The 56797-nt window shown below is 61.2% G+C and carries 53 protein-coding genes and 1 pseudogene (1 of these 54 running past the window's edge); 31 read left to right on the forward strand and 23 right to left on the reverse strand.

Annotation, left to right across the window (positions count from 1 at the left end):
* Positions 1–24 precede the first annotated feature (24 nt).
* Together V8J63_RS17225 and V8J63_RS17230 are read right to left on the reverse strand one after the other, a co-directional pair.
* Positions 25–195, reverse strand: a complete 171-nt coding sequence (locus V8J63_RS17225; protein ID WP_177433339.1) for a hypothetical protein — start codon at positions 193–195, stop codon at positions 25–27.
* A gap of 52 nt (positions 196–247) precedes the next feature.
* Positions 248–532 (reverse strand): hypothetical protein, encoded by a 285-nt coding sequence (locus V8J63_RS17230; protein WP_373877948.1) that lies wholly within the window; start codon positions 530–532, stop codon positions 248–250.
* Positions 533–668: 136 nt separating this feature from the next.
* On the opposite strand from V8J63_RS17230, the gene V8J63_RS17235 reads away from it, so the two are divergent.
* From V8J63_RS17235 to V8J63_RS17250, 4 genes are all read left to right on the forward strand, one after another.
* A complete protein-coding gene (locus V8J63_RS17235; protein WP_016775121.1) occupies positions 669–1052 on the forward strand; it encodes a tautomerase family protein in 384 nt (127 codons plus the stop codon).
* Between the two features lie 156 nt (positions 1053–1208).
* Complete coding sequence (locus tag V8J63_RS17240) at positions 1209–2177, forward strand: 2-hydroxyacid dehydrogenase (RefSeq protein ID WP_024013281.1); 969 nt, start codon at positions 1209–1211, stop codon at positions 2175–2177.
* 163 nt (positions 2178–2340) lie between these two features.
* Complete coding sequence (locus tag V8J63_RS17245; protein WP_130927225.1) at positions 2341–3408, forward strand: phosphotransferase family protein; 1068 nt, start codon at positions 2341–2343, stop codon at positions 3406–3408.
* A gap of 37 nt (positions 3409–3445) precedes the next feature.
* Positions 3446–4213, forward strand: coding sequence for an SDR family oxidoreductase (locus V8J63_RS17250; protein ID WP_024013283.1), 768 nt, complete (start codon positions 3446–3448; stop codon positions 4211–4213).
* Between the two features lie 1065 nt (positions 4214–5278).
* Here V8J63_RS17250 and V8J63_RS17255 read toward each other — a convergent pair.
* From V8J63_RS17255 to V8J63_RS17270, 4 genes are all read right to left on the reverse strand, one after another.
* Positions 5279–5536, reverse strand: coding sequence for a DUF1652 domain-containing protein (locus V8J63_RS17255; protein ID WP_024013284.1), 258 nt, complete (start codon positions 5534–5536; stop codon positions 5279–5281).
* 140 nt (positions 5537–5676) lie between these two features.
* A complete protein-coding gene (locus V8J63_RS17260) occupies positions 5677–7173 on the reverse strand; it encodes a helix-turn-helix transcriptional regulator (protein WP_071172794.1) in 1497 nt (498 codons plus the stop codon).
* A 201-nt stretch (positions 7174–7374) separates the two neighbouring features.
* Complete coding sequence (locus V8J63_RS17265; protein ID WP_336464390.1) at positions 7375–8658, reverse strand: Zn-dependent hydrolase; 1284 nt, start codon at positions 8656–8658, stop codon at positions 7375–7377.
* Between the two features lie 235 nt (positions 8659–8893).
* The gene (locus V8J63_RS17270) at positions 8894–10378 is read right to left on the reverse strand and encodes an NCS1 family nucleobase:cation symporter-1 (RefSeq protein ID WP_125926938.1); all 1485 of its coding nucleotides are present in this window, start codon (positions 10376–10378) and stop codon (positions 8894–8896) included.
* Positions 10379–11002: 624 nt separating this feature from the next.
* Between V8J63_RS17270 and hydA the strand changes: the two genes are divergently transcribed.
* The 3 genes from hydA (at position 11003) to preA (ending at position 15249) form a co-directional block, all read left to right on the forward strand.
* Positions 11003–12442 (forward strand): dihydropyrimidinase, encoded by a 1440-nt coding sequence (gene hydA / locus V8J63_RS17275; RefSeq protein WP_262140327.1) that lies wholly within the window; start codon positions 11003–11005, stop codon positions 12440–12442.
* Positions 12443–12606: 164 nt separating this feature from the next.
* Positions 12607–13974 carry an NAD(P)-dependent oxidoreductase gene (locus V8J63_RS17280; protein ID WP_336464392.1) on the forward strand — a complete coding sequence of 456 codons (1368 nt, stop codon included), beginning with the start codon at positions 12607–12609 and terminating at the stop codon, positions 13972–13974.
* A complete protein-coding gene (preA, locus tag V8J63_RS17285; protein WP_071172797.1) occupies positions 13975–15249 on the forward strand; it encodes an NAD-dependent dihydropyrimidine dehydrogenase subunit PreA in 1275 nt (424 codons plus the stop codon). It abuts the gene before it with no gap.
* A gap of 202 nt (positions 15250–15451) precedes the next feature.
* Here preA and V8J63_RS17290 read toward each other — a convergent pair whose 3' ends face one another.
* Together V8J63_RS17290 and V8J63_RS17295 are read right to left on the reverse strand one after the other, a co-directional pair.
* The gene (locus tag V8J63_RS17290) at positions 15452–16072 is read right to left on the reverse strand and encodes a TetR/AcrR family transcriptional regulator (RefSeq protein WP_336464393.1); all 621 of its coding nucleotides are present in this window, start codon (positions 16070–16072) and stop codon (positions 15452–15454) included.
* Between the two features lie 90 nt (positions 16073–16162).
* A complete protein-coding gene (locus V8J63_RS17295) occupies positions 16163–17185 on the reverse strand; it encodes a hypothetical protein (protein WP_130927139.1) in 1023 nt (340 codons plus the stop codon).
* 280 nt (positions 17186–17465) lie between these two features.
* Here V8J63_RS17295 and V8J63_RS17300 point away from each other — a divergent pair, with 280 nt between their 5' ends.
* On the forward strand, positions 17466–17747 hold the full coding sequence (locus V8J63_RS17300; protein WP_130902472.1) for a hypothetical protein: 282 nt from the start codon (positions 17466–17468) through the stop codon (positions 17745–17747).
* A 50-nt stretch (positions 17748–17797) separates the two neighbouring features.
* On the opposite strand, the gene V8J63_RS17305 is transcribed toward V8J63_RS17300, so the two are convergent.
* A complete protein-coding gene (locus tag V8J63_RS17305) occupies positions 17798–18004 on the reverse strand; it encodes a hypothetical protein (RefSeq protein WP_016775135.1) in 207 nt (68 codons plus the stop codon).
* Positions 18005–18248: 244 nt separating this feature from the next.
* Here V8J63_RS17305 and V8J63_RS17310 point away from each other — a divergent pair, with 244 nt between their 5' ends.
* From V8J63_RS17310 to paoC, 4 genes are all read left to right on the forward strand, one after another.
* Positions 18249–20003 (forward strand): L-lactate permease, encoded by a 1755-nt coding sequence (locus V8J63_RS17310; RefSeq protein ID WP_130902471.1) that lies wholly within the window; start codon positions 18249–18251, stop codon positions 20001–20003.
* A 269-nt stretch (positions 20004–20272) separates the two neighbouring features.
* Complete coding sequence (gene paoA, locus V8J63_RS17315; RefSeq protein ID WP_016775137.1) at positions 20273–20896, forward strand: aldehyde dehydrogenase iron-sulfur subunit PaoA; 624 nt, start codon at positions 20273–20275, stop codon at positions 20894–20896.
* Positions 20893–21849, forward strand: a complete 957-nt coding sequence (locus V8J63_RS17320; RefSeq protein ID WP_125926933.1) for an FAD binding domain-containing protein — start codon at positions 20893–20895, stop codon at positions 21847–21849. The genes paoA and V8J63_RS17320 overlap by 4 nt, the downstream gene beginning before the upstream one ends.
* Positions 21846–24044: an aldehyde oxidoreductase molybdenum-binding subunit PaoC gene (gene paoC, locus V8J63_RS17325; RefSeq protein ID WP_336464394.1), complete on the forward strand. Its 2199-nt coding sequence runs from the start codon at positions 21846–21848 to the stop codon at positions 24042–24044. The genes V8J63_RS17320 and paoC overlap by 4 nt, the downstream gene beginning before the upstream one ends.
* A 337-nt stretch (positions 24045–24381) precedes the next feature.
* Here the strand turns inward: paoC and V8J63_RS17330 are convergent.
* Positions 24382–24858: pseudogene (locus V8J63_RS17330) on the reverse strand ((R)-mandelonitrile lyase).
* A 96-nt stretch (positions 24859–24954) separates the two neighbouring features.
* Between V8J63_RS17330 and V8J63_RS17335 the strand changes: the two are divergent.
* Positions 24955–25848, forward strand: a complete 894-nt coding sequence (locus V8J63_RS17335; protein WP_336464395.1) for a LysR family transcriptional regulator — start codon at positions 24955–24957, stop codon at positions 25846–25848.
* Between the two features lie 6 nt (positions 25849–25854).
* On the opposite strand, the gene V8J63_RS17340 is transcribed toward V8J63_RS17335, so the two are convergent.
* Positions 25855–26814 (reverse strand): aldo/keto reductase, encoded by a 960-nt coding sequence (locus V8J63_RS17340; RefSeq protein ID WP_336464396.1) that lies wholly within the window; start codon positions 26812–26814, stop codon positions 25855–25857.
* 111 nt (positions 26815–26925) lie between these two features.
* Between V8J63_RS17340 and V8J63_RS17345 the strand changes: the two genes are divergently transcribed.
* Both V8J63_RS17345 and V8J63_RS17350 read left to right on the forward strand, forming a co-directional pair.
* On the forward strand, positions 26926–27696 hold the full coding sequence (locus V8J63_RS17345) for an alpha/beta hydrolase (RefSeq protein WP_336464397.1): 771 nt from the start codon (positions 26926–26928) through the stop codon (positions 27694–27696).
* A 251-nt stretch (positions 27697–27947) separates the two neighbouring features.
* Positions 27948–28814: a CAP domain-containing protein gene (locus V8J63_RS17350; protein ID WP_336464398.1), complete on the forward strand. Its 867-nt coding sequence runs from the start codon at positions 27948–27950 to the stop codon at positions 28812–28814.
* A gap of 1 nt (position 28815) precedes the next feature.
* On the opposite strand, the gene V8J63_RS17355 is transcribed toward V8J63_RS17350, so the two are convergent.
* Complete coding sequence (locus V8J63_RS17355; RefSeq protein ID WP_038861835.1) at positions 28816–29619, reverse strand: OBAP family protein; 804 nt, start codon at positions 29617–29619, stop codon at positions 28816–28818.
* 96 nt (positions 29620–29715) lie between these two features.
* Positions 29716–29883, reverse strand: a complete 168-nt coding sequence (locus tag V8J63_RS17360) for a hypothetical protein (protein WP_024013301.1) — start codon at positions 29881–29883, stop codon at positions 29716–29718.
* A gap of 177 nt (positions 29884–30060) precedes the next feature.
* On the opposite strand from V8J63_RS17360, the gene V8J63_RS17365 reads away from it, so the two are divergent.
* A complete protein-coding gene (locus V8J63_RS17365) occupies positions 30061–30489 on the forward strand; it encodes a nuclear transport factor 2 family protein (protein WP_336464399.1) in 429 nt (142 codons plus the stop codon).
* 68 nt (positions 30490–30557) lie between these two features.
* On the opposite strand, the gene mqo is transcribed toward V8J63_RS17365, so the two are convergent.
* A complete protein-coding gene (mqo, locus tag V8J63_RS17370) occupies positions 30558–32204 on the reverse strand; it encodes a malate dehydrogenase (quinone) (protein WP_024013303.1) in 1647 nt (548 codons plus the stop codon).
* A 529-nt stretch (positions 32205–32733) separates the two neighbouring features.
* Here mqo and V8J63_RS17375 point away from each other — a divergent pair.
* Positions 32734–33165 carry a nuclear transport factor 2 family protein gene (locus tag V8J63_RS17375; RefSeq protein ID WP_125926925.1) on the forward strand — a complete coding sequence of 144 codons (432 nt, stop codon included), beginning with the start codon at positions 32734–32736 and terminating at the stop codon, positions 33163–33165.
* Positions 33166–33257: 92 nt separating this feature from the next.
* Here V8J63_RS17375 and V8J63_RS17380 read toward each other — a convergent pair whose 3' ends face one another.
* Positions 33258–34871 (reverse strand): methyl-accepting chemotaxis protein, encoded by a 1614-nt coding sequence (locus V8J63_RS17380; protein WP_262140337.1) that lies wholly within the window; start codon positions 34869–34871, stop codon positions 33258–33260.
* A gap of 243 nt (positions 34872–35114) precedes the next feature.
* On the opposite strand from V8J63_RS17380, the gene sodC reads away from it, so the two are divergent.
* On the forward strand, positions 35115–35636 hold the full coding sequence (gene sodC, locus V8J63_RS17385) for a superoxide dismutase family protein (protein WP_110600990.1): 522 nt from the start codon (positions 35115–35117) through the stop codon (positions 35634–35636).
* A gap of 4 nt (positions 35637–35640) precedes the next feature.
* On the opposite strand, the gene V8J63_RS17390 is transcribed toward sodC, so the two are convergent.
* On the reverse strand, positions 35641–36294 hold the full coding sequence (locus V8J63_RS17390) for a DUF2238 domain-containing protein (RefSeq protein WP_125918705.1): 654 nt from the start codon (positions 36292–36294) through the stop codon (positions 35641–35643).
* 161 nt (positions 36295–36455) lie between these two features.
* Here V8J63_RS17390 and V8J63_RS17395 point away from each other — a divergent pair, with 161 nt between their 5' ends.
* Entirely contained in the window at positions 36456–36770 is a 315-nt protein-coding gene (locus tag V8J63_RS17395) for a DUF2388 domain-containing protein (protein WP_016775151.1), read from the forward strand.
* 80 nt (positions 36771–36850) lie between these two features.
* Positions 36851–37252, forward strand: a complete 402-nt coding sequence (locus V8J63_RS17400) for a hypothetical protein (RefSeq protein ID WP_336464400.1) — start codon at positions 36851–36853, stop codon at positions 37250–37252.
* Here V8J63_RS17400 and ligD read toward each other — a convergent pair whose 3' ends face one another.
* The gene (gene ligD, locus V8J63_RS17405; protein ID WP_336464401.1) at positions 37253–39877 is read right to left on the reverse strand and encodes a DNA ligase D; all 2625 of its coding nucleotides are present in this window, start codon (positions 39875–39877) and stop codon (positions 37253–37255) included. It lies immediately after the preceding gene.
* A gap of 409 nt (positions 39878–40286) precedes the next feature.
* On the opposite strand from ligD, the gene pcsA reads away from it, so the two are divergent.
* Entirely contained in the window at positions 40287–41009 is a 723-nt protein-coding gene (gene pcsA / locus V8J63_RS17410; RefSeq protein WP_016775154.1) for a phosphatidylcholine synthase, read from the forward strand.
* A 134-nt stretch (positions 41010–41143) separates the two neighbouring features.
* Here the strand turns inward: pcsA and V8J63_RS17415 are convergent, their stop codons facing one another.
* On the reverse strand, positions 41144–41956 hold the full coding sequence (locus tag V8J63_RS17415; RefSeq protein ID WP_336464402.1) for a class I SAM-dependent methyltransferase: 813 nt from the start codon (positions 41954–41956) through the stop codon (positions 41144–41146).
* Between the two features lie 230 nt (positions 41957–42186).
* Between V8J63_RS17415 and V8J63_RS17420 the strand changes: the two genes are divergently transcribed.
* Positions 42187–42648 (forward strand): GNAT family N-acetyltransferase, encoded by a 462-nt coding sequence (locus V8J63_RS17420; protein ID WP_125926920.1) that lies wholly within the window; start codon positions 42187–42189, stop codon positions 42646–42648.
* A gap of 19 nt (positions 42649–42667) precedes the next feature.
* Here the strand turns inward: V8J63_RS17420 and V8J63_RS17425 are convergent, their stop codons facing one another.
* The 3 genes from V8J63_RS17425 to V8J63_RS17435 all read right to left on the reverse strand — a co-directional run bounded on the left by V8J63_RS17425 (position 42668) and on the right by V8J63_RS17435 (position 44687).
* Positions 42668–43879, reverse strand: coding sequence for a cytochrome c biogenesis protein DipZ (locus V8J63_RS17425; protein WP_122700636.1), 1212 nt, complete (start codon positions 43877–43879; stop codon positions 42668–42670).
* Between the two features lie 88 nt (positions 43880–43967).
* The gene (locus V8J63_RS17430) at positions 43968–44390 is read right to left on the reverse strand and encodes a hypothetical protein (protein WP_137214875.1); all 423 of its coding nucleotides are present in this window, start codon (positions 44388–44390) and stop codon (positions 43968–43970) included.
* A gap of 33 nt (positions 44391–44423) precedes the next feature.
* Positions 44424–44687, reverse strand: a complete 264-nt coding sequence (locus V8J63_RS17435) for a DUF2790 domain-containing protein (RefSeq protein WP_016775158.1) — start codon at positions 44685–44687, stop codon at positions 44424–44426.
* Between the two features lie 297 nt (positions 44688–44984).
* Here V8J63_RS17435 and V8J63_RS17440 point away from each other — a divergent pair, with 297 nt between their 5' ends.
* The 4 genes from V8J63_RS17440 (at position 44985) to V8J63_RS17455 (ending at position 49127) form a co-directional block, all read left to right on the forward strand.
* Positions 44985–45725, forward strand: a complete 741-nt coding sequence (locus V8J63_RS17440; protein WP_024013314.1) for a response regulator — start codon at positions 44985–44987, stop codon at positions 45723–45725.
* Positions 45722–47032: a HAMP domain-containing sensor histidine kinase gene (locus tag V8J63_RS17445; protein WP_336464403.1), complete on the forward strand. Its 1311-nt coding sequence runs from the start codon at positions 45722–45724 to the stop codon at positions 47030–47032. Before V8J63_RS17440 ends, V8J63_RS17445 begins: the two co-directional genes overlap by 4 nt.
* Before the next feature lie 150 nt (positions 47033–47182).
* Complete coding sequence (locus V8J63_RS17450; protein WP_051600473.1) at positions 47183–48229, forward strand: class I SAM-dependent methyltransferase; 1047 nt, start codon at positions 47183–47185, stop codon at positions 48227–48229.
* A 55-nt stretch (positions 48230–48284) separates the two neighbouring features.
* Complete coding sequence (locus V8J63_RS17455) at positions 48285–49127, forward strand: NAD-dependent protein deacetylase (RefSeq protein WP_336464404.1); 843 nt, start codon at positions 48285–48287, stop codon at positions 49125–49127.
* Positions 49128–49277: 150 nt separating this feature from the next.
* On the opposite strand, the gene V8J63_RS17460 is transcribed toward V8J63_RS17455, so the two are convergent.
* Positions 49278–50894: a L,D-transpeptidase family protein gene (locus V8J63_RS17460; protein ID WP_336464405.1), complete on the reverse strand. Its 1617-nt coding sequence runs from the start codon at positions 50892–50894 to the stop codon at positions 49278–49280.
* Positions 50895–51046: 152 nt separating this feature from the next.
* On the opposite strand from V8J63_RS17460, the gene V8J63_RS17465 reads away from it, so the two are divergent.
* Complete coding sequence (locus V8J63_RS17465) at positions 51047–51760, forward strand: murein L,D-transpeptidase catalytic domain family protein (protein WP_016775166.1); 714 nt, start codon at positions 51047–51049, stop codon at positions 51758–51760.
* Here the strand turns inward: V8J63_RS17465 and V8J63_RS17470 are convergent.
* Complete coding sequence (locus tag V8J63_RS17470) at positions 51757–52377, reverse strand: cell wall hydrolase (protein WP_016775167.1); 621 nt, start codon at positions 52375–52377, stop codon at positions 51757–51759. The two genes, V8J63_RS17465 and V8J63_RS17470, sit on opposite strands and share 4 nt — an antisense overlap.
* Positions 52378–52575: 198 nt before the next feature.
* Here V8J63_RS17470 and V8J63_RS17475 point away from each other — a divergent pair, with 198 nt between their 5' ends.
* The 4 genes from V8J63_RS17475 to V8J63_RS17490 all read left to right on the forward strand — a co-directional run.
* A complete protein-coding gene (locus tag V8J63_RS17475) occupies positions 52576–53427 on the forward strand; it encodes a CAP domain-containing protein (protein WP_336464406.1) in 852 nt (283 codons plus the stop codon).
* 119 nt (positions 53428–53546) lie between these two features.
* Positions 53547–54545 carry a GTP 3',8-cyclase MoaA gene (gene moaA, locus V8J63_RS17480; RefSeq protein WP_197891928.1) on the forward strand — a complete coding sequence of 333 codons (999 nt, stop codon included), beginning with the start codon at positions 53547–53549 and terminating at the stop codon, positions 54543–54545.
* A 25-nt stretch (positions 54546–54570) separates the two neighbouring features.
* Positions 54571–55470: a bestrophin family protein gene (locus tag V8J63_RS17485; RefSeq protein ID WP_336464407.1), complete on the forward strand. Its 900-nt coding sequence runs from the start codon at positions 54571–54573 to the stop codon at positions 55468–55470.
* A 563-nt stretch (positions 55471–56033) separates the two neighbouring features.
* Positions 56034–56797: the 5' portion of a glutamine synthetase family protein gene (locus tag V8J63_RS17490; RefSeq protein ID WP_336464408.1), read on the forward strand. The gene runs 601 nt beyond the window's last position; the window shows 764 of its 1365 coding nt (coding positions 1–764); its start codon is at positions 56034–56036; its stop codon lies off the right edge, out of view.

A 56797-nucleotide genomic window follows, 5' to 3' on the forward strand; every position in this document is an offset into this window, starting at 1 on the left:
CGGCACCGTGCGCAGCCGGAACGATCAGATCAATCGAGCGACCAGAAAGCCAAACGACATGCAAAGCAAGGCAAGACTCAGCAATGCGAGGATCGGAACGATGTCGCCTCGCTGCTGGAGGCGTAACCTTTCTACGTACTCGTCGTGCTCTCGATCGGAACGGTCAATCATGGCTTGGCGGTCGAACGTACTCATGGTGATTTCCTTTTTCGCGGGTAACGGGTTGGATAGAGCGAAACGCGCACATTCATAACTTGAGCGAAAGGCCGATCAAGGCCGCTGTCGCGGTCAACATTCCGGCCACTACCGCAACCGGGTAGAAATAGGTTTCCCATTTCATCTTTTTTTCTTCCGCCACAAGTTTTTTCCTCTCGGCCACAAGCTTGCGTATTTCATTCATCAGCTTGTCCAGTTCGAGGTTTTCCCGGTCGTTTTGAAGCATTCGCCTTCCCTGGCTGGTGGCAGCTATCGCGCAAGCTGCTCTGAGGCGTGATGATTTCGCATCCATACGGGTGCTGACCAGCAGACGCATCTGCCATTCCCGTAGGCAAAATCCGCGAGTCACGTAAGCCGCCTCATACACGGAATTTGCAATATTCCAGACCAATTACCTGCCAGAACCCTGACCTTGATCTAGCGTGTGAGAAGCCATAACCCAAGGAGCCCCCATGCCACTGGTCCGCGTCGACATCCAGCAAAATCCCGATCCCACTTTCGCCAGGCGCATCGGCGAACAGATCTACGCCGCTCTGCGCAGCTGTATCGATGTGCCCGAGCACGACAACTTCCAGATTCTCAACGAACATGACGCCCAGCATTTCGTTTATGACCCGCAATACCTCGGCATCCAGCGCAGCGACGGCGTGGTGTTCATCCAGATCACCATCAGCGAAGGGCGCAGCGTGGAAAAGAAACAATTGCTGTTCAAAACCATTGCCGAGCGCCTGCATGCGCAACTGGGTATTCGCCTGGAGGATGTGTTCATCAATCTGCTGGAGGTAAAGAAAGAGAACTGGTCGTTCGGTAATGGTGTTGCGCAATACGTCAGCTGATGGGTCGTGCGCCATGCCTGCGTACTTGCTTGTTCCACGAACCCGTCCAGAATCAAAGCACCACTGCTTGAATGCAACGATTGCCAAGCCGCTGCGGATTCAGCACTCTGAGTCGACTTTCGCGACCCACCCGCCGCCAATCACAGGAGCCGCGCAATGCCCGCAACCGTTCTGGTACTGGTTGAAACGATCAATGACTATCTGCCGATTCTTGAGCATCAGGGATTCCACCTGATCCTTGCACCAACGCCAGCCGAACGCGCGCAAGCCATCGCCACCCATGGCAGTCGCATCGACGCCGTGCTCACTCGCGGCCCGCTGGGCCTGACTGCGCAAGAGATCAGCGCCCTGCCCGCCCTGAAAATAATCACGGTGATCGGTGCAGGTTATGAACAGGTCGACCTGCAAGCGGCCAGCGACCGCGGGATCACCGTCACCAATGGCGCCGGAGTCAACGCCTCGTCAGTGGCCGATCATGCGATGGCATTGCTGCTGGCATTGGTCCGCGACATCCCGCGCTGCGATGCCGCCGTGCGCCGCGGTGAATGGCCGAAAATCATGCGCCCGTCGCTGGCCGGCAAGCGTCTGGGCATCCTCGGGCTGGGCGCCGTGGGCATGGCGATTGCCAAGCGTGCGGAGCTGGGTTTCGACATGCAGATCAGCTACCACAACCGCCAGGTGCGCAGCGACGTCGCTTATGCGTTCTGCTCGACACCGACCGATCTGGCGCGAGCTTCGGACTTTCTGGTCGTTGCCACGCCTGGTGGCATTGCTACTCAACATCTGGTGACGCGAGCCGTGCTCGATGCCCTCGGCCCCAAGGGATTTATCGTCAACATCGCCCGCGCCAGCGTTATCGCAACGGCAGACCTGATCACTGCACTCGAACAACGTCGTATCGCCGGCGCAGCGCTGGACGTGTTCGATCACGAACCGGAAGTGCCTGATGCCCTGAAACACCTCAGCAACGTTGTGCTGACCCCACACGTCGCCGGGCTTTCCCCTGAAGCCACGCAAGGCACTGTCGAACTGGTCGGCAAAAACCTGATGGCGTTTTTCTCCGGGCAACCGGTGCTGACGCCTGTCGCCCTGCCACCGAAACTGAGCAACCAGCGCGTGCATTAAGGCGCGCAGGATCCTCGGTCTGCGCCGCTGCTCGCCCCATTCTCAAAGTTGATTATCCAGCAACACGCTAACCTATAAGACCGACCCGCGCTTGTGAGCACCCGAGCGCGCCATTAGATTAGCCAATGATGTCTGGCCTCCAAAATAAGCAGAAGGGATAAGCATGGCGCTTACTGACCAGTCCACCCGGATCCGCGCGGGCGAAGAACTCGATGCCAGCCTGATCGATCCGTACCTCAAGGCGCACATTCCCGGCCTGACCGGCACTCCGCAGATCAGCCAGTTTCCCGGCGGCGCGTCGAACCTGACCTACCTGCTGGAATACCCTGAGCAAGAATTCGTTCTGCGCCGTCCGCCGTTCGGCCACAAGGCCAAATCCGCCCACGACATGGGCCGTGAGTTCCGCATTCTCAACCAACTGCGCGACGGCTTTCCGTATTGCCCGAAAGCGTATGTGCACTGCACCGACGAATCGGTGATTGGCGCCGAGTTCTATGTGATGGAACGGGTCAAGGGCATCATCCTACGCGCCGAACTGCCGCCGGAACTGGGCCTTGATTCGGCGAAAACCGAAGCGCTGTGCAAAAGCTTCATCGACCGGTTCGTCGAACTGCACCGGGTCGATTACAACGCCTGCGGCCTCGGCGATCTGGGCAAGCCCGAAGGCTACGTCGCGCGGCAGATCAGGGGCTGGAGCGAGCGCTACGAAAAAGCCCTGACCCCGGACGCGCCGCACTGGGAAGCAGTCAAAGCCTGGCTCAACGACAAGATGCCGGCCGACCACCCGACCTCAAGCATCGTCCACAACGACTATCGCTTCGACAACGTCATCCTCGACCCGGCCAATCCGATGCAGATCATCGGCGTGCTCGACTGGGAACTGACCACCCTCGGCGACCCGCTGATGGACCTGGGCAACACCCTCGCCTACTGGATCGAAGCCGGCGACCCGGCACCGGTGCAACTGATGCGTCGCCAGCCGAGCCACGCACCGGGCATGCTGACCCGCCGCGAATTCGTCGACTACTACGCCGAGCGCTCGGGCATCCGCATCGACAATTTCGACTTCTACTACACCTACGGCCTGTTCCGCCTGGCCGGCATCGTGCAGCAGATCTACTACCGCTTCTACCATGGCCAGACGCAGGACAAACGCTTCGCGCAGTTCATTCACATGAACAAACTGCTGGAGCAGATGAGCCTGCAGGTCATCCAGAAATCCAGCCTCTGATCCGGGCCAATAACAAGACTTCCAACAAGGGAAACCCATGTCCAAGACTCAGTTGTTCGACCTCGACGGCAAAATCGCTTTCGTCTCCGGTGCCAGCCGTGGCATCGGTGAAGCCATCGCCAAACTGCTGGCCCAGCAAGGCGCCCATGTGATCGTCTCGAGCCGCAAGCTCGAAGGCTGCCAACACGTCGCCGACGCCATCACCGCCGCCGGCGGCAAGGCAACAGCCGTGGCCTGCCACATCGGTGAGATGGAGCAGATCAGCCAGGTCTTCGCCGGGATCAAGGAACAATTCGGCCGCCTCGACATCCTGGTCAACAACGCCGCGACCAACCCGCAATTCTGCAACGTACTCGACACCGATCTGGGCGCGTTCCAGAAGACCGTCGATGTGAACATTCGTGGCTATTTCTTCATGTCGGTCGAAGCCGGCAAGCTGATGCGCGAAAACGGTGGCGGCAGCATCATCAACGTCGCCTCGATCAACGGCATCTCCCCGGGTATCTTCCAGGGCATCTATTCGGTGACCAAAGCGGCGGTCATCAACATGACCAAAGTATTCGCCAAGGAATGCGCGCAATTCGGCATCCGCTGCAACGCCCTGCTCCCCGGCCTGACCGACACCAAATTCGCCTCGGCGCTGGTCAAGAACGATGCGATTCTGAAACAGGCACTGACGCAGATCCCGCTCAAACGCGTAGCCGACCCAAGCGAAATGGCCGGCGCGGTGTTGTACCTGGCCAGTGATGCGTCGAGCTACACCACCGGCGTGGCGCTGAATGTGGATGGCGGGTTCCTGTCCTGATTTCCAGGGCAAATTGCTGTCCCGTGTGGGAGCGAGCCTGCTCGCGAAAACGTTGTGTCAGTCAGCTATGTTTTGACTGATACCACGCCTTCGCGAGCAGGCTCTCTCCCACAGGGTCACTGCTGGGTTCCAGGCCTCGTGCAATCGAGGAATCGCGAGTGTTATTGGGTTATGCAACGGGTAGTGGTGATGTGGCGCGTTACCTGCCCATCGACATACATATCCCCGGCAACCTCAGTATTCTCCAGCACCTCACACCGACGTTCCGGCGGAGGCGGCGGCGCGACAGGCGCAGGGGGTGGAGGACTGGCACAACCGGCCAACAACACTGCAAGAAAAGCCAACGGCAATACGCGTTTCCCAGGATTATTCATAGGACGACCCGCGGTAAAGAGAGACAAACTCCCGCAACCCAACCGGCCGCGGAAGACCTGACAACTCATTCTTTATAGCTGAGCGCCTTGTTAGCGCCAGTGGATTGGGGAGATTGGCTGGGATTGGCTGTCGGTTTTGCGGGGATTTTCCGGCAGAGGGCTGGATTGAGATCATCGTTGCAGGCAAAGGTCGCATCGCGAGCAGGCTTACTCCTACAACAAGACTGAGTACAACCTCAAGAAACAGGTCGGCTGACAGGCCGCCTTCGCGAGCAGGCTCGCTCCCACAGAAAATCAAAATCAAAAGATCGCAGCCTTCGGCAGCTCCACACGATGAGCGTTAGCTCGAGTAAAGCTTTTGATCCTGGAGCCCGTCGGCAGGCTGAGTGGAGGGATTGATCCGGGCGTGGGAGCGCAGCGACCGTACGACGCAGTCGTACACAGCGCAAGGAGGTGCAGCGAAGCAAACCGTAGCCGCTGCGCCCGGATCAGTCCCGGAGCGAAGGAACCCCGAGCCTCAGCGAGCGGGCCGAACGTCAGGGCGAAGCCTTTTTGGGTACTTTTTCGGCGTCTGGAAAAAGTGCCTCGCCGTAAGGGCGAAACCGCCAGCCGCGACACCCAAAAAAACGGATATACACCCAAAACCCCAAGAGCATGGCCGGCCCAAAGGCCGCCAAGACCCAAAGCGCGCTTAAGCCAAATCCGGATCCCGCGAAGAACGCAAGGAATTGCTCTCAAGCTCATACCGCAACTCATCCACCAACGCCTCGACCGCCCCAGGCGTACGCAGCGAAGCCAGATCCAGCCCGCTGATCACCAGATCCACCTGCCCCGAATCCCGGTGATACAACTTGACCGTCAGCGAATGATCACCATCCACCGAACACTCACAAGCCAGCGGCGCAAAACTGTGCTCGAGCCGAGCGCGCAACTGCGCAAGATTCATCATTGACGTTGTTCCTATGACTGTTTCAAAAGGGGCACGATCGCAAACCCGAAATGGTCTACACCGCACCCCACCAGCCTAAGAACACAACGCCTTGGCCAATACATGAATTTGCACCCTTGTAACTAGTGCATTTGCACCCCTCAGCGCTGGCCCTTGGTGCCCCACTCTCCCGAAAACAAACCGCGCTCCCGAGCCCAGACGATCGCCTCGCTGCGGCTATGCACATCGATTTTCGAGTACACAGTGGCAACATGATTGCGCACGGTATTGGGCGCCAGTTTCAACCGCGCGGCGATCTCCTTGTCCGCCAGTCCTTCACAGATCAAGCCCAGCACATCGCGTTCACGGGCCGTCAGGTCAGTGAACGAGGCACTGGGCAGCTGCGGCGAGTTGATCTTCTTCACGTTGGCCAGCTTTTCGATCAGCGTCCGGCTGAACCACGACGCATCCTTCATCACCTCTTCAATAGCCGCGACCAGCTCAAGCTCAGTGCGCTTGCGCTCGGTCATGTCCATCAGCACCAGCAAATAGCAGGACGTGTCGTGAATGTTCACGGTGTCGGCCGAGACCGCACACTCCAGCAACTCCTCGTCCTTCTTGCGCACCGGCACATCGACCCGATCCACCCGACCGTTCTTCGCAAGCGCCGACAGCAGTCGCGTGCGCGCGCCGTCATCGTGGATGAAGCTCAATTGCGTCACGGTTTTCCCGAGTACGTCATCGCTGTCATAGGCCAGGGTATCGAGGAATGCCTGGTTGACGTCGATGACCTCCTGCTTTTCAGCGGTGCAGATCAGAATCGGCACCGGAGTCAGACGAAAAGCCTTGGCAAAGCGCTCCTCGCTCTGACGCAAGGCCACTTCGACCCGGCGCCGAGGCTCCATGTCGACGAAGGAGAACAGCATGCAATTCTCGTCATTGAGCAGCAGCGGCTGACCGGCAACGATCACCTGTTTACTGCCACCGTCGGGGAGGCGCAGTTCCGCCTGCATCTGCGGAATGGTCGCGACATCGCGCAAGCGCTGAACGGCCAGATCGCGCTGATCGGCCTGCTCGAAGATATCGATTTCGTAAGCCGAGGTGCCGATCACCTGATCGCGGGTATAGCCGGTCATTTCCAGAAAGCCCGGGTTGACCTTGATGTAACGCAAATCGCTGAGACGACAGATCACTGCCGGCGCGGGGTTGGCGTTGAAGGTTTTTTCGAAGCGCAGCTCGGCGTTGGCCCAGTCGGTAACGTCGCTCATGATCAGCACCAGCGACTCGGGCTGGCCGACGCGGTCGGTCAGCACCATGCTGCGCACGCTATGCACCCAGACCCGCTCCGGGTCGTCCACGGACGAGACTTCGATCAGCACATCATTGAACGCCTCGCAGCGGGCGACGCGGCTGATCGGGTAGTTGTCCGGCGGCAAGACATGATTGTTGCGATAGCGCAGCGTGAAGCGTTTGGCGTACTCGTCGGCGTTGCTGCCCAGATCACCGATGGTGCTGACACCGTGCATGGTCAGCGCCGCTTCGTTGGCCCAGAGAATGCTTTTGTCGAGTTCCAGCAGAATCACCCCGTCCGACAGCCCGGCGATGATCTGCTGCAACTGGCGACGGTTGGTTTCGGTGGTCAGGACTTCCTGGCTCATTGGATCTCCACACTGTGATGCGGCTAGGTGAAGAGTACGACCGCAGCGGTTCGGGATCGTGCCACGGCCTCAAAATCGCTAGAAATCCCCTGTGGGAGCGAGCCTGCTCGCGTAAGCGCTGGGTCAGATAGACCATTCGGTGACTGACCCGGCGCATTCGCGAGCAGGCTCGCTCCCACAGGTTTGCTTGGTGTGTTTACCTTAGGCGGCACGCTCGCTGTCCGCCACCATCGCCGAAGCCGCGAGCATCGCCCTTAGCAACACCGCGCACCCCGCCGCCAGATCATCCGGCGCTGCATTTTCGATTTCGTTATGGCTGATCCCACCCTCGCATGGCACAAAAATCATTCCCGCCGGGCCTAACTCAGCGAGGAAGATCGCGTCATGCCCGGCGCCACTGACAATGTCCATGTGCGACAGACCCAGCCCTTTCGCGGCGCCGCGCACCGCCTCCACACAGCCCTTTTCGAAGTACAGCGGCGGGAAGTCGGCGGTCGGGGTCAGTTCATAAGTGAGGCCGTGCTCTTCGCAGGTCGCATCGATCACTTGTTTCACTTCGGCAATCATCGAATCCAGCCGCGCCGGCTCCAGATGCCGGAAGTCGAGGGTCATGCGCACTTCGCCGGGGATCACGTTGCGCGAGCCGGGATAGGCTTGCAGGCAGCCGACCGTGCCGCAGGCGTGAGGCTGATGACCGAGGGCGGCGCGGTTGACGGCGCCGACGATCACCGAAGCGCCGACCAGGGCATCCTTGCGCAGGTGCATCGGCGTCGGGCCGGCGTGGGCTTCGACGCCGCGCAATTTCAGGTCGAACCACTTCTGCCCGAGCGCGCCGAGTACCACACCGATGGTTTTCTCTTCGTCCTCGAGGATCGGGCCTTGCTCGATGTGCGCTTCGAAATAGGCGCCGACTGCATGCCCGCTGACCTTGCGCGGGCCGGCGTAGCCGATGGCATTCAGCGCTTCGCCGACGGTGACACCGTCGGCGTCGACCTTGGCGAGAGTCTCTTCGAGGGTGAATTTCTCGGCGAAGACCCCGGAGCCCATCATGCACGGGGCGAAGCGTGAGCCCTCTTCGTTGGTCCAGACCACCACTTCCAGCGGCGCTTCGGTTTCCACGCCGAGGTCGTTGAGAGTGCGCAGCACTTCGACGCCGGCGAGCACACCGAAGCAGCCGTCGAACTTGCCACCGGTGGGCTGAGTGTCGATGTGGCTGCCGGTCATCACCGGCGGCAGGTTCGGGTTGCGCCCGGCGCGCCGGGCGAAAATGTTGCCCACGGCATCGACCGTGACGCTGCAACCGGCGTCCTTGCACCACTGCACGAACAGGTCGCGGGCCTGGCGGTCGAGGTCGGTCAGGGCCAGGCGACAGACGCCGCCCTTGACCGTGGCACCAAGTCTGGCCAGTTCCATGAGCGAGGCCCAGAGGCGATCGCGGTTGATGTGCTGATGGGTGGATTGCAGAACGTCTCCGGCTGCGTTCATGGGGATCTCCTCAATGCTGATGCCGATAGTGCCCATGCTCTGCGTGGGCATTCATCCATGGACGCTCTGCGTCCGCTGTTGGGACGCAGAGCGTCCCGGGCTGCATTCCCACGCAGAGCGTGGGAACGATCAGTTTCGGCGGTGTATGGCGCATCGCCTTCGCGAGCAGGCTCGCTCCCACAGTGAGAATGCATTTCCAATGTGGGAGCGAGCCTGCTCGCGAAAAGGCCCTCGCTCACACCGCTGTTTTCACGGCAGAAGGCTGCGCCCGCATTACACACAACCCGTAATAAATCACTCCGCCCAACGCCGAGCCGGTGAACCAGCCATAGCTGTAGAACCAGCTGAACGCGTCGCTGCCCAGCGACAGCAAGGTCAGCGCCACCGGCACGCCAAAGGCGAGAAAACCCGCCCAGTTCCAAGCCGGATACACGTCATCGCGGTACAGCCCGGCGAGGTCCAGTCGCTGTTTCTTGATCAGGAAATAATCCACCACCATGATCCCGGCGATCGGCCCGAGCAGGCTTGAGTAGCCCAGCAGCCAGTTCGAATACACGGTTTCCAGGCTGATGTCGGAAACGATCAGGCCAAGCTTTTTCAGCAGTTCATGGCCCATCAGCACCAGCCCGACCAGACCGGTGAGCAACACCGCTTTGGTGCGGTTGATCACCTTCGGTGCGATGTTCTGGAAGTCATTGGTTGGCGAGACGATATTGGCGGCGGTGTTGGTCGACAGTGTGGCAACGATGATCAGCGCCATGGCCACAGCGACCCACACTGGGCTCTGGATATGGCCGATCAGCGTGACCGGGTCGGACACGGTGACGCCGACCATTTTCACCGATGCGGCGGTCATCACCACGCCCAGCGCGGCGAAGAGGAACATGGTCAGCGGCAGGCCGAAAATCTGCCCGAGGATCTGATCCTTCTGGCTCTTGGCGTAGCGACTGAAGTCGGGAATGTTCAGCGACAGCGTGGCCCAGAACCCGACCATTGCCGTCAGCCCTGCCGCGAAGTAACTCACCACGCTGGCGCCTTCCGGACGCTTGGGCGGGATCGCCAGCAACTCAGTCATCGACACATTGGGCATCGCCCACACCAGCAGGCCAATGCCCACCGCCACCAGCAACGGCGCCGACAAGGTTTCCAGCCATTTGATCGACTCGGCACCGCGAATCACCACCCACAGATTCAGCGCCCAGAACACCATGAAACCGATCACCTCGCCGGTGCCGCCGAGGGATTTCCAGCCCTCGAACACCGAGCCGAGAAACAGGTGAATCGCCAGTCCGCCGAACATGGTCTGGATGCCGAACCAGCCACACGCCACCAACGCGCGGATCAGGCACGGCACGTTGGAACCGAGAATGCCGAACGACGAGCGCAGCAGCACCGGAAACGGAATGCCGTACTTGGTGCCGGGGAAAGCATTGAGGGTCAGTGGAATCAACACGATGACGTTGGCAAACAGAATCGCCAACAGCGCTTCGCCGACGCTCAAGCCGAAATAAGCGGTGAGCACGCCGCCGAGAGTGTAGGTCGGCACGCAAATCGACATGCCGACCCACAGCGCGGTGATGTGCCATTTGTTCCAAGTGCGTTCGCGCACCTTGGTCGGTGCCATGTCGTGGTTGTAACGGGGACTGTCGAGGACGTCGCTGCCGGCTTCGAGCTCGTACAAGCCGTCGCGCTCGGTCACTTGTGATCTGGTCTGTTGCATGGCCGCTCCACTGTTCTTCTGATTATTTTTTGCTCATCAGGCGGCTGGCGCATACGACGCCAGCCGGACGATGGCCGGAGGAACTGACAACTTTCATGCACCGGCCATGGTGTCAGCGGCGGCATCAATAAACGTGCCGGTTCTCGCGCTTAACGCTTGGGCGGTGCACTGGATGCTTTGCAACTTTCTGATATTTATCAGTTTTAATTGAATATTCGATGAGTCAGGGAAAACTTGTCTGAACGCTCAGGCTAAACGTCGGGCAAGTTGTCCGAAGTGTCAGGACTCAAACTGGTGCACTGCATTTATTTTTGTCGGTGAACCCGCAACCGCAGCACAACTTCAAGCGGCTGATTTCACATAGGAAATCTTGCTCATATTTCCATCCTGTCAAGTGCGTCAAAATGGTGAACGGCCTCACCATTTTGGTGATTTATCGTTTTTATCTTTATTTATCAATAGCTTGAAACAGCTATAAGCTTATAAAAAATATTCTTGATCATTCTTGAAATCGCGACTAGTTTCTATTCCTGACAGCGATGACAGGAATACGAACTTCGCCGCTGTACCTCAATAAAACATTTAGAACCGGCACAAGTCGGTCATGCCTGCGAGGAATCCGGAATGTCTCTGTTGATCCGTGGCGCCACCGTTGTTACCCATGATGAAAGTTACCGCGCCGACGTCTATTGCGCTGACGGCGTGATCAAAGCCATTGGTGAAAACCTCGACATTCCCGCCGGCGCAGAAATGCTCGACGGCAGTGGCCAGTACCTGATGCCCGGCGGCATCGATCCGCATACGCATATGCAACTGCCGTTCATGGGCACCGTTGCCAGCGAGGATTTCTACAGCGGCACCGCTGCCGGTCTGGCCGGCGGCACTACCTCGATCATCGACTTCGTCATTCCCAATCCGCAGCAATCGCTGATGGACGCGTTTCATCAGTGGCGCGGCTGGGCGCAAAAGTCCGCGTCGGACTATGGCTTCCACGTCGCGATCACTTGGTGGAGCGAGCAGGTGCGCGAGGAAATGGCCGAGCTGGTCAGCCACCACGGCATCAACAGCTTCAAGCATTTCATGGCCTACAAGAACGCGATCATGGCCGCCGACGACACTCTGGTGGCGAGTTTCGAGCGCTGTCTGGAACTCGGTGCGGTGCCGACCGTGCACGCGGAAAATGGCGAGCTGGTCTATCACCTGCAACGCAAGCTGATGGCCCAGGGCATTACCGGGCCGGAAGCGCATCCGCTGTCACGGCCTTCGCAGGTCGAAGGTGAAGCCGCGAGCCGGGCGATCCGTATCGCCGAAACCATCGGAACGCCGTTGTACCTGGTGCACGTTTCCACCAAGGAAGCTCTGGACGAAATCACCTATGCCCGCAGCAAGGGCCAGCCGGTTTACGGTGAGGTGCTGGCCGGGCACTTGCTGCTTGACGACAGCGTCTATCAACACCCGGACTGGCAGACCGCCGCCGGCTACGTGATGAGCCCGCCGTTCCGTCCGCGCGGCCATCAGGAGGCGCTGTGGCACGGGCTGCAGAACGGCAATCTGCACACCACCGCCACCGACCACTGCTGCTTCTGCGCCGAGCAGAAAGCCGCCGGCCGCGACGACTTCAGCAAGATCCCCAACGGCACCGCCGGTATCGAAGACCGTATGGCGGTGTTGTGGGATGAAGGCGTCAACTCCGGACGATTGTCGATGCAGGATTTCGTTGCGCTGACCTCTACCAACACCGCGAAGATTTTCAATCTCTATCCACGCAAAGGTGCGATCCGCGTGGGCGCCGATGCCGATCTGGTGCTGTGGGATCCGCAAGGCACTCGGACCATTTCCGCCAAAACCCACCATCAGCAGGTGGACTTCAACATCTTCGAAGGCAAGACCGTGCGCGGCGTGCCGAGCCACACCGTCAGCCAGGGCCGTGTGGTCTGGGCCGACGGCGACCTGCGCGCCGAACGCGGCGCCGGACGCTACATCGAACGGCCGGCCTACCCGGCAGTGTTTGATTTGTTGAGCAAGCGGGCGGAGTTGCATAAGCCGACTGCCGTTAAACGCTGACCCCTAGTGATCGTTCCCATGCTCTGCGTGGGAATGCAGCCCGGGACGCTCTGCGTCCCATTGGAACGCATAGCGTCCCTTGAGGCATTCCCACCCAGAGCGTGGGAACGATCAACCACTGCCCACCAGAGGCAGCACCTCAATTAGCCATGAGGCCATAAACCGTGATCGAGACCCTGAATCACCTTCCCCACCCGCACGAAAGCGCGGCCGCCCTCGCCGGCCATTTCACTGATCTGGCGCCGCCGCTCAATGCCCGTCAGGCGCATCTGGAAGCCTCGCGCTGCCTGTATTGCTACGACGCGCCTTGCGTCAATGCGTGCCCCAGCGAAATCGATATCCCGTCGTTCATCCGCAACATCCATCAGGACAACGTACAGGGCGCGGCGCAAAAGATCCTCTCGGCAAACATCCTCGGCGGCAGTTGCGCGCGGGTCTGTCCGACGGAAATCCTCTGCCAGCAGGCCTGCGTGCGCAACAACGCGCAGGAATGTGCGCCGGTGCTGATTGGTCTGCTGCAACGTTATGCCGTGGACAACGCACATTTCGCCGAACATCCGTTCCAGCGCGCCCCGGCCACGGGCAAACGTATCGCCGTGGTCGGCGCCGGGCCGGCCGGGTTGTCCTGCGCTCATCGCAGCGCGATGCACGGGCATGACGTGGTGATTTTCGAAGCACGGGAAAAAGCCGGCGGGCTCAACGAGTACGGCATCGCCAAGTACAAACTGGTCGATGACTACGCGCAGAAAGAACTGGATTTTCTCCTGCAGATTGGCGGAATAGAAATCCGCCACGGCCAGAAACTCGGTGCAAACCTCACCCTCAGCGAACTGCATCAACAGTTCGACGCGGTATTCCTCGGCCTCGGCCTGAATGCCAGCAAGCAACTCGGTCTGGCCCACGAAGACGCGCCGGGCCTGCTCGCCGCCACCGATTACATCCGCGAACTGCGCCAGGCCGATGACCTCACGCAACTGCCCTTGGCTGAACGCTGCATCGTTCTCGGCGCCGGCAACACCGCGATCGACATGGCCGTGCAAATGGCCCGCCTCGGCGCGCGCGATGTCAATCTGGTGTATCGCCGTGGTGCGGCAGACATGGGCGCCACCCACCATGAGCAGGACATCGCCAAATCCAATCAGGTGCGATTGCTGACCTGGGCGCAGCCGGAGCAAGTGTTGCTCGATGATCAGGGCCGCGTGCGCGGCATGCGTTTCGCCCGCACCGATCTGGTTGAAGGCCGTCTGCAAACCACCGGAGAAACCTTCGAGCTGGCTGCCGATGCGATCTTCAAAGCCATCGGCCAGAGCTTCGATGACAGCGCTCTCAGCGACCCGTTGGCGCGCGAGCTCAAACGTCAGGGCGAACGCATCGAGGTCGATGAACACCTGCGCACCAGTGTCCCCGGCGTGTATGCCGGCGGCGACTGCACCAGCCTCGATCATGACCTTACCGTGCAAGCGGTGCAGCACGGCAAACGCGCCGCCGAGGCGATCAACGCTCAACTGATGGTCAACGTGGAGGCTGCGTAAATGGCCGATCTCTCGATAGTCTTCGCCGGTATCAAAGCGCCCAACCCGTTCTGGCTGGCCTCTGCGCCACCCACCGACAAGGCCTACAACGTGGTCCGCGCCTTCGAAGCGGGCTGGGGTGGCGTGGTCTGGAAAACCCTGGGTGAGGATCCGGCGGCGGTCAACGTTTCCTCGCGTTATTCGGCGCATTACGGCGCCAATCGCGAAGTGCTGGGTATCAACAACATCGAACTGATCACCGACCGTTCGCTGGAAATCAACCTGCGCGAAATCACCCAAGTGAAGAAGGATTGGCCGGATCGCGCGCTGATCGTGTCGCTGATGGTGCCGTGTGTCGAGGAGTCGTGGAAACACATCCTGCCGCTGGTCGAGGCGACCGGCGCCGACGGCATCGAACTCAACTTCGGCTGCCCCCACGGCATGCCCGAACGCGGCATGGGCGCGGCGGTCGGTCAGGTGCCGGAGTATGTCGAACAGGTGACGCGCTGGTGCAAGACGTACTGCTCGCTGCCGGTGATCGTCAAACTCACCCCGAACATCACCGACATCCGCGTCGCTGCCCGGGCGGCGCATCGTGGTGGCGCCGATGCGGTGTCGCTGATCAACACGATCAACTCGATCACCAGCGTCGACCTGGACCATATGGTCGCCCTGCCCACCGTCGGCAGCAAAAGCACCCACGGCGGTTATTGCGGTTCGGCGGTCAAGCCGATTGCGCTGAACATGGTCGCGGAAATTGCCCGTGACCCGCAGACCCAAGGCTTGCCGATCTGCGGCATTGGCGGCATCGGCAGCTGGCGCGACGCCGCGGAGTTCATGGCGCTGGGCAGCGGCGCGGTGCAGGTGTGCACGGCGGCGATGCTGCATGGTTTCCGCATTGTCGAAGAGATGAAGGATGGCCTGTCGCGGTGGATGGACAGCCAGGGCTACGCCAATATTGCCGAGTTCTCCGGGCGCGCCGTGGGTAACACCACGGATTGGAAGTACCTCGATATCAACTACCAGGTCATCGCAAAGATCGACCAGGAGGCGTGCATTGGTTGCGGGCGTTGCCACATCGCTTGTGAAGACACCTCACACCAGGCGATCGGCAGTCTGAAACAGGCCGACGGTACGCATAAATATGAAGTGATCGATGAGGAATGTGTGGGCTGCAACCTGTGCCAGATCACCTGCCCCGTGGCCGACTGCATCGAGATGGTGCCGATGGACACGGGCAAGCCGTTTCTGGACTGGAATCATGATCCGCGCAACCCCTACCACGTTGCAGTCTGAAAAACCTCCTCACCCTAGCCCTCTCCCCAAGGGAGAGGGGACTGATTGGGGGATGCTGACAAACTTCGCCGACCTGAAAGAGTTGTTGTGAATCCATAATCGACACGGTCTTTCAGGTCGATGTACCTCTCAATACACCTCGGTCGGCCCCCTCTCCCTCTGGGAGAGGGCTGGGGTGAGGGTAAGCCCTTGATGGTGCTCTTCAAGGCTCCAGCCCGATCCCGCGCAAAATCACCCCCGTCACGGTCTGCACCGCCCGCTCGAACTGCATATCCGACAACGGCTGGTGATCATTGAGAATGTTCACCTGATGATCAAAGTCGGCGTAATGCTGGGTCGACGCCCAGATCATGTACAGCAAACCCGACGGCTCCACCGGCAGAATCCGCTTGTCCTCGACCCACTGGCGAATCTTCGCTTCCTTCATCTTCGCCCAGTCATACAGGCTCGCATCCAGCGCGTCGCCCAAGGTCGGCGCGCCGTGGATGATCTCGTTGGCCCAGACCTTCGAGCCATAGGGCCGGCTGCGTGAGTGGTTCATCTTGGCGCGGATGTAACTGCTCAGCACCACGCGCGGGTCGTCGAACATCTCGAAGCACAGGGCGTCCTGCTTCCACACTTCCAGCAGATCGAACAGCACTGCGCTGTACAGCTCGCTCTTCGTGCTGAAGTAGTAATGCAGATTGGAACGCGGCAACTGCACTTCGGCAGCGATGTCCGCCATGGCGGTGCTGCCGAAGCCTTTTTCGGCGAAAACCTTTTCCGCCGCCAGCAGGATTTTCTCGACGTTACTGCGGCGAATTTCGATCTTGTGATTGCCCATGTGGGCTCCCTGACAACAGCGTTGCGCAAGACTAGCATCCGCTCTGATCCGGGCGCGACCGCCGCCAACAAAACTTCGCAGGTACAAGCGCTATGGCACAGCGCTCACACCGATAGACGTTGGTTCACTCACGCCCAGATTACCTTCGACCTGCCCGGCCATGTGCAGCGTGCCGGCCATCACCCCCGTTGTCGGATTCTGCAGCAGCTTCTGCCAGGCCTTGTCGAAGGTGTTGCCGAGGCTGCTGCGGATCAGCGCTTCGCTGTCGGGGCGGTCGTTGGCCTGGATGATTGCGCGTATGCCGGCCACGCCGACCGAAATCATCGCCCCGGCGAGTTTACCCGCCGCTGCCGCCACTGCACTGGCGGCGCCGCGCGGGGCCATTTCCGCTTCGATGCGCTGGCTGGCGCGCTTGGCCACCGGGGCCATCGCCGCGTCGGTGGAAGAGATGCCCTTGGCGCCGCCGTCGGTGTGGATCTTGTCGATCAGTGCGGCGTACGCCGGGAGGGTGTTCAGCGGCTCGGTGCTGATGACTTTGAACAGCGACGCATCCCGCGCCGGCGGCGGGCCTAGGGCGATGGCCGGGATCTTCTGCAAGCGGCCGTTGAGCTGCGCAATCGGCACACCGTGACGCTGGGCGATGAGCGGCATCTGCTGCGCCATCAACTGCGCATAGAACGCCGTGGCCTGCGCCAGAATCGCATCCGGATCGATCTCCACGGCGACCGGCGCGAGGACTTTTTCCTGATATTGCTCAAGCAGATACGCCGCCAGCCGTTTCGCCGAAGCGTCCTGCTCGCCGCCGGCGCTGATCGTGTACCAACTGACCTTCATCGACAGCCATTCCTGGGTCCAGTAGCTGCTGAACCAGGGGATGAAATTTTCTTCAGTTTGCTGATAGACCCGAGTGCGCCAATGTTCCATCGAGCCACGGGCGAACAGCTTGACCTGCTCGGTGGCCTGCTGCGAAGCGCTGAGGATCTCGCGGTCGATCTGCTGCCAGGTTTGCGCCGACACCACCACCGCCTGCGGCGCACTCACCGGCGCCCGAGCCGAGGTGGCGCAGCCGGCCAGCAAAAGCAGTGCGGCAACGACCAGCGCGCGCGGGTTCACGGTGGCGGTGTCCTTTGGCTTGGGGAGGTGCTGGTTTGAGTATAGGCAGGTCAGTCGATTTCGATGCTGAAGGTTCCGGCCTCTTCGCGAGCAGGCTCGCTCCCACATTTGAAATGTGTTGCACCTGTGGGAGCGAGCCTGCTCGCGAAGGCGCCATCAGCAGCGCCGCAAACCTCAACCATCACCACCATCGATATCCACCATCGCCACGATTGCCTTCCGCCCTCCCATGATGAAAGGCACGATTGATCCATCCGAAACACAACGAGGCGTTCACACCATGATCCACACCCAAGTCACCCTCTCCGTGAGTTTCCCGGTGTTCGGCAGCAACTACTACCAACAGCACGTCGTTCCGCGCAAGGCGCAGATGCTGGTGTTCAACAAGGATTTCGACGATCTGCTGATGCCCGCCGCCAGCAACCATTTCAGCAATGAAGTGGTCGGCCTCAACGATCAGTTCCGTTTTCTGAGCGACATACTCGCCACCCATTTGCTCGATCACGAGGCCTCGGTGCCTACGCGATCCCGCGTCCAGGCGAACGCTCGTTTTTTCAACTGAGGCTGATGCACAGAGGGCGTTCCTTTGATGGGAACGCCCTCTTCATTCAATCAGTCATCATCGCGATCACGGTGATAACGACGGCCATCGCGGCGGTCGTCATCGCGGTCGTCCCAGCGCCGGTCATGGTCGTAATAGCGGCCATGGTCGCGGTCGTAGTGCCGGCCATGCCGGTGGTCATCATCAAAATCCGCAATACAGCCGCTGAGCAATACGGCGGCGGTCACAGTGAGCAGCATCGTTGTCGCTTGCTTCATTCAACACTTCCCTAAAACCCAAGGTCTTGACGACGGAAATCGCCACGCTGCCCGCGTCTTCGGGACGCAGTGCGCGCAGCCGCAGATACGACCGGGCAAAAGCGCGTTGATTCAGTGGCCACTATCGACCGTTTGTCGGCTTGTTCGTCGCAGCCAAACAGCGGCGTAACGCCACCTATACTGCTTGCAACCTACCCCCATGCAATGGATCTGCGCCCTCAATAACAATAAGCAGAGGTGGATCATGGTCTGGCAGCAAATCTACGACCCGTTCGGCAACCCGGTACTCTCCACGCTGATGGCCGCAGTGCCGGTGGTGGTGATGCTCGCGGCGCTGGCGTTCTTTCACGTCAAGGCGCATCTGGCGGCGCTGATGGCGCTGGCGTCCGCCCTGCTGATCTCGATTTTCGCCTTCGACATGCCGGCGGGCATGGCCGGTTCGGCGGCGTTGTTCGGCGCGGCGAATGGCTTGCTGCCGATCGGCTGGATTGTGCTCAACATCATCTTTCTGCATCGCCTGACCACCGAAAACGGTTCGTTCAAAGTGCTGCAGGACTCCCTAGCGCGCATCACCGATGATCGACGCTTGCAGTTGCTGCTGATCGCCTTCTGCTTTGGTGCATTCTTCGAAGGTGCGGCAGGCTTTGGCACGCCGGTGGCGGTGACCGGGGCGATTCTGATCGGCCTGGGTTTTTCGCCATTGGCCGCATCGGGTCTGGCGCTGATCGCCAACACTGCGCCCGTGGCTTTCGGTGCACTGGGCACGCCGATCATCACCCTGGCCAAAGTCACCGGGCTGGATGAGATGGAGCTGTCGATGATGGTCGGGCGACAGTTGCCGTTCTTCTCGGTGCTGGTGCCGTTCTGGTTGATCTGGGCCTTTGCCGGGTGGCGCAAGATGCTCGAGGTGTGGCCGGCGATTCTGGTGGCCGGAGTAAGTTTCGCCATCCCGCAATTTCTCGTCTCGAACTATCACGGGCCGATGCTGGTGGACGTCATCGCTGCGCTGATTTCCATGGCCTGTCTGACGCTGTTCCTCAAGGTGTGGAAACCGGCGACCATCCACACCTCGGCAGCGTTGTCCGGGCGCGTCGACAACTCCAAGGTCGACGAAGAAACAGTCACCGCCAGCGCCGCGTTCAGCGATCAGGCGCGCCCGGCAGTGATGCGTGCGTGGATGCCGTGGATCATTCTCACGGTGTTCGTGTTTGCCTGGGGCACGCAGGGCTTCAAAAACATGTTCGATACGCGACCGGTGATCGACCCGGTCACGCAATCGGCCAAGCTCGACCCGCAAGGCAAACCGGTGCGCGAGGCCAATCCGATTTTCGCCCCGGCGGTGACCTTCACCGGTCTGCATCTGCAAATCGAGAAAGTACCGCCGGTTGTCGCGGCGCCGAAAGCCGAGGAAGCGATTTACAAGTTCACCTGGCTGACCGCGACCGGCAGCGGGATTTTGCTGGCGGCGATTGTTGGCGGTCTGCTGATGGGTTATTCGATCCCGCAACTGATCAAGCAGTACCTGCGCACGTTGTGGGTGGTGCGATTTTCGTTGATCACGATTGCGGCGATGCTCGCGCTGGGCTTCCTCACGCGCTATTCGGGGCTGGATGCGACCATGGGCCTGGCGTTCGCGGCGACGGGGATTTTCTATCCGATGTTCGGCACGCTGCTCGGCTGGCTGGGGGTGGCGCTGACCGGTTCCGATACCGCGTCAAACGTGCTGTTTGGCGGCTTGCAACGGGTGACCTCGGAACAGCTGGGTATCAGTCCGGTGCTGATGGCGGCAGCGAACAGTTCCGGTGGGGTGATGGGCAAGATGGTCGACGCGCAGTCGATCGTCGTCGCCTCCACCGCGACCCGTTGGTATGGGCATGAGGGCGAGATTCTGCGTTATGTGTTCTTCCACTCGATCGTGCTGGCGATCCTGGTCGGCGGGCTGGTGACGTTGCAGGCGTATGTCGCACCGTTTACCTCGATGGTGGTGGGTGGGCCATAACTGCAAAACACAACTCCACTGTGGGGCGAGCCTGCTCGCGAAGAGGTCGGCACATCCAGCAGCGGCTGGGTCTGACCCGACGCTTTCGCGAGCAGGCTCGCTCCCACGGGTCTATTGATGAGCTGCGCACATAACTCTTTAGCGCAAATCCGACAAAACCTTTTCCCTCCCGCTGCGGTCACTCCTTTTACGAGACTGGCATGCATGCCGGCGCGCCCGTTTGGGCCTTTTGCAATCCTGCCGCCCGATGAGAGAAAAGGAATCGAACCATGCCGATTTCCCGACGCAACTTCATGATCCTCGGCGCCGTAACCGCGACGGCGTTCGCCATGCCCCCCTTTATCAGCCTCAAGGCCTACGCGGCCAGTCTGGAGCAACCGGCCATGAGTAAAGTGACCCTGCAAGTCAACGGTAAACCGCAAACCCTCGAAGTAGACACCCGCACTACCCTGCTCGACGCCCTGCGCGAACACCTGCACCTGACCGGCACCAAGAAAGGCTGCGACCACGGCCAGTGCGGCGCCTGCACGGTGATCGCCGATGGTCGGCGGATCAACTCCTGCCTGACCCTGGCAGTGATGCACGACGGCAGTGAGGTGACCACCATCGAAGGCCTCGGCATGCCGGACAAGCTGCACCCGATGCAGGCCGCGTTCATCAAGCACGACGGTTACCAGTGCGGCTATTGCACCCCTGGGCAGATCTGCTCGGCGGTCGCTGTGCTCAAAGAAATCCGCGACGGCATTCCCAGCCACGTCAGCCCGAGCCTGACCGAGCCGCCGAAACTGATTGCCGCCGAACTGCAGGAGCGCATGAGCGGCAATATCTGCCGCTGTGGCGCTTACTCGAACATCATCGAAGCCATCACTGAAGTCGCGGAGGTGCCGGCATGAGAGCCTTCAATTACAGCCGCGCCGACTCGCCTGCCGCAGCCGCTTCCCAGGCTGCGCAAGTCGAGGGCGCCAAGTTCATCGCCGGCGGCACCAACCTGCTCGACCTGATGAAACTCGACATCGAAACCCCGGTACACCTGATCGACATCAACCACCTCGGCCTGGACCAGATCGAAGCAACACCCGAAGGCGGACTGCGCATCGGCGCGCTGGTGCGCAACACTGATCTGGCCGCCGACGCGCGCGTGCGCAAGGACTACGCCCTGCTCTCCCGCGCCTTGCTCGCCGGGGCCTCCGGGCAGTTGCGCAACATGGCGACCACCGCCGGCAACCTGCTGCAACGCACCCGCTGCCCGTACTTTTACGACACCCATCAAGCCTGCAACAAACGCAACCCCGGCAGTGGCTGCGCGGCGATCGGTGGCGTGACCCGGCAACTCGGAATAATCGGCGTCAGCGACGCTTGCATCGCCACCCACCCGAGCGACATGGCCATCGCCATGCGCGCGCTGGATGCGCAGATCGAAACGGTCAAGCCTGACGGCAGCACGCGCAGCATTCCCATGGCCGATTTCCATCAGTTGCCGGGCAGCACGCCGCATATCGAAACCAGCCTTACGCCCGGCGAATTCATTACCGCCGTGACCCTGCCGGCACCGGTCGGCGGCACGCACATTTATCACAAGGTGCGGGATCGCTCGTCCTACGCGTTTGCCCTTGTTTCAGTCGGTCTGATCCTGCAAAAGGACGGCACGGGCCGTGTCGCCGTCGGCGGCGTTGCGCCGAAACCGTGGCGGGTCGAAGCCGCTGAAGCGCTGTTGCCCAAGGGCGCCAAAGCGGTCAGCGAACGCCTGCTCGAAGGCGCTACACCCACCGATGACAACCAATTCAAACTGACACTGGTCGAGCGCACGCTGGCTTCGGTGTTGGCGCAAGCGAGGGAAACCGCATGAAATTCGACACGCCCGCCACCACCAATCCCATCGACCGCCTGAAGGTCGTCGGCCAGCCCACCGAGCGCATCGAAGGCCCGTTGAAAACCAGCGGCCAGGCCACTTATGCCTACGAACAACATGAAGCGGCGGCCAATCAGGCCTACGGATTCATGGTCGATTCGGCGATCGCCAAAGGGCGGATCAAAGCCATTCATCTCGACGAAGCCAAAGCCGCGCCCGGCGTACTCGCAATCGTCACTGCCGAGAATGCCGGCAAGCTCGACAAAGGCGATTACAACGCCGCGCATCTGCTCGCCGGTCCCGAAGTGCAGCACTACCAGCAAGCCGTTGCATTGGTGGTTGCCGAAACCTTCGAACAGGCCCGCGCCGCCGCGCAACTGGTCAGGGTCGATTACGAGACCAGCGAAGGCAAGTTCGATCTGGCCAGCGTCAAAGACCTCGGCGTCGAGCCGAAAGACGAGCTGCCCGACGTCAATCACGGCGACTTCGACAAGGCCTTCACCGCCGCGCCGGTGCAGTTCGATCAGACCTACACCACACCAGACCAGTCCCACGCGATGATGGAACCGCACGCCACACTCGCCGCGTGGAAAAACGATCATCTGACCGTGTGGACTTCGAACCAGATGGTCGCCTGGAGTGTCGGTGACATCGCGAAAACCCTCGGCCTGCCGAAGGAAAAAGTCCGATTGGTCTCGCCGTACATCGGCGGTGGTTTCGGCGGCAAGCTGTTCATCCGCGCCGACGTGATCCTCGCCGCTCTCGGCGCGCGCATGGCGGGGCGGCCGGTGAAAGTCGCCCTCGCCCGCCCGCAAATGGCCAACAACACCACCCATCGCCCGGCAACGATTCAGCGCATCCGCATGGGCGCCACGGCGGACGGCAAACTGACCGCCATCGCCCATGAAGGCTGGTCAGGCAACCTCGCTGACGGCAAGGTCGAACTGGCCGCGCAACCGAGCCAGTTGCTCTACGCCGCAGAAAACCGCCGCGTCAGCATGCGCCTCGCACCGCTCGACCTGCCTGAAGGCAACGCCATGCGCGCGCCGGGTGAAGCGCCGGGGCTGATGGTGCTGGAAATCGCCATGGACGAAATGGCCGAACAACTGAAGATGGACCCGGTGCTGTTCCGCATCGCTAACGACACACAAGTCGACCCGGTGAAAACCGAGCGGCCGTTCTCCCAACGCCAACTGGTCAAATGCCTGCAGATCGGCGCGGAGAAATTCGGCTGGGATCAGCGCAAGGCACAACCGGGCAGCCGTCGTGAAGGCCGGTGGCTGATCGGCATGGGCGTGGCGGCGGCGTTTCGCAACAACCTACTGGTCAAGTCCGGCGCCCGCGTACGCCTGGAGCGCGACGGCAAGGTGGTTGTCGAAACGGACATGACCGACATCGGTACCGGCAGCTACACGATCATCGCGCAGACCGCTGCCGAGATGATGGGCGTTGGTCTCCATGATGTGGTGGTGCGTCTGGGCGATTCGGACTTCCCGGTGTCGGCCGGTTCCGGTGGCCAGTTCGGCGGCAACTGCTCGACCGCCGGGGTCTACGCTGCGTGCGTGAAACTGCGCGAAGCGGTGGCGCAGAAGCTGGGGCTGGCGGCGGATCAGGCGGAGTTCGCCGATGGTCAGGTGCGCGTCGGCAGCAAGAGCCTGCCGCTGCGCAACGCGGCTGAAGGCGGCGCATTGGTCGGCGAGGACAGCATCGAATTCGGTGATCTGGCCGAGAAGTATCAGCAATCGACCTTCGGCGCGCACTTCGTCGAAGTCGCCGTCGATGCCGCCACTGGCGAAGTTCGCGTACGGCGCATGTTGGCAGTTTGCGCTGCGGGGCGAATTCTCAACCCGACGTCGGCGCGCAGTCAGGTCATCGGCGCGATGACCATGGGCGTCGGCGCGGCGTTGATGGAAGAACTGGCGGTGGACAAGCGTCTGGGGTTTTTCGTCAACCATGACCTCGCCGGATACGAAGTGCCGGTGCACGCCGACATCCCCCATCAGGAAGTGATCTTCCTCGAAGAAACCGACCCGATTTCGTCGCCGATGAAGGCCAAGGGCGTGGGTGAATTGGGGATTTGCGGCGTGAGTGCAGCGGTGGCCAATGCGATCTACAACGCCACCGGCGCGAGGGTGCGGGAGTATCCGATTACGCTGGACAAGATTCTTGATTCGTTGCCGGAGATGATCTGAAGCGAAAAGCCCCTCATCGGAACGCCGCCCGCCTAGCCCTCTCCCAAAGGGAGAGGGGACCGATCCGGGTATATTCAGGATGTGCAGCGACGTGAAAGTCTTCTGTGTATCCATAATCGCAACGGCAAGTTCAGGTCGATGCACATCGCAAGACACCTCGGTCGGCTCCCACTCCCCCGGGAGACGCCTGGGGTGAGTCGCATGCTGTTAGCGCACCTGCATGGGGTGCTAGGGGTCGAGTGGATTCACCACCACGCTTGCAGAATGCCGAACGTCTCGAGCATCCCCCAATCGGCTCCCTCTCCCTCGGGAGAGGGCTGGGGTGAGGGGCGCGGTTTCACTCGATCTTTGGATATTGCTCATCACTGACCTGCTCCATCCAGTCCACCACCTTGCCATCCAGCACTTCGGCAATCGCGATATGACTCATCGCCGTCGTCGGTGCTGCCCCGTGTCAATGTTTGGCGCCCGGGGCAATCCACACGGTATCGCCCGGGCGGATTTCACGAACCGACTGGCCCCACTCCTGCACCAAGCCTGCCCCCGAGGTGACGATCAATGTCTGCCCCAGCGGATGGGTATGCCATGCAGTGCGCGCGCCCGGCTCGAACGTCACGGTCGCGCCGCTGATCCGCGCCTCATCGGTGCCTTTGAACGGCGCATCCACCCGCACCGTGCCGGTAAACCAGTCAGCAGGGCCTTTGGCCGACGGTTGCGAGCCATTCGGTGTGACCGTGACACGCGGATTTTCAGTGGCCTGCACCTCACCAGCCAGCAGCGAGAGCGTCAGTGCGGAAGCAGCAATCGGGTTCATGGCGTTTCCTCCAATAAATGATGCAACCACTGTAGCGATCCGCACTCTTTGGATAATCGACTAGAATCCGAAAAAACTTATGCAGGACAATCATCAATGCTTCGGGAAAACGCCACCGACCTGCTCGCCTTTCTCGCCGTCGCCCGTGAACGCAGTTTCACCAAGGCTGCGGCCAAACTCGGCGTGTCGCAATCGGCGCTCAGCCACACCATTCGCAGTCTCGAGGCGCGACTCGGCCTGCGCCTGCTGACCCGCACCACACGCAGCGTTTCGCCGACCGAGGCCGGCGAACATTTGCTGCAAACCATCGGCCCGCGCTTCGAGGAAATCGAGGTGGAACTGGCCGCCCTGAGCAACCTGCGTGAAACCCCGGCGGGCAAGATCCGCATCAGCGCCACCGACCATTCGCTGAACTGGATCCTGCGTCCGGTGTTGCAGGATTTCCTGCCGCAGTACCCGGATGTGTCCGTCGAGGTTTGCTGTGACTATGGTTTCGTCGACATCGCCGGCCAGGGCTTCGATGCCGGTGTGCGCCTGGGCGTAGACGTCGCCCAAGGCATGATCGCCACCCGTATCGGTCCAGACATGCGCATGGCCGTAGTCGGCTCCCCCGCCTATTTCGCCCGGCGCGATCCGCCGCAAACCCCGCGCGACCTGACCGACCACGCCTGTAACAACCTGCGCCTGCCAACCAATGGCGGGCTGTATTCGTGGGAGTTCGAAAAGGACGGTGAAAGCCTGAAGGTGCGCGTCTCCGGCCAGGTCACCCTGAATGGTGTGTACCCATTGCTCGACGCCGCACTGGACGGTTTCGGGCTGAGCTACATCCCGGAAAACGTCGTCGCGCCCTTTCTGGCGGACGGTCGCCTGGTCCAGGTGCTGGGAGACTGGTGCCCGACATTTTCCGGTTATCACCTGTACTACCCGAGCCGGCGCCAGGCAGCGCCAGCGTTTGCGTTGTTGCTGGAGGCGTTGCGCTATCGCGGTTGACCCGGTTCAGCCCAGCAACGCAATCAACTGATGCCGCTGCGCATCGGTCAGCATCGGCCCAAAACCGGCTCCGGCGTTGTCAGCCATGTAGCGCGGATTGCTGGTGCCGGGAATCACACAGGTCACCGCCGGATGCGCCAGGAGAAATTTCAGTGCCAGTTGCGGCCAGCTGTTGACCTGTACATCCGAGACCCACGCCGGCAGCGGCTTGCCCTTGAGCCGGGCGAGCAGATCGCCGCCGCCAAACGGCCGATTGCAAATCACCGCCACCCCACGCTCGCGGCACAGCGGCAGGATGCGTTTCTCGACCGCACGATCATCGAGGGCGTAGTTGATTTGCAGAAAATCCAGCTTCTCGGCTTTCAGCACGGCCTCGACATCGTCATAGGCCGACGAGGTGTAATGGGTGATGCCGATGTAGCGAATCCGCCCCTGCTCCTGCCATTCGCGCAGGGTCGGCAAGTGGGTTTGCCAGTCGAGCAGGTTGTGAGTCTGCATCAGGTCGATGCGCTCGGTTTGCAGCAGTCTGAACGACTGCTCCATCTGCGCGATGCCCTCTTTGCGCCCGCGCGTCCACACCTTGGTGGCGAGAAACGCCGGCGAGCGCGGTTCGTGGATCGACAGCAGTTCACCGGTGGTTTGCTCGGCGCGGCCGTACATGGGTGAGCTGTCGATCAGCGTGCCGCCCTTCCTGAACAGCGCCTCGAGGACGGCGGGCAATTGCCGGTAAACCGGATCGCCCGGGGCGACGTCGAAACCGCGATAGGTGCCCAACCCGACCATGGGCAGTGCCTCGGAGCTGGAAGGGATGGCGCGGGTCTGCATGGTCTGGTCTCCTGCCGTGTGCGGCGCAGTGGCGGTCGGCGCTACGCTGCTGGCCAACGCCCGATCAATGGTGAACAGCGCCGCAGCTTGGGCAGCCAGGGTGAGCAAGCGGCGACGTGAGTAACCCTCAGTGTGGCGCATGCGAGTCCTCCTGCTGCGCGGATCTGTTGCACGGTGTGTGCGCCGGCTGTCAGGCGCAGTCGCTGAACTACACTGCCACAGCCAACCTTTCTCCCCGTTAAAAGTAGCCGAATGTCCCGAACCCTGATGTCACTCGTCGTTTTCATCATTGCCGTGTACCTGATGCTGTGCGCCGCGCTGTTCGTGTTTCAGCGCTCGCTGATCTGGTTTCCCCAGCCTGCCGCCGTGGTTACAGCGGACTCGCGAATGAAACTGTCGATGCCGGATGCCGAGGTCTGGGTGACAACCCGAGAGCGCAGCGGATCGCGCGCACTGATTTATTTCGGCGGCAATGCCGAGGACGTATCGCGAAATCTGCCGGAATTCACTGAGGCGTTTCCTGACTACGCGCTGTATTTCCTTCATTACCGGGGCTTTGCTGGGAGCACCGGCTCGCCATCGGAAGCCGCGATCGCCGAAGATGCACTGGCGTTGTTCGATCAGGTCTATGCCACTCATCCGCAGGTCGCCGTGGTCGGTCGCAGCCTCGGTTCGGGGGTGGCGGTGCGCCTGGCCAGTCAGCGGCCGGTGCAGAATCTGATTCTGGTGACGCCGTTCAACAGCCTCGAGGAAATCGCCGCACGGCAATACCCATGGGTGCCGGTGAAATGGTTGCTCAAGGATCGTTTTGAATCGGGCAAGTACGCGGCGCATATCCGCACGCCGACGTTGCTGTTGGCGGCCAGCGATGACGACGTGATTGGGCGCAGCAGCACGCAGCGCTTGTTCGAGAGTTTTCCTGCGGGCGTGGCGACGCTGAAGGTGATGCCGGACTCGGGGCATAACTCCATTTCCGAGCGGGGGGAGTATTTGCGGTGGATGGGGGATGTGTTGAATCGCTAGTGGTTGTTTGCCAGTGATAGAGGGGTCGACCGGGGCGGCGTCTTCGCGAGCAGGCTCGCTCCCACAGTTGTTCCGAGTACGCCGTAAGCGCGATGTGGGAGCGAGCCTGCTCGCGAAGGCAGCGGTTCGAACAACAGCAATTCAATTGCATTTGCCGCCACTGAACCAAGTCCAAAAAACCCAGTCCTATCCGCGCCGCCACACACGGCTCCCTCACTCTAGCGCTGTCCCCTTTCAGAGCTGTCCGTCCCATGCGCCACGCCGTTCGTTCGTCTCGCTTCGTTTCGCTGTGCCTGCTGAGCCTGTTCCCCTTTTTCACTGAATCCGCCCACGCCGGTGCGGAGCGCGAACTGGTGGCCGCGATCAATGATTACCGCGCCCATCCGCAGCGCTGCGACCGCCGCCCTGCGCAGCGTCTGGCGCCTTTGGCTTTGAAATCGAATCTGGCCTTGCCGATCGGCTATCGCTACGGCGGCGGCATGCGCGAGGCGTTGAAGTCTTCCGGCTATTCAGCAATCACGGTGCGCAGCATCCGCATTATCGGAGCCGAAGACGCCGACGAGGCCTTCGATCAGTTGCAGAGCGATTATTGCGGCGCCTTGCTGGATGCGAACTACGCCGAGATCGGCATCAGCCATTCGCGCAATCAATGGCAGGTGGTGCTGGCGCAACCGGTGCTCGACAGCCGCGTCGGTGACAACCGCAGCGTCGGCAAGGCGCTGCTCGCCGAGGTCAACGCTGCCCGCGCCCGGCCGCGTATGTGCGGCCGCCAGCGCTTTGCCGCCGCGCGGCCATTGAGCTGGAATGCCGCCCTCGGCGCAGCGGCTCAGGGCCACAGCAAAGCCATGGCTTACGGCAATTATTTCGCCCACCGCGATCCCGACGGTGACATGCCGGCCGACCGCGCCCGTGCTGCCGGTTATCGCGGCCGCCAGGTCGGGGAAAATATCGCTGCCGGGCAAAGCTCACCAGGCAAAGCCATGGCCGGCTGGCTGGCCAGCCCGGGCCACTGCGCCAACCTGATGAACCCGATGTTCACTCAGGTCGGCGCCGGCTTCGCCAGCGAAGCGCGCAGCGACGACGGCGTTTACTGGACGATGCTGTTCGGCGCGCCGTAAATCACGGCTGACTCCGGGCATTCTCATCGCTTGGCGTGGCCGGGCGCGGCATGACGTGTTGATGGCCGGTCGGGTCGTTGAGCTGGATGACATTACCCTTCTGCCACGCATCAGCCCCCGTTGCGACAGGCGCCGGTTTGATCTCGGCGCGGGCCTTTTTCTTTTCGGCGCTATCAATGCCAAGACGCCGATCGCGCTGGCGGATCATTTGCGCATCGGCCTGACCGTCAGCGGTAAAGCCCATCATCAGCTGCGGCACGCCCAGCGGCAGTTGCTTGTCCTGATCGGTGTGCCAGGTGTGCCAGGTCTTGCCGTAGGTATTGGCGAGTTTTTCCATCAAGCGCGTTTCTGCCACTTGCGGGATGCCCGGCGCGACCAACTGGCCAGAACTGACTTCGTGAGCGTGGCTGTGCCACAAGGCTTTCTCTTTTGCCGGCAATTGCGTGAACAGGCGCTGGCTGATGATGTATTCGACGCCCATCAGCTTGGCTTCAGCGGTGTTGCCGTCGTAGATCACACACTGGAACACTTCTTCGTTGAGCGCCGAGCAGTAGTGGTGCGCTTCCATCTGCGCGCCGGGATGACCGTTGTAAAAATGGAAACCATCGAGGTACATGTTCAACGCGCGGATCGGCGGTTTGTCCTGCAACCACTGTGCGCCGACTTCGAGCATTTCCGTGTCGGACGCCTTGGCCTGGCCGGGTGTCTGCACCGGCGAATCGGTGTTGCTCATGGCGCAACCGGTCAATGCGGCGACCATCAAACCGATAGGAACCCAACGTCCCTGTGAGGTTGTCGTACGCATGTTTCACTCCTCGAACTTTCAGTGACGGGCGCGTGCTGGCCCTGTTCTGCAACTGAAAGCAGGAGATCGGCAGAGTTCGAAAAAGCTGCGTGCGGATCAGACTGGAGAGATCGTCGCCAGCACGCCGATCAGAATGGTCAAGGTCAGAAAGCCGCCGAGAAAAATCGCCATCTTGTACATGTTGCGCTCCTTGAGGCTGGGTGTGCGGTGCACCGGACGCTGCGGGATGAGGTCGGAGGGTGATTGGCCACACTGCCGGGGCATTCTGAGCCTGTGGCTGTACTGAATACAGAGGCAGATGAAACAGAAAAATACGGATCAGATGCGCATCTGATCCGCTTCGGGCATGAAGCGGTATTCAGGCTGAGACTTGAGGATCCACTTTCGGCGCGGTTGATCTACAGTCATGCCGACCGACAACAATAAAAAACCGGAGTGACCATGCCCGACCTCGCCTTGCAGCCCAACGTCGCCGCGTCCCTCGAGAGCTGGCACGAGATGATCCGCAGCGGCAATCTCAAAGCCCTGCCCGAACTGCTCGATCCGCAAGCTGTGTTCCGCTCGCCCATGGCCCACACGCCCTACCCCGGCGCGCCGGTGGTGGCGATGATCCTCAACACCGTGTTCGAAGTCTTCGAAGATTTCGCCTATCACCGCGAGTTGGCGACGGCGGATGGCCTGAATGTGATTCTCGAATTCAGCGCCAGGGTTGGTGCGAAGGAGTTGAAAGGCATCGACATGATTCGCTTCGATGAGCACGGCAAGATCGTCGAGTTCGAAGTGATGGTGCGGCCGCTGAGCGGGTTGCAGGCACTGGGCGAAGAAATGGGTCGGCGCCTCGGTGCCTATCTCGCGTCCGCAAAAGCCTGAATCCGCCCTGCATAAAAAAACCCACTGACCGTCGCCGGTTCAGTGGGTTTTGTGTGTCAGGGTTCTGCTTACAGAGCCATGTCACGTGCAGCGTTTTCCTTCGGCGCTACGGCTTTGTCAGCCGCAGGTGCCGCCGGAGCAGCTACCTGACCGATCGCTGGAGGCGTCGGCAGTTCGAGGATTTTCGCGGTGTAAGCCCACTCGGCAGCCACTTTGGCCGGATCGCTGTTCAGCTGGGTGCCGTAGCTCGGCACGATCTGGTGCAGCTTGGTCTGCCACTCAGGGGATGCGACTTTGTCTTTGAAGACTTTCTGCAGCACGCTCAGCATGATCGGTGCAGCGGTCGACGCGCCCGGCGATGCGCCCAGCAGGCCGGCGATCGAGCCGTCTTGCGAAGCAACGATCTCGGTGCCCAGCTTCAGCACGCCACCAGCGGCTTCATCACGCTTGATGATCTGCACGCGCTGGCCGGCTTGCCACAGACGCCAGTCTTCGGCTTTGGCGTTCGGGAAGTACTCCTTCAGCGCGTTCAGACGGTCTTCATCCGACAGCATCAACTGACCGGCAAGGTACTCGACCAGCGGGTATTCCTTGATGCCGACCTTGGTCATTGGCCAGATGTTGTGGGTGGTGGTGCTGGTCAGCAGGTCGAAGTACGAACCTTCCTTGAGGAACTTGGTGCTGAAGGTCGCGAACGGGCCAAACAGAATGACGCGCTTGCCATCCAGAACACGGGTGTCCAGGTGCGGAACCGACATCGGTGGCGCGCCAACCGAAGCCTTGCCGTAGGCCTTGGCCAGGTGTTGCTCGGCAATCGTCGGGTTCTCGGTCACCAGGAACGAACCGCCAACCGGGAAGCCTGCGTATTCCTTGGCTTCCGGAATGCCCGACTTCTGCAGCAGGTGCAGGGCACCGCCGCCAGCGCCGATGAACACGAACTTGGCGTCGGTTTCGGTCTTGCTGCCGTCCTTGAGGTTTTTGTAGCTCACACGCCAGGTGCCGTCGGCGTTCTTGGTGATGTCTTCGACTTCGCTCGACAGCTTCAGATCGAAGTTGGGTTTGGTTTGCAGGTGAGCGGCGAACTGGCGGGTGATTTCGCCGAAGTTCATGTCCGTACCCAGCGGGCTCCAGGTGGCCGCGATTTTCTGGTTCGGGTCACGCCCTTCCATCATCAGCGGTACCCACTTCTTGATCACCGCCGGGTCTTCGGAGTACTGCATGCCGGCGAACAGCGGGCTCGCCTGCAGGGCTTCGTAGCGCTTTTTCAGGAACTTGATGTTGTCATCGCCCCACACGAAGCTCATGTGCGGTGTGGTGTTGATGAACGAGCGAGGGTTCTTCAGCACGCCCTGCTGAACCTGCCAGGCCCAGAATTGACGGGAAACCTGGAACGCTTCGTTGATCTCGACAGCTTTCGGGATCGTTACGTTGCCCTTGTCGTCTTCCGGGGTGTAGTTCAGCTCGGCGAGGGCCGAGTGACCGGTACCGGCGTTGTTCCAGCCGTTGGAGCTTTCCAGGGCGACGCCATCGAGACGCTCGACCATTTCCATCGACCAGGTCGGTTCCAGCTCATTGATCCACACACCCAGGGTGGTGCTCATGATGCCGCCGCCGATCAGCAGGACGTCAACTTTCTTGGCTTCGGCAGCATTGGCAGACGACATCCCCATCGCCAAAGCCAGACCGAGCAAGGCTGTGTTCACTTTCTTAAACATCTGTTGCACCTATGATAAAACGCCTTCCGCCCGTCGTTGTTATCAGTCTGCGTTGCGCTTTGCTGACGCTCAGGCTGGCGTCGCGCAATCCGGCACACTTCAATATTGACGGGTGGGCACACAAGGCCGACATGTGGCATCGACCTCAGTTAATGTCCCTTCTGAACTGACTTCTTATCGTTATTGGCTTCAGCTGCTTGAGCGACAGGGATCCCGTCGGCCCGCCCGAAAGGCCAGCCAACCGAATTAAGTCAAAGCAAATTTGGCGCGGAGAATATCACGTCAGGGCGAACCCGCGCGTCTGTTCCCGACTTGAAAGTCTTTTTCCGCTCAGGGGCTTATCGGCCATGGGCGATCAAACATGACTGCGATCAGGCATTGGCCTGCAAAGTTTTTTGCGCGATGCGCATCGCAACTTGATAAATCAGTGCCAACCGCTCGTTGTTCATGGAGAAAATAACCTGCTACGTTGTACGATGACTGACGAACCTAGCCAGTCATCCCTACCCAATAACAACAAGGAAACAACATGACCAAATCCCGCCTCCTCATCGGTTTATTCTGCGCCTTCAGCGCCTGTGCCATGGCCGCCCCTGCCCCAGCGGAAAAGGACGTTGCCCAAGCAGTTGATCACCTGACTCAGGCGATGCTGCACAAAGACATCGCCGAGTTGAACGCTCTGACCGCGCCGAACCTGACCTACGGCCACTCCAGCGGCAAGATTCAGAACAAGCAGGAATTCATCGCCGACATCGAAACCGGCCGCAGCGCATTCAAGACCCTGGAGATGCAAAAGCAGACCATCACGATGTCCGGCGATACCGCATTAGTGCGCCACCACTTCTCCGCACAGGCGTTGAAAGGGACCGAGGTGATTCCGACCGAGATCGAGAATTTCCAGATCTGGCAGAAACAGGGTGGGAAATGGTTGTTGGTTGGGCGGCAGGCGTTCAGGTTTTGATTGAGGGCACATTGGCCTGATTCAGTGTTGCCCGAGCTGGCCTATTCGCGAGCAGGCTCAGGCAATGGAAAACCCGCTGGTCTACCTCAACATCACAACCGAAACCGATCCACCGACCGCGCCAACTGCCCCGCCAGATTCGACAACTCATCCGTAGTCGTCGCCGTCTGCCCGATCACCCGGCTATTGCCCTCGCTCATTCCCGCAATCATTTCCACCTGATGGGCGATCTCGTTACTGGCCTGGCTCTGTTCGCCAATCGTGCGGGTGATGTCGTTGACCAGTTGCGTGGTGTTCAGCGTGGCGTCGAGGATCTCGCGAATCGCCCGCTCGACTTCCGCCGTCACCGCCATGCCCTTGTCGACCTGCGCCACGCCCGCCTCCATGCTGCTGACCGCCTCGCGCGTGCTGTTCTGGATGCGCGCGACCATGGCGGCGATTTCCTGGGTCGAGGCGCTGGTGCGTGCGGCCAGACTGCGCACTTCATCGGCGACCACGGCAAAGCCACGGCCCTGTTCACCCGCCCGCGCTGCCTCGATCGCCGCGTTGAGCGCCAGCAGGTTGGTCTGGTCGGCGATGCTCTTGATCACCTGAATGATGTTGAAGATTGCCTCGGATTCCTGATCCAGCGTGCGGATCACTTGCGCCGACTGCTGTGCCGAGCGGGCGATGTCGTCCATGTCGCTGACCACTTGGTGAATCACCCCGCCACCCTCTTTGGCCAGATTTTCGGCCTGATTGGCCATGCTCAGGGCACGTTCGGCGTGGCGGGTGATTTCTTCGATACTGGCGGTCATCTGGCTGGCGGCAGCGGCCATGGTGCCGGCGGCGACGCTTTGCTGCTGGCTGCTGTCGGCGACCTGATGGCAGCCGTGGCTGAGCTGCTCGCTCATGCCACTGACGCCGTGAGCGTTGCGCCGGACCACGTCGATCATGTTGCGCAGATCACGCTGCATGGTCGCCAATGTACGGATCAAAACGCTGGCTTCGTCCTTGCCGGCGGGCTCGACAATCGGTTCGCTGAGATTGCCATGGGCAATGCTTTCGGCGATGCGGCTGGCGGATTTGAGCGGCCCCATGATACTCAGGATCACCCAGCGCCCCTGAATCAGCAGCAGCAACAGACTGACGACCAGCACCACTGCCAGCGCAAGATTGGCGTGGCGGATGGCCGCTTCGGTACCTTCGCTGGTGTGCAGGGTGTTGTTTTCGATCAGTTCGCTGAGCGCGCCCATCTGCTCTTCGAGCTGAGTAAAGGCGCTATTGAACGTGCCGAGCTGCTGTTGGGCGGCATCCGGATTGTCCAGCGCCACGCCGACGATCTGCTCGGCGGATTTGATGTAGGTATCGAGGCTCGGCTTGATCTGCTCCAGCGCCGTGCGCAATGCCGGGTTGATCGGCAGCTTGAGGTTGTCATCCAGCACTTCACGAAAATGCCCGGCGTGCTCGGTGAGCGAATCGCGCACGTCGGTGGCGGTGGCGGTGCTTTTGCCCAGGCCGACCAGCATCGCCGAATAGACATCGGCGCGCAGGGCGTCGTGCATCATGTCCGCTTCCATGTGATTGCGCAGCGCGCTCATGCTCACCGTGTTATCGCCGACCGCCGTGGCCATCCGCAGGTTGCCGACGTAACTGACCAGACTCACGATCAGCGCCGTCAGCAGGCTGGTCGCAATCAGCAACACCAAACGCAGTTTGATCGACACCGTGGAATCTCCCGTGGGCACGCTGGATTGCGCTTGTCGGATTTCAGTTAAGCCTATGTGCAGGGAACTGCCGACACAGAGCGTATCGGCTGATGTCAGCGGCGACTTAAATCCGGCAAAACTTTTCAAACGCGAACCCGGTCACACCTTGCAGCGCCGCTGGATAATGCCTTCATCGCCGGTTAACCCCGGCAGGCTATCAATCCATGGCTTCGAACATTCATGCAGCTGAAGGAAACGCTTATGAAACGCGCACTGTGGTTTGGTCTGCTCGGCACGCTGGCAATCGGCACCGCACAAGCGGCAACGGAGAAAGTCGCGATCAACCTGGTCAGCGCCGACGGCGCGCCGCAGGCGATCGGCTCGGTCACCGTCAGCGAGACGCCTTATGGCCTGCTGTTCACCCCCGACCTGAAATCGTTGCCGGCCGGCATCCACGGCTTCCATGTCCATGAAAACGGCAGCTGCGAAGCGGGCACCAAGGATGGCGTCAAAGGCGCAGCACTGGCCGCTGGCGGACACTTCGATCCGGCGAAAACCGGCAAGCACCTTGGCCCTTACGCCAACGGGCATCTGGGCGATCTGCCGGCGGTATATGTGATGGCTGATGGTGTCGCCAACTACCCGGTGCTGGCGCCGCGCCTGAAGAAGATCGCCGAGATCAAGGGCCACGCCCTGATGATTCACGCCGGCGGCGATAACCATTCCGACATGCCCAAGCCACTGGGCGGTGGCGGTGATCGCATGGCCTGTGGGGTGATCTGATCCCTCACCGCGGCGCTCGGCGCCAGCGCGTCAATACCAGCAAGGACAGCCCGGCGCCGAACAGCGCCAGGGCCATGTCCTTCTGCGAATCCCAAGGATCATTCTGCGCACCGACGAAGGCCTGGCCAGTGTCGTCGCCCAGGTAAGCGCCGCCGACCCATTCGATCAATTCGTACAACGCCGACGTCGCCAGCACAACATTCAGGGTCAACAGCGCCAGCCACGCGCCGCGCAACGGCGTCAGACGCAGCAGCACTTCGCGAATCGGCCAGACCAGCAGCAATCCATAGCTAAGGTGCACCAGCCGATCATAGTGATTGCGTTCCAAGCCAAGAACTTTGTTGACGCTGACCCCGGCCAACAGCGTGCCCCACTGATCGTACGGCACCCGCGAATAGGTGTAATGCGCGCCGACTTCATGAATGCACAGAAAGGCGAAGAGCATCCCCAGCGACAGCGTCGACAGGCGAAAACGCCGATGCGCCAGCAGCAGGGTCAACACCAGCGCCAACGCCAGGACATTTTCCAATAGCCAGTCGACGCGGCTGCGCGGGAACAGGCCGAGCGCGATGGTCAGGCAGACAAATCCAGCGAGCAAAAGCGCTTCGATCCGCGTATCTGCCGGTTGGGCAACGTTATCGCTGACTCTGACGAGCATGGGTCGATTCTCGGCAATACAGGCAAGCGGTAGACCCTTGCCGGTTTTGCCCGGTTCCTCGCCGCTACGTTTTTGCGGCCTACGGAACTCCCGCGCGCCGTTCACCTCTGAGGTTATGTAGTCCCTTCCCTTTTTGCTTAGCGCTTGTGGAGGAACACGTCATGCGCAAGTTAGTCCTGATTTCTTCTCTTATGCTTTGCCTGCCGGTCGGTTCGGCGCTGGCCCGCGTTGACGCGGGTGATGTCGCCACTTCGGCCGGTGTGTCCGCGTCGCTTTACTCGACCTTCAAGGACGACAAAATGGTGATTCCGGCCCGTGACGACGTGTCTGCATTCGTCGCCAGCGGCGGGGCCATTCGTGGGGTTTATCTTGAGTCGGTACTGCAACAGGTGCGCCAGGCCAACCCTGGCTTGAACGCCAGTGATGAAGACTTGGCCAACGCCATTCTGGTGCAATACGAAGGCGTGCAGCAGTAGTCACGAGGGAAGCAGCGGCCGATGGACGGCCGCTGAGTGCGCATAGGCAAACATGTCCGACGGCCTCTATGATGGAGGCCATGACGACCACCGTGCCCTTGCGCTCACCCTGCCCTCCCGGCGCCTGCATCTGCGGGCGCGATCCGTTGCTGGAAACCCCCGGCGCCGATCCGCGCATCCTGCGCCTGACTCGCGCAGAGGAAAAAATCCTCCTGGCGCGCCTGGAACAACTCAAAGACCTCGCCGACCTCAAACGCCTGCAACAGCGCATGTACGAGCAGTTGGGCATCCGCGTCGACGTCGCCCCCGGTTTCAACGAAGTCCGCACCATGCGCGGCATCGCCATTCAGATCGACGAGCTGCCAGGCCTGTGTCGCAAGACTCGCGCGGCGATCCCGGCGGCGATTCGCAAGGGCCTGGAAAACCACCCGCAAATCGCCTTCGAACTGCTCAACGCCCACGACTTGCTGCGCGACACCTGATCACTTTTTCATGCCGACGCGTTTGCGCATCTCGGCGGTGATGGTCTGACGGGTTTTCTTCATGTCCGCCCAAGGCTCATCACCGACTTCGGTCAGACGCTCGTGAACGTTGTAGATGTTCCAGTGATTACCGCCCTTGATTTCAGCGACTTCCTCTCGGTACAGCGGCACCGACACCGGCATGCCTTCCCGCGCGCGTGCGGCGTAGGCGCAAATGGTGGTGGCGCCGAGGCCGTTGCGCAGGTAATCGATGAAGATCCGCCCGACGCGGTTTTTCGGCCCGGACACCGCTGAAATACGATCCGGCAGCAACTTGGCCATATGGCTGACGATGGCGTGGCTGAAGTCCTTCACTTCGTCCCAGCCATGCTTGCGCGTCAACGGCACCACCAAGTGAATGCCTTTGCCGCCACTGGTTTTCAGGAAGGCTTTGAGGCCCAGCTCATCGAGCACGGTGAGGGTCAGCGCGGTGGCTTCAACCATGCTTTTCCATGGCAGCGCCGGATCCGGGTCGAGATCGAGGACGAAACGATCGGGCTTGTCCAGATCCACCTTTGTAGCGTTCCAGGTGTGCAGCTCGACGGTACTCATCTGCACCGCGCCGACCAGCGCTTCGGGATTGTTGATCATCATCACTGGCTGGCCGGTGATGTCCTTGTCTAGTGCAGTAATCCCCGGGATAGCCAGGCGTTCGGCGTTCTTTTGGAAGAACAATTCGCCGGCAATGCCGTCCGGTGCACGCACCAACGCCACGGGGCGATCCTTGAGTTGCGGCAGGATGTATTCGGCGACACTGGCGTAATACTGCGCCAGTTGCATTTTGGTCGTGCCGCTGACGGCGTCGATCACCCGATCCGGGTGGGTAATGCGTACCTTGCCGCCGGCCAGTCCTGATTGCGACGGTGCGGTCTCGGCTTTTTTGCTGGCGGCGGTTTTCTTTGCCGGCTGCTTGTCGGCGGTTTTGGTCTTTTGGGTTTTTTCGTTCTTTTCGTACTTGGCAGCTTTCACAGGCTTCGCTCGCTCCTCGGTAATGTCCTTGGCCGGTTTGTCATCGCGCAAACCATGGAACACGGCGTGGCGCACCGAGCCGTCCTTGGTCATCTCGGCGAATGCCACTTCGGCCAGCAGTTTGGGTTTGAGCCAGTGCACACCTTTTGCCTCGAAACCGCTGGGCGGATTGACCACTGCGGCGCTTTTGGTCTGCAACGGCTTGAGTTGGGCGAGGATGCTTTTCAATGTGGTTTCGTTGAACCCGGTGCCGACCTTGCCGGCATAGCGCAACTCGCCGCTGTCACGGTCGTGCAGGCCGAGCAGCAAGGCACCGAAGGCACTGCGCGCACCTTTCGGATCGGTGTAGCCGACGATGACGAATTCCTGGCGATGCTTGCATTTGAGCTTGATCCAGTCGCCGCTGCGCCGCGACACATAAGGCGAGCCGAGGCGTTTGCCGATCAGGCCTTCCATCTGCATCTGGCAGGCGCTGTTGAGCAGCGCGTCCGGGGTTTCTTCGAAGGCTTCGGAGAAGCGCAGCGTTGAGGATTCTTTCTGCGCACCGAGGATGGTGCTCAGCGCGGCGCGGCGTTCTTCCACCGGCACATCGCGCAGGTCGACGCCATTGAGATACGGCACGTCGAACAGGTAATAAACAATGTTGCCGCTGCGCCCGGCATCGAAGGCATTCTGCAACGCCTGAAAGTCCGGCACGCCTTGCTCATTGGCCACGACCATTTCACCGTCCAGCCATGCCGATTCCAGACCCAATGCCGCCAGTGCCTTGGCCTGCTGCGGGAGTTTGTGCGTCCAGTCGTGGCCATTGCGGGTGAACAGCTGCACCTCATCGTGATCGATCCGCGCCATGATCCGGTAGCCGTCGAACTTGATCTCGTAGCTCCACTGCCCTTCGGGTGCGCTGTCGACCAGCGTCGCCAGTTCCGGCTTGATCAGTGCAGGCAACTTGGCCTTGCGCGCGCCGGTAAGCTGCCCGGACGCCTGCTTGCGCGGCTTGGCCGGGGCCTTTTTTACCGGTTTGGCTTTATCGGCAGCAGCCGCCGATTTGCCAACAATCGTGCGCTCGCTGAGCACGCTGTCGGGCTCGGCGACCAGCACGTCGAAATCATCCTGCGGTCGCGCGGCGTTGTCCTGATGCTTGATCAGGAACCATTGTTCTTTCTTGCCCGGCATGTGCGTACGCACCAGATTCCACACGCCGCCAAGCTTCTCGCCCTGCAGCTCGAACTTCAGTCGGCCCTTGGCATAGGCCTTGTGCGGATCCTCCAGCGGTATCCACACGCCGCGATCCCAGACGATCACATCACCGGCGCCGTAATGCCCTTCGGGAATGCTGCCTTCGAACGTCGCGTAATCGAGCGGATGATCCTCGACATGAATCGCCAGACGCTTGACCGACGGGTCCAGCGACGGCCCCTTCGGCACCGCCCAGCTCTTCAGGGCGCCGTCGAGCTCGAGGCGAAAGTCGTAATGCAGGTGCGAAGCGTCGTGCTTCTGGATGCAGAACTGCAAGGCATGATCCTTGGCCGACTTTCGGCCCGAGCGCTTGACTGCGGCCGGCTCCGACGTCGCGGAAAAATCACGCATGCGGTTGTAATCGTCGAGGTTCCTGTTCATGAGCACACCGATGGCAGACGGGTTCTGTTATGCAGAAGAGCGACACGGCGGCGGAAAAATTCAATCGAGGTAAAAAAGCCCCGGACGGATGGAGCGGCCGGGGCTTGTAACGACACATCCAGTAATTGGCTGGGGCTGGCTAAACAGAGTGCAGACGCTAAGACTTTTCCGGCCTGATTGCGTCAGGCAACGATAGACCGACGCAGCCATAGCGCCAGCACCGTTGGGCTGACGCCGGCTCACCGATGAAATCGCACCCGAGAAATTTTCCGCGAGCCAGCTAAGATTCATGGGTGGTGAACCTTATCCCGGCCAAACCGGTCGATAGCTGCAACCCGACCCGGTTTGCCGACGCCCTTTCTGACGATGGGCGATACCCGGCTTGCTTCACTTTCTGGAGAACGCCCCCGTGATATCCACCGTACACATCGCCAGGCTCAAAGCATGGGGCGCCCATGGTTTTACCGCGACTGGCGTGGTCACCGCCTTCCTCGCCACCCTCGCCCTGCTGGAAAACCAGCCGATTCATTGCCTGATGTGGCTGGGCGTGGCGCTGATCGTCGACGGCCTCGATGGCGCACTGGCGCGCAAGGTCAATGTGCAATCGGTGCTGCCGAGTTTCGACGGTTCGATCCTTGATCTGGTCATCGATTACCTGACTTATGTATTCATCCCGGCACTGTTTATCTACCGCTACATTCCCCTGCCCGATTACACCCTGTTGCTGACGGTGTCGGTAATTCTGGTGTCGTCGCTGTTCTGCTTCTGCAACGTCAACATGAAGAGCAAGGACAACTATTTTGTCGGCTTCCCTGCGGCCTGGAACGTGGTTGCGCTGTGCCTGTACATCATCGGCCCGGGGCCGTGGATCACCTTTCTCACCGTGATCGGTCTGGCATTGCTGACGGTGACGCGGATGAAGTTCCTGCACCCGTTCCGCGTGCGTCGTTTCATGCCGATCAATATCGCGGTGACGGCGATCTGGCTGTTGTGCAGCCTGTCGCTGGTGCTCAATCACCCGGTGATCAATCCGCTGGTAATGGGCTTGTGGTTGCTGATGTCGGCTTATTTTCTGGGGATCTGCATCTGGCGCACGGCGCTGGAGTGGTTTGATCGCAGCCATTTGAAATAAGCACATCCCCCTGTGGGAGCGAGCCTGCTCGCGAATGCGGTGGTTCCATCAACATAAAGGTTGGCTGGCACACCGCTTTCGCGAGCAGGCTCGCTCCCACAGAGATCTTCATCGACCAGGAAATCCGATGTGGACTAGCGCTTGGTAATCACCACCTCCAGATACTCACTCGGCACCACCAGCGACGCCTCCCCGCCGCGATTCGACCGGTTGAGCAACTCTGTCAGATCATCCTCCAGCGCCTGTCCGGCCTCCGCCGACAACACCGCAAAAGCCTTGTGCACCGGCCCGTACCAGTGGCGAAAGATGTCAATGAAATGCGCCGCCGAGCGGTAGCGGAAATTGAAGTGGCTGCGGGTCACGCGTACGACAAAATCGCGGTCATCGAAATGCTTGTGCAGCCACGCATCCGAGCCCCAGTTCGATGGCGGCTGAGCAACCGCGGGCGGTGGCAGATGCTGGCCGAGAATCTTGAACATCTGCCCGACGAAGCCCTCCGGCGTCCAGTTGGCCATTCCGATCCGCCCGCCCCGCCGACAGACCCGCCCCAGCTCATTAGCGGCGCTGACCTGGTCAGGCGCGAACATCACGCCGAAAGTCGACAACACGGCGTCGTAGCTTTCATCGGGAAAAGGCAGAGCCTCGGCATCGGCCACTTGAAAAATCACCTCCAGATGTTCGGCCCGGGCGCGATCCTGACCACGCTCCAGCAATGCCGCGACGTAATCGGTCGAGGTCACCACACAACCGCGCCGCGCCGCTGCCAGGGTTGCGTTGCCGTTACCGGCGGCGACATCCAGCACCTGTTCATCACAGCGCAGATCGCAGGCCTCGGCGAGGCTTTCACCGACGATCTGCAAAGTCGTGCCGATCACGGCGTAGTCGCCACTGGCCCAAGCGACTTTCTGACGTTCCTTCAGGGCAGTGAGATCAATCGGGGTACTCATGACAGCGAGCTCCGTGGCAGAGAGAATGCACAGGCTGCGACGCGGACCGTGCTTGCTCACTATCGCGCCGAGGCTGCCCGGCGTCCCTGCCAATCGTCCGCCAGCCCCCTAAACCCGGCACTTTGCCGATGAGCGGCGTAAATCTGTCAAGCGCCTGATACACCTTGCGCATTGTCAGCGTTGCGGGATTGGTTTCTGATGCGGGCTCGCCCAAGCAAAGGACTCGACCGATGTCACTGCACCTCGACTGGCTCGCCGCGCACATGCAACACAGCGATCGCTACGCAGCGTGGATTCACCAACAATTCCACTACGAATACGCCGACCAGCCCCTGGCTCAATGGCAGCGCGAATTTGCCGAGGGCCAAAGCAATGGTGAATGGTCGTGCCTGATTGCCATGGACGGTGAACGCCTGCTCGGTGGTGCCGCACTGGCCCGCAACGACTTGGCTGATCGCGCCGATCTCGGCCCATGGCTCGCCTGCGTATTCGTTGATCCCGAGGCGCGCGGGCGAGGGTTGGCGGAGCAGCTGATTGAAGGGATTTGCGAGGCAGCAAAGCAGCGTGGGGTGTCGCGCTTGTACTTGCACACGCAAGACAAACACGACTACTACCGTAAACGCGGCTGGCAGCTATTGGAGGGTTTCCAGGCGTGGGAAAAACAACAATGGCTCATGGTCCGCGACCTGTGAGCCATTTGGTTTTTTTTGATCAGGCTGCCGGTGCTTTCGCCTCCTCCAGCAACTGCTTGATCATCTGCTCCTGCTCGGCATAACGACCTTCACCGAAGTGGCTGTAACGCATCTGGCCCTTGGCGTCGATCAGGTAATGCGCTGGCCAGTATTGATTGTCGAAGTTGCGCCAGATCGCATAGTCGTTGTCGATCGCTACCGGGTAGGTGATACCGAGTTTTTTCACCTGATCCTTGACGTTGTTGATGATGCGTTCGTAGCCGTATTCGGGGGTGTGCACGCCGATCACTACCAGGCCGTCCTTCTCGTATTTCTTCGCCCAGTCTTTGACGTACGGCAGGGTGTGCTGGCAGTTGATGCAGTCGTAGGTCCAGAAGTCCACCAGCACCACTTTGCCGCGCAGGGATTCGGCACTGAGCTCTGGTGAATTGAGCCATTGCACGGCGCCCGACAGCGACGGCATTGCGCCCCGGGCCTCGTCCATCATCGAATCGGCGCGGACCTTGCTGACGAAGTAGTCGACCACTTTCGGCACGTTTTCCAGAACGTTTTTCTCGACGCTGGCCACGCCCTCGGAAGAGGTATTGGCGAGCAGGGTCTTGTCGGCGCCCGTCGAAATCACCGCAACTGTAGCAAGCACCGCAACCCCGGCACCGCGACGCAACCAGCCGCTGAACGGGATCGACGGTTTCAGCCGATTGACCAGACCGCGCCCGGCGAAGATCAACGTGCCCAGCGACAAGGCACTGCCGACGCCGTAAGCCAGCAGCAACAGGCTGGTCTGGGCATTGGCGCCTTGCAACATTGCGCCGGTCAGAATCACCCCCAGGATCGGCCCGGCACAGGGCGCCCACAACAGGCCGGTGGCGACACCGAGCATGATCGAGCCCATCGGTCCGGCACGTTTACGCGTGTCCTGATCGAGACGATTGCCAAGCGCGACAAACGGCCTGGTCAGCCAGTCACCGACGCGGGCCGAGATCAGCGACAGGGCGAACAGCGCCATGACCAGCAAGGCGACGTGGCGGCCGGTGTTGCTGGCCTGGATCACCCACTCGCTGCTGACCACCGCGAGGCTGGAGATCAGCGCAAAGGTCAGCGCCATGCCGGCCAGAGTCAGGAGGATCGAGGAGCGGGTACGGTTGGCGCCAGCGAACAGAAACGGCACCACCGGCAGGATGCACGGACTGAGAACGGTCAGCAGACCGCCGAGAAATGCGATGAGGTACATAAGGGGTCACCTTGGAATGGGAGCTGGGCACACAACCGGCCAGCGAGGGAAACGTCCCCTCGCTAGCTCGCTTTATTTACGCCGTGGCTCATGCAGTCTGGCCGTCGAGCAACTGCCCTTGAGGCGTGCGACTGGTACCGTTTTCCGCGACCAGTTGGCCTTGCGGTGTACGGCTGGAACCATCAGCGGCAACCATCTGCCCCTGCGGCGTGCGGCTGGAACCATCAGCGGCGACCATCTGCCCCTGCGGTGTGCGGCTGGAACCGTCAGCGGCAACCATCTGCCCCTGCGGTGTGCGGCTGGAACCGTCAGCGGCAACCATCTGCCCCTGCGGTGTGCGGCTGGAGCCGTCAGCGGCGATCAAGGCATCGCTGCCCTCCTTCGCCACGGTGGTCAGCTGGAAGCAGGTGCTGCTGGCGCAACTGCTCTGCTCCACAGCACTGTTGGCGTGGGCGGCGGCACCGGTGAAGGCGAAGGCTGCTGCGGTCAGAAAGCGCGAGACGTTGTTCATGGCAAAACTCCTTGCAGAAAAAGTAGGGATGACTCAGTTCTGGTTGTTGCAGCCGTCAGCGAATTTGCTGTAATCCAGCTCGCGGGTTTTGCCGGCGGAATCGAGGTAGGTCATGCGCGCCTCGGTGATGCCGCAGGTCACCGAGGTGTCTTCGGTCATCGACAGCACTTTCTGGATATCCAGATGGGTGCCGTAGGTGTAGGTTTGCCGGCTGACGTCAGCTTCGGCGTGGGCCGACAGGGTGCAGATGTTCAGAGCGGCGAACAGGCAGGCGGCGAATACGGATTTGTTGTTCATGGTGTAGTCCTCAAGGCTTCAGTGGGTTTGAGCCGAGGCGGTCTGTGTGTGCCTCGATGGAGCCTATTTGAGGCCTTCGAGGTATCGCGTCTGTGTCAGGAAAGGACGAGAATCACTCGTTGTGTATCCATGCAGCGTGTAGATACAGAGCGATACAAAACCCCGAAAAAATCGTGATTTTGCGTCGGTGTGTATCCGCCGCTGCGGCAGATACACTGCAATACAAAGGCAGGCGGGCGTGCGGTCTACGGCGATATAGACTGCACGGCATTCCCCCTTTGACAGAGGCTTGAACCGATGGAACATGTCGATCACATTCTCATCGTCGACGACGACCGCGAGATCCGTGAACTGGTAGGCAACTACCTGAAGAAGAACGGCCTGCGCACAACAGTGGTCGCCGATGGCCGGCAGATGCGCAGCTTCCTTGATGCCAACACCGTCGACCTGATCGTGCTCGACATCATGATGCCCGGCGACGATGGCCTGCAGCTGTGCCGCGAATTGCGTGTGGGCAAACACAAGGCGACGCCGGTGCTGATGCTCACCGCGCGCAACGATGAGACCGATCGCATCATCGGTCTGGAAATGGGCGCCGACGATTACCTGAGCAAACCTTTCGCCGCCCGCGAGCTGCTGGCGCGGATCAACGCCGTATTGCGCCGCACACGCATGTTGCCGCCGAATCTGGTGGTCACCGAAGCCGGACGCCTGCTGGCGTTCGGTCGTTGGCAGCTGGACACCTCGGCCCGCCACTTGCTCGACAGCGACGGCACCATGGTTGCCCTCAGCGGTGCCGAATACCGCCTGCTGCGGGTGTTCCTCGACCATCCGCAACGGGTGCTCAGCCGCGATCAACTGCTCAACCTGACCCAGGGCCGCGAGGCCGATCTGTTCGATCGCTCCATCGATCTGCTGGTCAGTCGCCTGCGTCAACGCCTGCTGGACGATGCTCGCGAGCCGGCCTATATCAAGACCGTGCGCAGTGAAGGTTATGTGTTTTCGCTGCCGGTCGAACTGCTTGGGGCGTCGGCATGAAACTCAAGCTGCAATGGCCGCGCACCCTCGCCTCGCGCCTGTCGCTGATCTTTCTGATCGGGCTGATTCTGGCGCAGGGTCTGTCGTTCGGCGCGCAGTATTACGAGCGTTACCAGAGCGCGAAAAGCACCATGCTCGGCAACCTCGAAACCGACGTCTCGACGTCGATGGCGATCCTCGATCGCCTGCCCGCCGCCGAGCGCGAAGCCTGGCTGCCGCGATTGGCCCGGCGCAATTACGGCTACCTGCTCAATGAGGGCGAACCGGGCATGCCGGTGACCTCGGCTGAAAAGTCCGTCGCGATTGCCTCAATTACGGCGGCCATCGGCGACACTTATCCAATCGTGTTTACCGAAGTTCCCGGTGGTCCGAGACAACATTTCCAAGGCCACTTGCGCCTGAGCGACGGCAGCCCGGTGACCATCGATATCCGTCCGGCGATGGTGCCGTTGTCGCCGTGGTTGCCGGTGGTGCTGCTCGGGCAACTGGCGTTGCTGATCCTCTGCACCTGGCTCGCCGTGCGCATTGCCATCCGTCCCCTCACCCGCCTCGCCAACGCCGTGGAAACCCTCGACCCCAACGCTCACCCGATCAAGCTCGACGAGCAAGGGCCGACCGAAGTGGTCCACGCGGCACGGGCGTTCAACGCCATGCAAATGCGCATCGCCGCCTACCTGAAAGAACGCATGCAACTGCTCGCGGCGATTTCCCACGACCTGCAAACGCCGATCACCCGGATGAAACTGCGCGCAGAATTCATGGACGACTCGGTCGAGAAAGACAAACTGAGCAGCGATCTCGGCGAAATCGAGCATCTGGTGCGCGAAGGCGTGGCTTACGCTCGCAGCGTTCACGGCGCCACCGAAGAAAGCCGGCGTACTGATCTCGACTCGTTCCTCGACAGCCTGGTCTTCGACTATCAGGACATGGGCAAGGACGTGCAGCTCGGCGGCAAAAGCAAAGCGGTAATCGAAACCCGCCCGCAGGCCCTGCGCCGGGTGCTGGTGAACCTGACCGACAACGCCCTGAAATTCGCCGGCGCCGCGCAATTGCAGGTCGAAGCGCAGGGCAACAGCCTGTCGGTGAAAGTCCTCGATCGCGGCCCGGGCATCGCCGAGGCCGAACTGGCGCAGGTGCTGGAACCCTTCTACCGCGTGGAAAACTCGCGCAATCGCGACACCGGCGGCACCGGTCTCGGACTGGCGATCGCCCAGCAATTGGCGTTGGCGCTCGGTGGCTCGCTTATGTTGAGCAATCGTGAAGGTGGCGGGTTGTGCGCTGAACTGAAGTTGCCGCTGCCACGCTGAGAAAAACACCGACTAGACTCATTCATTACCCAGTCGAGGGGGCCGCAGGACGTCTGCTGTGCCCTGCCCCAATCCGTGACCACCGCCCGGTGGCGCCTGCCTCGACATTCAACGCCGCCGGACGGTGATCCTGTTTCAGGAGCACACGTGATGAATGAGGCGAAGCTCAACGAATTCATGGGCAAACTGGTCAACGACATGGGTGGTGCGGCGATGCTGGCCAATGTCATTGTCGGCGAAGAACTCGGTCTGTACCGGGCAATGGCCGACAGCCAACCGATCAGCCCCGAAGCCCTTGCGGCGAAAACCACCTGCAATCCGCGCCTGGTACGCGAATGGCTCAGCGCCCATGCCGCATCAGGCTATATGGAACACGTTGACGGTCAATTTCGCTTGCCTGAAGAACAGGCACTGGCGCTGGCCGTGGAGGATTCGCCGGTGTATGTCGCTGGCGGTCTCGGCGTGGTGGCGTCGTTTTTCCATGACAAGGACAAACTGGTCAAGGCCATGCGCGGCAATGGCGCCTTGTCGTGGGGCGATCACCATCCGTGCATGTTCAGCGGCACCGAACGTTTCTTCCGCCCCGGTTACAAAGGTCACCTGATTGCCGAATGGCTGCCGGCGCTCGACGGCGTGGTGGCGAAGCTGGAACGCGGGGCCAAGGTTGCCGACATCGGCTGCGGCCACGGCGCCTCGACGGTGATCATGGCCCAGGCGTTTCCCAAATCGCAGTTTGTCGGCTTCGACTTCCACGAGCCGTCAGTCACCGTCGCCACGCAACGGGCCGAAGAAGGCGGCGTGGGCAACCGCGCCAGGTTCTTCGAGGGCACGGCGAAAAACTATCCCGGCGGCGACTACGACCTGATCTGCTTTTTCGACTGCCTGCACGACATGGGCGACCCGGTCGGCGCCGCTCGCCACGCTCATGAGTCGCTGAAAGACGACGGCACGGTGTTGCTGGTCGAACCGTTCGCCAACGACAAACTGGACGACAATCTCAACGCGGTCGGGCGCCTGTTCTACGCCGCCTCGACGTTTATCTGCACACCCAATTCGCTGTCCCAGGAAGTCGGCCTCGGGCTCGGTGCGCAGGCTGGGGAAATGCGCCTGCGCAAAGTCTTTGTCGAGGCCGGGTTCAAGCAGTTCCGCCGCGCCACGCAAACGCCTTTCAACCTGATACTGGAGGCGCGCAAGTAACCCGTGCGGATCGCGTGCTAACCTGCGGGGCACTGCCCATTCTGGAGTGCTGAGCATGCTCGATAGCCCGATCCGCGAACATCTCGATATGCTGTTGCAGGCCATGGCCGACGATAAATTCCTGATATTGACCGGCGCCGGCATCAGCACGCCATCGGGCATTCCGGACTATCGCGACAGTGACGGCGTGCGTCGTGGGCGGCAGCCGATGATGTATCAGGAGTTTCTCGCCGCCCCGGAATCACGCCGGCGCTACTGGGCGCGGGCCATGCTCGGCTGGCCGCGCGTGCGAAAGGCCCGACCGAATGCCGCGCATGAGGCGCTGGCGACGTTGCAGCAGCGTGGCCGGATCAGCGCTTTGATCACGCAGAACGTCGATACCTTGCACGATCAGGCCGGCAGCCACGATGTGATCGAACTGCACGGCAGCCTGCATCGAGTGCTGTGCCTGGATTGCGGGCAGCGCAGCGAGCGCGACGCGATCCAGCAGATGATGGAGGCACACAATCCCTACCTGAGTGGTGTTGATGCGGTGCAGGCGCCGGATGGCGATACCTTGCTCGACCCGGCATTTGAAGCGCGCTTTCAGGTACCGCAGTGCCCGCATTGCGCGGGTGAGCGGATGAAACCGGATGTGGTGTTCTTCGGCGAGAACGTGGCGCAACCGACAGCCGCACGGGCGCTGGCCGCCGCCGAGAATGCGGCGGGGTTGCTGGTGGTGGGATCGTCGTTGATGGCGTATTCGGCGTTTCGCTTGTGTCGGGTGATTGCCGAGCATGGCAAGCCGTTGATGGCGATCAATCTGGGCAAGACCCGGGCGGATGATCTGCTCGATTTGAAAATTGAAGGCTCGTGTGAGGAGCTTTTGCCGTGGTTGGTGGAGGAGCTGGGTCGGTGAGATTTTGAGTAATGGGTTCGGCTTGAAATCGGCCCCTCACCCTAGCCCTCTCCCGAGGGAGAGGGGACTGACCGAGGTGTTTGTACGGGATTCGTCGACCTGAAATCACTCATCGAACTCAGATCTTTGACTGCCGTGCTGGTGCCGGACTCAATGCGCCCGATCCAGCCCCGCCAGCAATGCGCTGTCGTGGCTGTAGATGTCCGGCGCATAACGCACATGGCCGCTGCTGTCGACTTGCGCCGTCCAGTAGGTCATCAGGATCGGCACCGGCGCCGACAGGCGAAATTCATGGGTGGTGCCGGTTGCCAGCAAAGTCTCGGTGCGGGCTTTTTCCGCCGGGGACAGCAGCAGATCGCGCAGTTGCAGCGGGTGCTCGACCCGCACGCAACCGGAGCTGAACGCCCGTGGGCCTTTTTCAAACAGCGCCTTGCTCGGCGTGTCGTGCAGGTAGACCGAGAACGGGTTGGGGAAACGGATGACCATTTGCCCCAGCGGATTGCGCGGGCCGGCGTCCTGACGCAGGAGGATGTTGCCGGGGTTGTCCCAGTCGATGTCCGCCGCCGCCAGAGGCTGGCCGTTGGCATCGAGCACTTGCAGGTTCTGACGGCTGAGGAAGGTCTGGTCCTTGCGGATTTCCGGCAGCTTGTCTTCTTTCCAGATGGTCGGCGGTACGGTCCAGGTCGGGTTCAGCGTCAGACGGGTGACGCGGGATTTGAGCAGTGGAGTCTGGCGCTCGGCGCGGCCGACCTGGGTGCGGGTCTGCCACACCGGTTGACCGCCCTGATACAGCGTCAGCTCAGCGGCGGCCACGTTGACCACCAGGCCACTGGGCTCCATGTCCTGGGCCATCCAGCGGAAACGTTCGAGATTGACGCGCAACTGATCGCGGCGGGTCAGCGGGCTGATGTTCAGCTCGGCAATGGTGCCCGGCCCGACCACGCCGTCAGCCTGCAACGAATGGCTGGCCTGAAAGTGCTTCACGGCTTCCACCAGCACGTCATCGTAGGCGTTGTCAGGTGTCACCAGTGCGTGTGCCAGATAACCTTCGCTGTACAAGCGTCGGGCCAGTTCCGGCACGCGCGGGTCTGCCATCGCCGGACGCAGCAACGGGCCGTTGCCCACCGGCTGCCATTGCGGCAGGGCTTGCAAGCGTTGCGCGGCGTACAGCTGACGCAGGCTTTGATATTGCGGTAGATGCGGACGCGCCAGGTCGAACGCCGCAGCAATATCGTTCATGCCCGGCACGGCAATACTGAGCAGTTGCGCCTGACGATCGGTCGGCGGGCCGTCGACACGCCACAGCGGTTCGAAATGCGATTGCAACAGACGGCCGTAATGCAGATCCTGCAAGGCCTGCAGGTAGTTGCGGCTGATGTCGATGTCGGCGCACAACTCGCCATCCTGCGGCGGCGTAGTGGCCACGGCGTAGCGATTCGGATTCAACCCATCATCGGCCAGCAGCTGCAATTGCGCGCGCAATGCCGGCAAGCGTGCCGACTCACTCGCCCACACCGGCATCCAGTCCTGCTGTTCATAAAACGCCTGCAATTGGCTCAACGCCGGGCCATTGAGACGCGGAGCGATGGCCGGGCACGACTGCGCCAGGCTGATCAAAACCGCCTGCAACGGGCTGCGCGGCTCGACCGGCAATTGCGTTTCAGGCGTCGGCAGGGTTTCGAGCGGGGGCAGCGGCTCATCGGCGCAAGCGACAAACGGCGCAGCGAGCAAACAAATGCTCAAGTAGCATGCGTACTTTTTGAACAACTGCTTTACTCCAATCCATGGCCGTCCAGATGACGGTCAACCTTACATCAGGTGCGCTGAACAGTCAGGCTCGAACCGCGAGCCTGCGGGTATTGACTGGGAGTCAGGAGCCAAAGTGCCGTTTATGTAGCAAGTTGAGGACACTTTATAAAATGTTGACGTTTTTGCGCCGACTTCTGTTGAGCACCGCGACCCTTGTCGCCGTGACCAGCCCAGTATTTGCCGCCGGCAAGCCATCGCCGGTTCTCTACAACAGCCTCGCCCACGCCGCGCCGGAACTCAATCCCCAGGCGCTCAAAGGTGCATTGAACGCCATGCAATGCGCGGTCAACAACGGCGCGAAACCCTCGCGGCATCTGGCGATCATCGATTATTCGCAACCGTCCACCGAACGCCGCCTGTGGATCTTCGACCTGAGCAAAAAGAAACTGGTGCTGCGTGATCTTGTTGCCCACGGTTCGAACTCCGGGGAAAACTTCGCCACGCAGTTTTCCAATCGCGAAGGCAGTTATCAGTCCAGCCTCGGTCTGTTCCGCACTCAGGAAAGCTACGAAGGTACTCACGGCTATTCGCTGCGCATGGATGGTCTGGAACCCGGTTTCAATGATCTGGCCCGTGATCGCGCGATCGTGATTCATGCCGCCAGTTACGTGAACCCGCTGTGGAGCAAGCGTCAGGGGCGTATCGGCCGCAGTCAGGGTTGCCCCGCCGTGCGGCCGCAGATCGCCAAACAGGTGATCGATCGCCTGAAGAACGGCCAGTTCATGTTTTCCTGGTATCCGGATCAGCGCTGGCTGCAAAAGTCACCGTATTTGAACTGCCAGCCGCAGCAGGTGGCGAGCATTCTCAACACCCACGCCAGTTAACGCGCGTCGCCGCCGGCGGGTTTGTAGAACAGGAACCTGCCGGTCTGCGCGGTGTTGCGATAGGCCTTGGCCCAGCTCGGGTGCACGCCGCGATCGTGAAAATACAGGGCACCGCGCGTGCGGTCCTTGAGCTGACGGTTCAACGCCTTGCCGGCGATTTCCTTGGCCAGCGCGTATTCGGCGTCTTCCTTGACCTGATCGGGCTTGCCATCGCACCACCAGGAAAACTGGCAATTGCCGCTTTCCGACCCCTGCTTGACCACCGCGCACACGGTGTCGGGAAAGCCGTCGTGGCCGAGGCGATTCATCACCACACTGGCGACGGCTTCCATTTCCGGGGTGTCCTTGCCCTTGGCTTCCCAATAGATACTGCGCGCCAGACAGGTCAGCGGATCGTCCAGCGGCGCGGCGCCGGCCGGGTCTACTGCCTGCGCTTCGGTGGGGGTGATGGCCTCGGATTTCGGCGCCGGAGCAGCGCTGACTTTATCCGCCGCTTTCTCCTCCAGCACCTCGGCTTTCTGTTCGGCCTTGGCCTCGATCGGCGCCTGCGCCCCGGCCCATGCTGCACCGGTCAAAAAGATCCACAACAAACCGCCCGCTAAGCCTTTCGATCCCATGTCGGTTCTTCCGTCAGCGCCCGCCCGGGGCAAGATGTTACGTCGGTGAGACGCCCGGTTTGCGGGGTCTTCGCAGAGTGTAGCGAGCAAATGCGCGGGCACACCAGCGCAGAAAAAAATCCGCCGCAAAGAAAAACACATTCACTCACCGGGGGCCTTTCGCGCATCATGGGCGCATTCAGCTCAAGGGAGATTTCCATGCGCTTCATGCCGTCCGTTTTGCGTTGTGCCGCACTGTCGCTGAGCGCGGTGTTCGCCACCTCGGCGCTGGCCGCCGATGAACTGCAATTGATCGAGTCGATCAACAGCTATCGCAGCCAGCCGCAGCGTTGCGGCACGCAGGCATCGAACGAGTTGCCACCGCTGTCGGCCGATCCACGTCTGCGCCTGCCCGCCAGCGGCGCGGTCGATCTGCAGCAGGCCATGACCAGCGCCCACTACCCGATGGTCAACGTGCAGGCGATCACCCTCAACGGCCCGCGCGATGCAGCAGCGGCGATGCAGGCGATCAAGGAAAGCTTCTGTAAGGTGGTGCTCGATCCGCAGTTTGTCGATATTGGCGTCAACCGTGTCGACCGCGACTGGCGCATCGTCCTCGCGCGCCCGTTGCTGACGGCGAAACTCGGCGATGCACAAAACGAAGGGCAAAAGCTGCTGGCGCAACTCAATACCGCGCGCGGCCAGGCGCGCCAGTGCGGCGGCCAGTCCTTCGCGGCGGCAGCACCGCTGGCGTGGAATGCCACGCTGGGCACGGTCGCTCAGGATCACAGCCGCGACATGGCCAACAACAATTACCTCGACCACAAGGACGGCGACGGCCGCACGCCGGGCGACCGCGCCGAGCTGTCCGGTTACAGTGGGCAATTGGTCGGCGAGAACATCGCCGCCGGGCAAGACACCGTCGGCAAGGTCGTCGACGGCTGGCTCGCCAGCCCCGGGCATTGCGCCAATCTGATGAATCCGCAATATCAGGAACTGGGCGCCGCGTACGCGACCGATCCGAAAAGCAACGCCGGCATTTACTGGACGGCAATGTTTGGCGCACCGTAAGGCATCATCGACGCCGTCAATCACTCGGTCAGCCAGAGTGATTGGACGGCATGGCGAGCGCAGCCTACCCTGCGCGATCTGCGCCCGCTGACGGCGCTCCACATCCACGAGGCGAGCCCATGACACAGCGTGAATTGATCGATGGTCACAACCGCCGCGTGGATTATCTGCGCCTGTCGGTTACCGACCGCTGCGATTTTCGCTGCGTCTATTGCATGGCCGAGGACATGCAGTTCCTGCCACGCCAGCAGATCCTCACCCTCGAAGAGCTGTTCCAGGTAGCGCAAAGCTTCGTCGCCCTCGGCACGCGCAAGATCCGCCTCACGGGTGGCGAGCCGCTGATCCGGCCTGGTGTCGTGCAACTTTGCGAACAGATCGCCGCCCTGCCCGGCCTGCGCGAACTGTGCCTGACCACCAACGGCTCGCAATTGGGCCGGCTGGCCAAGCCGCTGTTCGACGCCGGGGTCAAGCGCCTCAACATCAGCCTCGACAGCCTCGATCCGCAGCGCTTCAAAGAGCTGACCCGCACTGGCGATCTGGCGCAGGTCATCGACGGCATCGATGCCGCGCGTGCCGCCGGTTTCACCCGTACCAAGCTCAATTGCGTGGTGATGCAGGGCCGCAACGATCACGAGATCAACGATCTGGTCAGTTTCGCCATCGAGCGTGATCTGGATATTTCCTTCATCGAAGAGATGCCGCTGGGCGCGATCGCCGAACACAGCCGCGCCGAGTCCTTCTATTCCAGCGCGCAAGTGCGCGAACGCATTGCCGAACGCTTTACCCTGATCGACTCGACCGAATCGACGCAAGGGCCGTCGCGCTACTGGCGTGTGGCCGAAGCACCGAACATTCGCCTGGGCTTTATTTCGCCGCACAGCCACAACTTCTGCGGCACCTGCAATCGCGTGCGCCTGACCGTCGAAGGTCGCTTGCTGCTGTGCCTGGGCAACGAGCATTCGATGGACCTCAAAGCGGTGTTGCGCGCCCATCCGGGCCACCCGGAACGTCTGGAAAACGCGATCATCGAGGCGATGAAACTCAAGCCGTATCGACACAACTTCGAAGTCAACGACGACGTGCAAGTGGTGCGTTTCATGAACATGACCGGCGGCTGATTCGCCGCGCAACCGGGACCGCGAGATGATCGTCAGACCGAGACCCAATCAGTTCGCCGTGCTGTTCACCCTCCGAGGGTCGATCGCCAAACGCATCGCCGTGCGCACTTTGATGCTGACACTGCTGGCGGCGGCGATTGTGCTGATCGAACTTCTGGTGCCGAGCTACTTCGCCCAGATCAATTCGACGCCGTTCACCCTGCTCGGTCTGTCGCTATCGATCTTCCTGAGCTTTCGCAACAACGCCTGTTACGACCGTTGGTACGAGGGCCGCAAGGCCTGGGGCGAGGTGCTGTTGCGGGTGCGCGCGGTGATGCGCGAAACCCAAGGCATCGATGACACGCGCCTGCGTGGACAACTGTTGCGCAACCTGTGCGGTTTCGCCCACGCGCTGAACGCGCGGTTGCGTGGAGACAGTGAGGAGCAGGCCAGTGCCGACTGGGTCAGCCCGCCGATCGATGGGGCGGCGCCGGATCACTGCGGCCAGATCATTCATCAGGTCGGGCGCCAGTGTTCCGAGCTGGAAACGGCCGGTGTGCTGTCGCCATGGCGTTATCAATTGCTGGCCAATCACCTGACCTGCCTGAGCCAGGCCCAGGCCGTATGCGACCGCATCAAGAACACGCCACTGCCCTTCCCTTACACCCTGCTGCTGCACCGCACCATCTACCTGTTCTGCCTGTTGCTGCCGTTCGCCATGGCGCAATCGCTGGGATGGTTGACGCCGCTGTTCACGGCGATTGTCAGCTACACCTTTTTCGGCTTCGACGCGATTGCCGATGAACTCGAAGACCCGTTCGGGCGCGATGAAAACGATCTGCCGACCGATGCGCTGGTGCGTACCCTGGAGCGCGATGTGCTGTACGAACTCGGCGTCTCGCCATTGCCGCCCGCGCCAGAGCCGGACGATTACGTGCTGCGCTGAATGGCTCAGCGGCGGGCTCGGCGTGTTGACTCTGGATCGAGGTGCTGCCATTCGCGAGCAGGCTCGCTCCCACAGTTGAAATGCATTCTCCTGTGGGAGCGAGCCTGCTCGCGAAAAAGGCAACTCGGTCAATCAGCCCATACGCCGGAAAGCGCCACCGACGAATCTTCCATTTACACGCGCGCAAATTCCCCCTTACTATCCGGGCACACCGGTCGCCGGGCCTGCCCCGCCGCCGACGCTTTCCGCCAACGGAAACACGCGTTATGAGTACGTCACCACAACAACCGCAAAGGTTGCACGTCTCTGCTGTACGCGCCCACTGCAACAGGGGCCGCGTATGAACCGCATCGTCAATCTGCCCATGGCCCTGCGCCGCTCCAAGCTGCGTCACTCCGCGCGCCCGCCGGATATCGCCGTTCCTGCCTGATCGCGTGAGCTGAAACCGCGACAGTCAATTTCCCGATTTTCCTGATACCCCTGCCGGGACACTTACGCCTTTTTGTCGCGTCGTGTCCGGCCGAATCTGCGCGCCTGCGCGGCGCCACCGTGAGTGATTTGCCATGAAATTCGCAGCCATTGAAGACGCACGCCTGTTCCTCGAACAGAACCCCGATATCGACATGATCGAACTGTTCATTCTCGACGCCAACGGCGTGCCGCGCGGCAAGCTGTTGCACCGCGAAGAACTGCTCGCCGTGTACGAAAGCGGCCGGCCATTGCCGAGCACCATCCTCGGCCTGACCGTACAAGGCGAGGACGTGGAAAACTCCGGACTGGTCTGGGATGTGGGCGACATCGACTGCCGCGCCTATCCGCTGCGAGGCAGTCTGGTACGCCTGCCGTGGCGACAGATTCCAACCGCTGCGGTGCAGGTCAGCATGCACCCGAGCGAGGGCATGCCGGCGAGCATTGCTGATCCTCGGCACCTGCTGATCAAGGTCATCGACGGGCTCAAGGCCGAGGGTTATCACCCGATCATGGCCTGCGAGCTGGAGTTCTATCTGCTCGACACCAAACGCGATCACAACGGCCGCCCGCAACCAGCGCTGGACGCTGACGGCGGGCGACCGCGACACACGCAAGTCTACGGTTTGCGCGAGCTGGAGCAGATCGAGCCGTTCCTCGCCGACCTCTACAGCGCGTGCAAACTGCACGGTATTCCGGCGCGCACGGCGATCTCCGAATACGCCCCGGGGCAAGTGGAAATCACCCTTGAACACGGCGATGCGCTGGAAGCGATGGATCAGGCGGTGCGCTACAAGCGTCTGGTCAAAGGCGTGGCGCACAAGCACGGCATGCAGGCGACGTTCATGGCCAAACCGTT

The organism is Pseudomonas sp. CCNWLW23, from assembly GCF_037095675.1.
GTDB classification, from domain to species: domain Bacteria; phylum Pseudomonadota; class Gammaproteobacteria; order Pseudomonadales; family Pseudomonadaceae; genus Aquipseudomonas; species Aquipseudomonas atacamensis.

Bases quoted from the DNA above. Each gene is read 5' to 3' on its own strand.
- V8J63_RS17300 (WP_130902472.1), top strand. From the start codon at position 17,466: ATGATCCACACCCAAGTCACCCTCTCCGTGAGTTTCCCGGTGTTCGGC.
- V8J63_RS17345 (WP_336464397.1), top strand. From the start codon at position 26,926: ATGTCCCGAACCCTGATGTCACTCGTCGTTTTCATCATTGCCGTGTAC.
- V8J63_RS17250 (WP_024013283.1), top strand. From the start codon at position 3,446: ATGTCCAAGACTCAGTTGTTCGACCTCGACGGCAAAATCGCTTTCGTC.
- V8J63_RS17420 (WP_125926920.1), top strand. From the start codon at position 42,187: ATGTCACTGCACCTCGACTGGCTCGCCGCGCACATGCAACACAGCGAT.
- V8J63_RS17465 (WP_016775166.1), top strand. From the start codon at position 51,047: ATGTTGACGTTTTTGCGCCGACTTCTGTTGAGCACCGCGACCCTTGTC.
- V8J63_RS17240 (WP_024013281.1), top strand. From the start codon at position 1,209: ATGCCCGCAACCGTTCTGGTACTGGTTGAAACGATCAATGACTATCTG.
- V8J63_RS17355 (WP_038861835.1), bottom strand. From the start codon at position 29,619: ATGCGTACGACAACCTCACAGGGACGTTGGGTTCCTATCGGTTTGATG.
- sodC (WP_110600990.1), top strand. From the start codon at position 35,115: ATGAAACGCGCACTGTGGTTTGGTCTGCTCGGCACGCTGGCAATCGGC.
- V8J63_RS17440 (WP_024013314.1), top strand. From the start codon at position 44,985: ATGGAACATGTCGATCACATTCTCATCGTCGACGACGACCGCGAGATC.
- V8J63_RS17235 (WP_016775121.1), top strand. From the start codon at position 669: ATGCCACTGGTCCGCGTCGACATCCAGCAAAATCCCGATCCCACTTTC.
- preA (WP_071172797.1), top strand. From the start codon at position 13,975: ATGGCCGATCTCTCGATAGTCTTCGCCGGTATCAAAGCGCCCAACCCG.
- V8J63_RS17255 (WP_024013284.1), bottom strand. From the start codon at position 5,536: ATGATGAATCTTGCGCAGTTGCGCGCTCGGCTCGAGCACAGTTTTGCG.
- moaA (WP_197891928.1), top strand. From the start codon at position 53,547: ATGACACAGCGTGAATTGATCGATGGTCACAACCGCCGCGTGGATTAT.
- V8J63_RS17400 (WP_336464400.1), top strand. From the start codon at position 36,851: ATGACGACCACCGTGCCCTTGCGCTCACCCTGCCCTCCCGGCGCCTGC.
- V8J63_RS17350 (WP_336464398.1), top strand. From the start codon at position 27,948: ATGCGCCACGCCGTTCGTTCGTCTCGCTTCGTTTCGCTGTGCCTGCTG.
- V8J63_RS17435 (WP_016775158.1), bottom strand. From the start codon at position 44,687: ATGAACAACAAATCCGTATTCGCCGCCTGCCTGTTCGCCGCTCTGAAC.
- V8J63_RS17260 (WP_071172794.1), bottom strand. From the start codon at position 7,173: ATGAGCCAGGAAGTCCTGACCACCGAAACCAACCGTCGCCAGTTGCAG.
- ligD (WP_336464401.1), bottom strand. From the start codon at position 39,877: ATGAACAGGAACCTCGACGATTACAACCGCATGCGTGATTTTTCCGCG.
- V8J63_RS17340 (WP_336464396.1), bottom strand. From the start codon at position 26,814: ATGCGCCACACTGAGGGTTACTCACGTCGCCGCTTGCTCACCCTGGCT.
- V8J63_RS17485 (WP_336464407.1), top strand. From the start codon at position 54,571: ATGATCGTCAGACCGAGACCCAATCAGTTCGCCGTGCTGTTCACCCTC.
- mqo (WP_024013303.1), bottom strand. From the start codon at position 32,204: ATGTTTAAGAAAGTGAACACAGCCTTGCTCGGTCTGGCTTTGGCGATG.
- V8J63_RS17290 (WP_336464393.1), bottom strand. From the start codon at position 16,072: ATGGGCAATCACAAGATCGAAATTCGCCGCAGTAACGTCGAGAAAATC.
- V8J63_RS17475 (WP_336464406.1), top strand. From the start codon at position 52,576: ATGCGCTTCATGCCGTCCGTTTTGCGTTGTGCCGCACTGTCGCTGAGC.
- V8J63_RS17365 (WP_336464399.1), top strand. From the start codon at position 30,061: ATGCCCGACCTCGCCTTGCAGCCCAACGTCGCCGCGTCCCTCGAGAGC.
- V8J63_RS17415 (WP_336464402.1), bottom strand. From the start codon at position 41,956: ATGAGTACCCCGATTGATCTCACTGCCCTGAAGGAACGTCAGAAAGTC.
- V8J63_RS17270 (WP_125926938.1), bottom strand. From the start codon at position 10,378: ATGCAACAGACCAGATCACAAGTGACCGAGCGCGACGGCTTGTACGAG.
- V8J63_RS17455 (WP_336464404.1), top strand. From the start codon at position 48,285: ATGCTCGATAGCCCGATCCGCGAACATCTCGATATGCTGTTGCAGGCC.
- V8J63_RS17310 (WP_130902471.1), top strand. From the start codon at position 18,249: ATGGTCTGGCAGCAAATCTACGACCCGTTCGGCAACCCGGTACTCTCC.
- V8J63_RS17360 (WP_024013301.1), bottom strand. From the start codon at position 29,883: ATGCCCCGGCAGTGTGGCCAATCACCCTCCGACCTCATCCCGCAGCGT.
- V8J63_RS17230 (WP_373877948.1), bottom strand. From the start codon at position 532: ATGCGTCTGCTGGTCAGCACCCGTATGGATGCGAAATCATCACGCCTC.
- paoC (WP_336464394.1), top strand. From the start codon at position 21,846: ATGAAATTCGACACGCCCGCCACCACCAATCCCATCGACCGCCTGAAG.
- V8J63_RS17265 (WP_336464390.1), bottom strand. From the start codon at position 8,658: ATGAACGCAGCCGGAGACGTTCTGCAATCCACCCATCAGCACATCAAC.
- V8J63_RS17375 (WP_125926925.1), top strand. From the start codon at position 32,734: ATGACCAAATCCCGCCTCCTCATCGGTTTATTCTGCGCCTTCAGCGCC.
- V8J63_RS17305 (WP_016775135.1), bottom strand. From the start codon at position 18,004: ATGAAGCAAGCGACAACGATGCTGCTCACTGTGACCGCCGCCGTATTG.
- V8J63_RS17445 (WP_336464403.1), top strand. From the start codon at position 45,722: ATGAAACTCAAGCTGCAATGGCCGCGCACCCTCGCCTCGCGCCTGTCG.
- V8J63_RS17470 (WP_016775167.1), bottom strand. From the start codon at position 52,377: ATGGGATCGAAAGGCTTAGCGGGCGGTTTGTTGTGGATCTTTTTGACC.
- V8J63_RS17425 (WP_122700636.1), bottom strand. From the start codon at position 43,879: ATGTACCTCATCGCATTTCTCGGCGGTCTGCTGACCGTTCTCAGTCCG.
- V8J63_RS17430 (WP_137214875.1), bottom strand. From the start codon at position 44,390: ATGAACAACGTCTCGCGCTTTCTGACCGCAGCAGCCTTCGCCTTCACC.
- V8J63_RS17245 (WP_130927225.1), top strand. From the start codon at position 2,341: ATGGCGCTTACTGACCAGTCCACCCGGATCCGCGCGGGCGAAGAACTC.
- V8J63_RS17320 (WP_125926933.1), top strand. From the start codon at position 20,893: ATGAGAGCCTTCAATTACAGCCGCGCCGACTCGCCTGCCGCAGCCGCT.
- hydA (WP_262140327.1), top strand. From the start codon at position 11,003: ATGTCTCTGTTGATCCGTGGCGCCACCGTTGTTACCCATGATGAAAGT.
- V8J63_RS17450 (WP_051600473.1), top strand. From the start codon at position 47,183: ATGAATGAGGCGAAGCTCAACGAATTCATGGGCAAACTGGTCAACGAC.
- V8J63_RS17225 (WP_177433339.1), bottom strand. From the start codon at position 195: ATGAGTACGTTCGACCGCCAAGCCATGATTGACCGTTCCGATCGAGAG.
- V8J63_RS17335 (WP_336464395.1), top strand. From the start codon at position 24,955: ATGCTTCGGGAAAACGCCACCGACCTGCTCGCCTTTCTCGCCGTCGCC.
- V8J63_RS17395 (WP_016775151.1), top strand. From the start codon at position 36,456: ATGCGCAAGTTAGTCCTGATTTCTTCTCTTATGCTTTGCCTGCCGGTC.
- paoA (WP_016775137.1), top strand. From the start codon at position 20,273: ATGCCGATTTCCCGACGCAACTTCATGATCCTCGGCGCCGTAACCGCG.
- V8J63_RS17390 (WP_125918705.1), bottom strand. From the start codon at position 36,294: ATGCTCGTCAGAGTCAGCGATAACGTTGCCCAACCGGCAGATACGCGG.